The organism is Bifidobacterium sp. UTCIF-1 (genome assembly GCF_006408915.1).
Classification (GTDB): Bacteria; Actinomycetota; Actinomycetes; order Actinomycetales; family Bifidobacteriaceae; genus Bifidobacterium; species Bifidobacterium reuteri.
In genome coordinates this window covers 1-57,671 of the sequence record NZ_JFAG01000008.1, presented here as the reverse complement: position 1 = coordinate 57,671, position 57,671 = coordinate 1, and the positions used below count along the sequence as shown (strand labels likewise).

General features: G+C 58.8%; 41 protein-coding genes and 1 other RNA gene. 9 read left to right on the top strand and 33 right to left on the bottom strand.

The annotated features are described in order from the left end of the window. Positions 1 to 199: 199 nt before the first annotated feature. The 13 genes from ssrA to mraZ form a co-directional block, all read right to left on the bottom strand. Positions 200 to 596, bottom strand: a transfer-messenger RNA (tmRNA) gene (ssrA, locus tag BW09_RS04550). A gap of 123 nt (positions 597 to 719) precedes the next feature. Continuing rightward, positions 720 to 1,859: a cell division protein FtsQ/DivIB gene (locus tag BW09_RS04545; protein ID WP_081886567.1), complete on the bottom strand. Its 1,140-nt coding sequence runs from the start codon at positions 1,857 to 1,859 to the stop codon at positions 720 to 722. Then, on the bottom strand, positions 1,856 to 3,394 hold the full coding sequence (murC, locus tag BW09_RS04540) for a UDP-N-acetylmuramate--L-alanine ligase (RefSeq protein WP_140462455.1): 1,539 nt from the start codon (positions 3,392 to 3,394) through the stop codon (positions 1,856 to 1,858). The genes BW09_RS04545 and murC overlap by 4 nt, the downstream gene beginning before the upstream one ends. A 180-nt stretch (positions 3,395 to 3,574) precedes the next feature. Continuing rightward, positions 3,575 to 4,753, bottom strand: coding sequence for a glycosyltransferase (locus BW09_RS04535; RefSeq protein WP_044088781.1), 1,179 nt, complete (start codon positions 4,751 to 4,753; stop codon positions 3,575 to 3,577). Positions 4,754 to 4,769: 16 nt separating this feature from the next. Beyond that, positions 4,770 to 5,987: a putative lipid II flippase FtsW gene (ftsW, locus tag BW09_RS04530; RefSeq protein WP_140462428.1), complete on the bottom strand. Its 1,218-nt coding sequence runs from the start codon at positions 5,985 to 5,987 to the stop codon at positions 4,770 to 4,772. Then, positions 5,974 to 7,419 (bottom strand): UDP-N-acetylmuramoyl-L-alanine--D-glutamate ligase, encoded by a 1,446-nt coding sequence (gene murD / locus BW09_RS04525; RefSeq protein ID WP_044088779.1) that lies wholly within the window; start codon positions 7,417 to 7,419, stop codon positions 5,974 to 5,976. The genes ftsW and murD overlap by 14 nt, the downstream gene beginning before the upstream one ends. Before the next feature lie 69 nt (positions 7,420 to 7,488). Then, entirely contained in the window at positions 7,489 to 8,595 is a 1,107-nt protein-coding gene (gene mraY, locus BW09_RS04520) for a phospho-N-acetylmuramoyl-pentapeptide-transferase (RefSeq protein ID WP_044088778.1), read from the bottom strand. Between the two features lie 36 nt (positions 8,596 to 8,631). After that, positions 8,632 to 10,083 carry a UDP-N-acetylmuramoyl-tripeptide--D-alanyl-D-alanine ligase gene (murF, locus tag BW09_RS04515; RefSeq protein WP_044088777.1) on the bottom strand — a complete coding sequence of 484 codons (1,452 nt, stop codon included), beginning with the start codon at positions 10,081 to 10,083 and terminating at the stop codon, positions 8,632 to 8,634. Between the two features lie 52 nt (positions 10,084 to 10,135). Next, on the bottom strand, positions 10,136 to 11,005 hold the full coding sequence (locus tag BW09_RS04510; RefSeq protein WP_044088776.1) for a hypothetical protein: 870 nt from the start codon (positions 11,003 to 11,005) through the stop codon (positions 10,136 to 10,138). Positions 11,006 to 11,060: 55 nt separating this feature from the next. Beyond that, positions 11,061 to 12,761, bottom strand: coding sequence for a penicillin-binding protein 2 (locus tag BW09_RS04505; RefSeq protein WP_169740244.1), 1,701 nt, complete (start codon positions 12,759 to 12,761; stop codon positions 11,061 to 11,063). 95 nt (positions 12,762 to 12,856) lie between these two features. Beyond that, positions 12,857 to 13,315, bottom strand: coding sequence for a hypothetical protein (locus BW09_RS11080; protein ID WP_044088774.1), 459 nt, complete (start codon positions 13,313 to 13,315; stop codon positions 12,857 to 12,859). Positions 13,316 to 13,317: 2 nt separating this feature from the next. After that, positions 13,318 to 14,412 carry a 16S rRNA (cytosine(1402)-N(4))-methyltransferase RsmH gene (gene rsmH / locus BW09_RS04495; RefSeq protein ID WP_044088907.1) on the bottom strand — a complete coding sequence of 365 codons (1,095 nt, stop codon included), beginning with the start codon at positions 14,410 to 14,412 and terminating at the stop codon, positions 13,318 to 13,320. A gap of 11 nt (positions 14,413 to 14,423) precedes the next feature. Further along, complete coding sequence (mraZ, locus tag BW09_RS04490) at positions 14,424 to 14,930, bottom strand: division/cell wall cluster transcriptional repressor MraZ (RefSeq protein WP_044088906.1); 507 nt, start codon at positions 14,928 to 14,930, stop codon at positions 14,424 to 14,426. A gap of 391 nt (positions 14,931 to 15,321) precedes the next feature. Here mraZ and BW09_RS04485 point away from each other — a divergent pair, with 391 nt between their 5' ends. Then, positions 15,322 to 17,601: an AAA family ATPase gene (locus BW09_RS04485; protein WP_044088772.1), complete on the top strand. Its 2,280-nt coding sequence runs from the start codon at positions 15,322 to 15,324 to the stop codon at positions 17,599 to 17,601. A 10-nt stretch (positions 17,602 to 17,611) separates the two neighbouring features. After that, a complete protein-coding gene (gene serA, locus BW09_RS04480; protein ID WP_044088771.1) occupies positions 17,612 to 18,811 on the top strand; it encodes a phosphoglycerate dehydrogenase in 1,200 nt (399 codons plus the stop codon). A 299-nt stretch (positions 18,812 to 19,110) separates the two neighbouring features. On the opposite strand, the gene nrdR is transcribed toward serA, so the two are convergent. Together nrdR and BW09_RS04470 are read right to left on the bottom strand one after the other, a co-directional pair. Next, complete coding sequence (nrdR, locus tag BW09_RS04475; RefSeq protein ID WP_081886566.1) at positions 19,111 to 19,560, bottom strand: transcriptional regulator NrdR; 450 nt, start codon at positions 19,558 to 19,560, stop codon at positions 19,111 to 19,113. A 157-nt stretch (positions 19,561 to 19,717) separates the two neighbouring features. Continuing rightward, positions 19,718 to 20,140, bottom strand: a complete 423-nt coding sequence (locus BW09_RS04470; protein WP_044088767.1) for a LysM peptidoglycan-binding domain-containing protein — start codon at positions 20,138 to 20,140, stop codon at positions 19,718 to 19,720. Positions 20,141 to 20,289: 149 nt separating this feature from the next. Between BW09_RS04470 and lexA the strand changes: the two genes are divergently transcribed. After that, positions 20,290 to 21,018 (top strand): transcriptional repressor LexA, encoded by a 729-nt coding sequence (lexA, locus tag BW09_RS04460; RefSeq protein WP_044088766.1) that lies wholly within the window; start codon positions 20,290 to 20,292, stop codon positions 21,016 to 21,018. Positions 21,019 to 21,141: 123 nt separating this feature from the next. Here lexA and BW09_RS04455 read toward each other — a convergent pair whose 3' ends face one another. The 3 genes from BW09_RS04455 to hflX all read right to left on the bottom strand — a co-directional run bounded on the left by BW09_RS04455 (position 21,142) and on the right by hflX (position 24,865). Further along, a complete protein-coding gene (locus BW09_RS04455) occupies positions 21,142 to 22,080 on the bottom strand; it encodes a cation diffusion facilitator family transporter (RefSeq protein ID WP_044088765.1) in 939 nt (312 codons plus the stop codon). A 140-nt stretch (positions 22,081 to 22,220) separates the two neighbouring features. Then, positions 22,221 to 23,183, bottom strand: coding sequence for an L-lactate dehydrogenase (locus BW09_RS04450; RefSeq protein ID WP_044088764.1), 963 nt, complete (start codon positions 23,181 to 23,183; stop codon positions 22,221 to 22,223). 176 nt (positions 23,184 to 23,359) lie between these two features. Continuing rightward, a complete protein-coding gene (gene hflX / locus BW09_RS04445) occupies positions 23,360 to 24,865 on the bottom strand; it encodes a GTPase HflX (protein WP_044088763.1) in 1,506 nt (501 codons plus the stop codon). 173 nt (positions 24,866 to 25,038) lie between these two features. On the opposite strand from hflX, the gene BW09_RS04440 reads away from it, so the two are divergent. The 3 genes from BW09_RS04440 (at position 25,039) to BW09_RS04430 (ending at position 31,032) form a co-directional block, all read left to right on the top strand. Then, positions 25,039 to 25,695, top strand: a complete 657-nt coding sequence (locus BW09_RS04440; RefSeq protein WP_044088762.1) for a class I SAM-dependent methyltransferase — start codon at positions 25,039 to 25,041, stop codon at positions 25,693 to 25,695. Then, positions 25,685 to 29,821 carry an ATP-dependent RNA helicase HrpA gene (hrpA, locus tag BW09_RS04435; protein WP_140464764.1) on the top strand — a complete coding sequence of 1,379 codons (4,137 nt, stop codon included), beginning with the start codon at positions 25,685 to 25,687 and terminating at the stop codon, positions 29,819 to 29,821. The genes BW09_RS04440 and hrpA overlap by 11 nt, the downstream gene beginning before the upstream one ends. A 206-nt stretch (positions 29,822 to 30,027) precedes the next feature. Then, positions 30,028 to 31,032 (top strand): hemagglutinin, encoded by a 1,005-nt coding sequence (locus tag BW09_RS04430; protein WP_375137556.1) that lies wholly within the window; start codon positions 30,028 to 30,030, stop codon positions 31,030 to 31,032. Between the two features lie 44 nt (positions 31,033 to 31,076). On the opposite strand, the gene BW09_RS04425 is transcribed toward BW09_RS04430, so the two are convergent. Together BW09_RS04425 and glnA are read right to left on the bottom strand one after the other, a co-directional pair. Further along, positions 31,077 to 32,294, bottom strand: coding sequence for an MFS transporter (locus BW09_RS04425; protein ID WP_140462430.1), 1,218 nt, complete (start codon positions 32,292 to 32,294; stop codon positions 31,077 to 31,079). 190 nt (positions 32,295 to 32,484) lie between these two features. After that, the gene (glnA, locus tag BW09_RS04420; protein ID WP_140462431.1) at positions 32,485 to 33,822 is read right to left on the bottom strand and encodes a type I glutamate--ammonia ligase; all 1,338 of its coding nucleotides are present in this window, start codon (positions 33,820 to 33,822) and stop codon (positions 32,485 to 32,487) included. 113 nt (positions 33,823 to 33,935) lie between these two features. On the opposite strand from glnA, the gene BW09_RS04415 reads away from it, so the two are divergent. Next, on the top strand, positions 33,936 to 35,372 hold the full coding sequence (locus tag BW09_RS04415) for a DUF2252 domain-containing protein (protein WP_140462432.1): 1,437 nt from the start codon (positions 33,936 to 33,938) through the stop codon (positions 35,370 to 35,372). A 62-nt stretch (positions 35,373 to 35,434) separates the two neighbouring features. On the opposite strand, the gene priA is transcribed toward BW09_RS04415, so the two are convergent. From priA to BW09_RS04375, 8 genes are all read right to left on the bottom strand, one after another. After that, on the bottom strand, positions 35,435 to 36,160 hold the full coding sequence (gene priA / locus BW09_RS04410; protein WP_044088756.1) for a bifunctional 1-(5-phosphoribosyl)-5-((5-phosphoribosylamino)methylideneamino)imidazole-4-carboxamide isomerase/phosphoribosylanthranilate isomerase PriA: 726 nt from the start codon (positions 36,158 to 36,160) through the stop codon (positions 35,435 to 35,437). A gap of 104 nt (positions 36,161 to 36,264) precedes the next feature. Further along, on the bottom strand, positions 36,265 to 36,915 hold the full coding sequence (hisH, locus tag BW09_RS04405; RefSeq protein WP_044088755.1) for an imidazole glycerol phosphate synthase subunit HisH: 651 nt from the start codon (positions 36,913 to 36,915) through the stop codon (positions 36,265 to 36,267). A 39-nt stretch (positions 36,916 to 36,954) separates the two neighbouring features. Next, a complete protein-coding gene (locus BW09_RS04400) occupies positions 36,955 to 37,674 on the bottom strand; it encodes a hypothetical protein (RefSeq protein ID WP_375137559.1) in 720 nt (239 codons plus the stop codon). 20 nt (positions 37,675 to 37,694) lie between these two features. After that, positions 37,695 to 38,297, bottom strand: a complete 603-nt coding sequence (gene hisB / locus BW09_RS04395) for an imidazoleglycerol-phosphate dehydratase HisB (RefSeq protein ID WP_140462433.1) — start codon at positions 38,295 to 38,297, stop codon at positions 37,695 to 37,697. Continuing rightward, positions 38,297 to 39,457 carry a histidinol-phosphate transaminase gene (locus BW09_RS04390; protein WP_140462434.1) on the bottom strand — a complete coding sequence of 387 codons (1,161 nt, stop codon included), beginning with the start codon at positions 39,455 to 39,457 and terminating at the stop codon, positions 38,297 to 38,299. Before BW09_RS04390 ends, hisB begins: the two co-directional genes overlap by 1 nt. Continuing rightward, positions 39,454 to 40,851, bottom strand: a complete 1,398-nt coding sequence (hisD, locus tag BW09_RS04385) for a histidinol dehydrogenase (protein ID WP_181161784.1) — start codon at positions 40,849 to 40,851, stop codon at positions 39,454 to 39,456. Before hisD ends, BW09_RS04390 begins: the two co-directional genes overlap by 4 nt. A 100-nt stretch (positions 40,852 to 40,951) precedes the next feature. Further along, the gene (locus tag BW09_RS04380) at positions 40,952 to 41,245 is read right to left on the bottom strand and encodes an acylphosphatase (protein ID WP_044088750.1); all 294 of its coding nucleotides are present in this window, start codon (positions 41,243 to 41,245) and stop codon (positions 40,952 to 40,954) included. Positions 41,246 to 41,257: 12 nt separating this feature from the next. Continuing rightward, positions 41,258 to 42,772, bottom strand: a complete 1,515-nt coding sequence (locus BW09_RS04375; protein WP_140462435.1) for an FGGY-family carbohydrate kinase — start codon at positions 42,770 to 42,772, stop codon at positions 41,258 to 41,260. Positions 42,773 to 43,475: 703 nt separating this feature from the next. Between BW09_RS04375 and BW09_RS04370 the strand changes: the two genes are divergently transcribed. After that, entirely contained in the window at positions 43,476 to 44,303 is an 828-nt protein-coding gene (locus tag BW09_RS04370) for an aldo/keto reductase (protein ID WP_140462460.1), read from the top strand. Positions 44,304 to 44,432: 129 nt separating this feature from the next. Here the strand turns inward: BW09_RS04370 and BW09_RS11075 are convergent, their stop codons facing one another. The 4 genes from BW09_RS11075 to BW09_RS04350 form a co-directional block, all read right to left on the bottom strand. After that, positions 44,433 to 44,894, bottom strand: coding sequence for a hypothetical protein (locus tag BW09_RS11075; protein ID WP_238567012.1), 462 nt, complete (start codon positions 44,892 to 44,894; stop codon positions 44,433 to 44,435). Positions 44,895 to 45,323: 429 nt separating this feature from the next. Then, a complete protein-coding gene (locus BW09_RS04360; RefSeq protein WP_140462436.1) occupies positions 45,324 to 49,547 on the bottom strand; it encodes a UvrD-helicase domain-containing protein in 4,224 nt (1,407 codons plus the stop codon). Positions 49,548 to 49,561: 14 nt separating this feature from the next. Beyond that, the gene (locus BW09_RS04355; protein WP_140464762.1) at positions 49,562 to 53,068 is read right to left on the bottom strand and encodes a PD-(D/E)XK nuclease family protein; all 3,507 of its coding nucleotides are present in this window, start codon (positions 53,066 to 53,068) and stop codon (positions 49,562 to 49,564) included. A 304-nt stretch (positions 53,069 to 53,372) separates the two neighbouring features. Continuing rightward, positions 53,373 to 54,371 (bottom strand): hypothetical protein, encoded by a 999-nt coding sequence (locus BW09_RS04350; protein WP_140462438.1) that lies wholly within the window; start codon positions 54,369 to 54,371, stop codon positions 53,373 to 53,375. A gap of 340 nt (positions 54,372 to 54,711) precedes the next feature. Between BW09_RS04350 and BW09_RS04345 the strand changes: the two genes are divergently transcribed. Continuing rightward, positions 54,712 to 57,009, top strand: coding sequence for a CAP domain-containing protein (locus BW09_RS04345; protein ID WP_140462439.1), 2,298 nt, complete (start codon positions 54,712 to 54,714; stop codon positions 57,007 to 57,009). A 117-nt stretch (positions 57,010 to 57,126) separates the two neighbouring features. Here the strand turns inward: BW09_RS04345 and BW09_RS04340 are convergent, their stop codons facing one another. Further along, positions 57,127 to 57,633: a GNAT family N-acetyltransferase gene (locus tag BW09_RS04340; protein ID WP_044088745.1), complete on the bottom strand. Its 507-nt coding sequence runs from the start codon at positions 57,631 to 57,633 to the stop codon at positions 57,127 to 57,129. Positions 57,634 to 57,671 lie beyond the last annotated feature (38 nt).

Here is a 57,671-nt window from a genome sequence, read left to right as displayed (position 1 = left end):
GCTCTCCTTTGTGGAGGACGGGGCGGTCTTCGCGTATCCGGCAGGCCTCTCTCCAGCCTGCGTGCGCACACATTTTTGGGCACATTTTGGGCACATTTTTTCGGAAAACCAATGATTTCGGGTGAAAGACAGTGAAAACAGAAAAGCCGCTCTCCCCTACTGCCGTAAGGGAAAGCGGCTTGTTTCCGCCGAAGCGGATTGGTGGAGGCGCGGGGAATTGAACCCCGGTCCGATGACCGAGCCCGCAGTCTTCTACGTGCGTAGTCTGCTGGCCGTACGGCGGTTTTTCTGCCCCCATCGATGTCGCAGACGACTGATGGCGAGCATATCCGCAGTTAAAGTCCCGATGCAGCCCTGAGGCTCAGCTGCATCAGCAAGTCTTCTTAACGACGCTCAGCTTCCCCCCGAAGACGAGGAGGAGTGAACGGAGCGGCTGCTCACTGGTTAATCCTGGCGCGAAGCTCAGGCAGCGAGAGCGAACTCAGTGCGGTTAGATTTAGCACTTATTCTTTTGTCGGGGTCATCCACGAGTGGACCCGACGTTCTCGGCACGCTTCCCTGCAGCGAACAGGTCACCGTCGAAACCGATCGCCCCCATATTGAATTATCAAACTTGCCGGCCTTGGCCGGACATTTCATGATAACCCTTCGTCCGACCAAACGCAAATCCATTGCGACACGCCATGCCCATCGGCCCGGCGGCATCGGAATGCAGCGCGTCATTTGAGTATCGGACGGCTGGGAGCGGATACGTCCACCTGCCGATAATCACCGATGACATTGGGGTCATTGAGAATCTTGTCCACCTCAGCCATTTTGAGTTTCAGCTGCGAGGAATCACCCCATACGATCACATGCTCGCCGTCATTGAGCGTGGTGGTCACCGAGTCCTGGGTTTCGACCGTGACCTTGGTGATCTGTTTGCGCATCGATTCAGGCAATGCCGCCAGAATGGTCAACGCACCCTTGACAGAGCGGCTGTCGAGGCTTTCCTGCACGTTCTTGACCTCAATGACCGGAATGCCGTTGACGTTCGCGTCCTGCACCGAGTTGAGCACTCGCGCCTGGGCATCCACGGCGGTCAACGTATCACCGCTTTTGAGCATGGCGGCAGGCTTTTGCGCTTTGATGTCCACACTCAGCGATTTCGGGAAATGCTTGGAGATCTTCGCCTCGCTGACGCCGGGAATGGCTTTCAGCTGCTTGGAGACCTCATCGGAGGATACCAGGAACAGGGATTTGCCTGCCTGCTTGTCCGCTATGCTATGGATGGTCGAGGCGCTCACCCACTCGTTGGCGCCGGATACGCTGATGGCGCTTGACTCCAGCCGAAACACCGGAGAGAACAGCAGCAACCAGATCAGCGCACCCAGAAGAGCGGCAGCCAGCACGGCCACTGCAGAGCGTATGACGATGACACGGGCGTTCGCTTTTCTACGCTCCCTGGCGCGTGCCGTGAAATCCACCACCTTCGGACGTGTCGCCACTCCAATGGGCCCTGAGGTCTGATGCAGGGTTTCGGCGACATAGTCCTCACTGCGCAGGGCCCTGGCGTCAACGAACGCGCCGGCCTTGCCTTTGGCCACCGTCATGTCGGTGGGGCTCTGCTGCACCGGCTCCGTCCTGGAGGTCACCGACCGCCGTTTGCGAGGATGACGGCTCTTCCCCTGCCTCTCTTCGCTCACACTGGAGCGGACGCGGGGCTGGGCATCCGAGTGCACGGCGGATTCCACTACACGACGCGCCTTGCGCCGCTCTCCTTGTGATTCACGAGATTCATGGGATCCACGGGATTCACTGGAGGCACTGGCTGCGCGGGAGGCACCGGCTCCGGAAGAGCTGACCGTACGTCCGGTCATTCGCAGCTCTCCCGGTGCGCTTCAAGGGCGGTCAGCAGCACCTGGTCCATATTGGTGATGTCCCCCGCGCCTACGGTGAATACCACGTCGCCATGATGGGCGCGCATGGCCATCATCTTGGCTGCCAGGCACATGTCTTCGACCGACTGGATCCAATCACCTGCGGAATCGTCTTTCAGCCCCTGTGCCGCTTCCACGATGGTGTCCGGCCCGACATCCGGAAAATCTGCCTGCTTCTCGCGGGCGGGGAAAATGCCGGTGACGATGACGTCGTCGGCCTTGGCCAGTGCCTGCGCGAATTCGCGGGCGAAGAACTTGGTGCGGGAGAACAGATGCGGCTGGAACAGCACACGGATGGTGGAATCCGGGTAGCGCCGGTGCGCGGCGTCCAGCAGCGCGGCGATTTCGGTGGGATGATGGGCGTAATCGTCCACAACCGTGACCTGCTTGACGGTGCCTCTGATCTGGAAACGACGAGCCGCTCCAAGGAAGCTGCCGGCTGCGCGCGCTGCGTCGGCGGGCTTGACACCCAAGAGCACGGCGGCGGTGATGGCCGCTGCGGCATTGCGGGCATTGTGGATGCCCGGCACCTTGAGCGTAACGCTCTGGCAAACCGCGTTCGTCCCGGTCACCGCGGCAGGCAGCTCCAACGTGAGCCGCTCAATGCCGCTCCCGGCGGTCTCGCTTTCCGAGGAAATCGCCACCAGCGAAGCGCCATCCAACTCGGGAAGCCGGTCTTCCGGCGTGGTTCCGTACACGATGGTGCGCGCCTTGACATCGCGCGGCAGGGCTTCGAAAACCGCCAACGCGTCCTTGTCGTCGGCACAGATCACCACGTGTCCGGTGGCATGCTCGGCATGGTCGACGAAAGCGGCACGGTAGTGCGCCTCGTCCCCGTAATGGTCCAGATGGTCGGCCTCGGCGTTGGTGATGATGGCGATGGTGGGATGGTATTTGGCGAAGCTGCCATCGGATTCGTCGGCCTCAGCCACCAGTATCGATCCGTCGCCCGCATGCCCGCCGTCCAGAGTGGTCCCGTCCGGGCCTTGGATGGAACCGCCAATCGCATAGCTGGGATCGGCACCCACATGCACCAGGATGTGCGCCAGCATGGAGCTGGTGGTGGTTTTGCCATGGGCTCCGGCAACGGTGACGGCCTGTTTGCCGTTCATGAGCAGAGCCAGGATATCGCTGCGATGCACGATGCGACTGCCTGCCTCATGCGCGGCGACTATTTCAGGGTTGTCGGGTTTGATGGCGCTGGAATACACCACGGTGGCGGCATCACCCACGTTCTCGGCGCGTTGGCCGAATTCCACCGTGATGCCTAAGGCTTCGAGACGATCGGTCTTGGCGCTGTGCTCGCGGTCGGAACCGTCTACACTTACTCCCTGCGACTTCAGCATTTCAGCCAATACGCTCATGCCTGCGCCGCCGATGCCGATGAAATGCGTGGGCCCGAGATCGGCTGGGGTCGCATGCGTGTCGAATGCGGCATGGATGGGGTCGAGCACAACGGGTTGTTCCTGAGACAATTGACGCTCCTTCATGATGATTCTGACCACATAGTAGGTCTTCTTATGCCCCTGCCGGGTTATGCCATGCGGTCAGAGTTTGCGTTCAGCCAACCGGCCTGGTGCCGAGTAGCTGCCACGGGCCATACGCGGACCGCACGAGGACCGCACGAGACGCCGCAAATTCAGACAATCCGGACATCACGCCCGCCGTGCGAGCTCCAGCACATGACGTGCCATGATATCCGCCGCGTCACGAATGCCGTACTTCCATGCATTGCTTCCGAATTCGGCGAGCATCTGCCGATCGGCGAGCAGAGCGGGGACGTGATCATGCACCCATGCGGGCGTCATATCCTTGTCGGCCACCAACAGCCCGCCCCCGGCTTCGACCACGGGCTCCGCGTTGAAGCGTTGCTCCCCATTGCCGATGGGCAGCGGCACGTAGATGGCCGGCAATCCCAATGCGGCGAGTTCGGAAACGGACCCCGCTCCGGCCCGGCATATCACCAGATCGGCGCACGCGAAGGCCAAATCGATGCGTTCCAGGTACTCAGCGGCATGGTAATCGCCCTTGCCTGCCGACTGGGGCCCCAGACCGGTGAGCACGTCGGCTTTAACGGAGCGGGACACCAGATCGCGGACCTCCTGAATCTTGCCGCGGCCGGTCAGGTGAATGACCTGTGCGTGGGCCAGCAGATCAGCCGCCGATGAGGCTATGGCACGATTCAGGCTTTGCGCTCCGAGGGATCCGCCAGTGACCAGCACCAACGGGCGGTCGGGATCGACGCCAAGCTGGGCCGCGGATTCGCGGCGTACCTCTGCCTTGTCTTGCTCAAGGCGTGATGCCAGTGCGGCGATGGCCGGACGAAGCGGCAGACCGACGCGCTCGATGCGGGTATGGGCACCAGGCTTCAGACCGGTGTGCTCATACGCCGTGCCGATGTAATTCGCCCATCGTGCGCCCAATTTGTTGGCCATGCCGGCACGGGCGTTCTGCTCATGCATGGCGATCGGGATGCCCATCCTGTGTGCGGTGGCGTATACGGGGGCGGACGTGTACCCGCCGAACCCCGCTACGACATCCGCCTTACGGCGGGTGAGGATATCGCGGACCTTGCCGGTCTCACGCTTCCACTTTGCGGGGAACTGCAGCATATACAGGTTCGGCCGTCGGGGAAACGGCACTTTTTCGATGGTGTCGAGCTCGTATCCGGCATTCGGCACCAAATCCTTTTCGAGTCCCACTGCAGTGCCTATGACGCTGATCCGGGCTTCCGGCTCGATGGCGCGAATCGCGTTGGCGACGGCCAGCAACGGGTTGACGTGTCCGGCGGTTCCGCCGCCGGCGAGAACAATATGAGGTGTTCCTTGAGTCATGATTACCGAGTGTACTCTACGCATTCTGACGTGATTGTCTGATCTGGGGTTGTGAACGCATGAGGCCGACGACCAGGCCTGCTGCGGCGAGACACATGACCATGGATGAACCGCCGGCGGAAACGAATGGCATCGGTACGCCCAGTACCGGGAATACGCCGACGACGACGCCGATGTTGACCATCGCCTGCCCTACCAGCCAGATAGTGACGCACATCAGCACCATGGCGACATATCGATCGGTGACCTGCAAGGCGACGGCGATCATGCACCAGCCGAGGATCACGAAGAACGCGATCACCACGACGCATCCCACGAAACCGGTTTCCTCGCCGATGATGGCGAAGATGAAATCATTATGGGCCGCCGGAAGATAGTTCCATTTCTCGCGCGAGTTGCCGATGCCCACACCGAGGAATCCACCTGAGGCTATCGCGTATTTCGCGTGCATCGATTGATAGCATACGGTTTGGGCGTCCGCCGCCGAGCAGTCGCCATAGGTGGCGAGGATGCGCTGCATGCGGTTCGGACTTGATACGGCAAGCGCAACGACCATCGCCACGGCGGCCACTATGCCCACACCCATCCATTTGCCGGGGAACCCTGCCACCAGGAACGCCACGAATCCGATGAACAGCAGAATCATCCCGGTTCCCAGGTCCCTGCCGCCGATGACGGCGGCCAATCCAAGGCCGTACATGATCAGCGGCCCGAAATACGCTTTGATGCCTTCCTTCACATATCGTTTCCTGCAGGCGTACAACGCGGCGGGAAGCCATATGCATACGGCAAATTTCATGAATTCGGCAGGCTGTATGGTGGTCACCTGCAGATTGAGCCAGCCTCGGTTGCCGTATACGTCCAGGCCCAATGGCGTGAAGGTCAGGAACTGTATACCGATGGCGAACAGCATGGTCCCCGTGCATATCCGCTTCCAGAAACGTATGGGCATCATCATGGTCATGAATCCGAGAATCAGACCGATCAGGCTGAAGCCGCCTTGGGAGAGCAGACCGCTGAAGGGTGATTTCCCCTGCGAGGCGATGGACGCCGTGGAGCTGGAGAACACCATGATCACGCCGAAACAGGTGAGTCCCACGACTGCCATACGGAAACCGTGATAGCACCAGAGCGGATTCAGCAGGCTTCGCCAGCCCGTATAGTCGGTGACCACCAGGGCCGGTTTCCGCGCCGTCGCGCGCGTGCGCCGCGTGGGGGAATCAGTGGAGGCCATGCACCTCGCTCCATGTCTTGGCGGCTGCGGCGAACCGGTTGCCTCGATCGGCATAGGATCTGAACTGGTCCATGGACGCGCATGCGGGAGCCATCAGCACCACGTTCCCGGCGCTGGCGTATTCGCCGCAGGCTTCGACCGCACGATCCATTACGGTTTCGTTGTCTTCCGGATCGATGAACGTCACGGGGATGTCAGGCGCTTGGCTGGCAAAGGCCTCGCGCATGGGCGTCTGGTCCTTGCCGATGATGACCGCTGCCTTGATGGTATGGGCCTGGTCTTTGATCAGCTGTTCGAATCGGCTGCCCTTGGCGAGGCCGCCCGCTATCCACACCACGGATTTCGCGGGGAAGCTCGACAGGGATGCATTGGCGGCGTGTCCGTTGGTGGCCTTGGAATCGTCCACGAAACGGATGGTGCCGCCGTTTACCGTCGCTTCGGCCACGGTTTCGATGCGATGGCCACCTGGCTTGAATGCACGCAGCGCCCGCAACGAGGTATCGCGGTCGGCGCCCAGTCCGAGCACCAGGGCGAGGGCCGTCAGCGCGTCAGCCACCAGATGCGGATACAGCGTGCCATCCGGTTCGGTCAGATGCGTGAATTCGGCGAGCGGGGCCAGCGTCACGCCCTCACCGGGGTCTCCCCCGGCAACGCCGCTCCTGTCGACGATGCAACCGTCTTCGATGCCAATCTGGCCTGCCTGCGGCACGTCGAGGGTGAATCCCACCTTGCGGCATCCCTCGGCGGTGTGCGCGGCCTGAGCCAACGCAGTGACTGTGGCATCCTGCGCATTGTAGACAATGACGCGTTTGGCGTTGTGGAACACCTTGGATTTGTCGGCCGCATACTGCTCACGGCCACCATGCCAATCCAGATGATCATCGGCGATGTTGGTGATTGCGGCGCAATCCAATTCCAACGAATCAGTGAAATGGAGCTGGAACGAACTCAGTTCCACACACAGCACATCATGCCGCGGGTTGGTGGCGCAGCGCGAAAGGCTCATGGACATGTCCCCTGAGGCGATGTTGCCCGCCGTGGGGGCGTCCATGCCGCATGCGGACAGCATCTCGGAGGTCATTTCCGTGGTGGAGGTCTTGCCGTTGGTACCGGTGATGCCGATCCATGGCGCCGGGTTGCCGGTGCGTTCGTTGTCGGCGCGCAGCCGCCAGGCGAATTCCACCTCGCTCATGACCGGAATGCCACGACGCTGCGCTTCGAGGATGAACGGGGTACGCGGATTGAACACCGGCGACGACATCACATAGTCCACGTGATCCCAGTCGATGAGGTCGAAAGAGTGGAGATCCGCCTCCTTCTTGCGCTCATCCACACCGATCACGTGTGCGCCGCGTTCCTTCAGCACCTCGGCCAGCGAGGTTCCGGACACACCGAGACCAGCGACGACCACCGTCTTATCCGCTACTTGCATTATTCCTCCCTTTACGGCAATCCGGCCCATGCGCACATGCAGGGCCGGAGCCACAGCATTCGAAACCGTTCAGCTGAACAGCAGACCGGATCGCGCGACCCAGTCTCCATAGAACACGGTAAGCGCCAGAAGCACAAAGAGCAGCTCGATCATCCAGAACCGGACGACGACCTTGGTCTCCGTCCACCCGCTGAGTTCGAAATGATGATGGATGGGCGCCATCTTGAACACACGCTTGTGCGTCATCTTGAAATAGCCGACCTGGATCACATCGCTCATGGCTTCCATGACATACAGGCCGCCGAGAATCACCGCCAGGAATTCGGTATGGGTGGCGATGGACAGCGCCGCAAACAATCCGCCCAATGCGAGGGATCCGGTGTCCCCCATGAAGATCGACGCCGGATTCGAGTTGTACCACAGGAATCCGAAGCAGGCCACGGCCGCGCAGATGGCGATGATGGTCAGATCCAGTGGATCCGAGACCGCGTAGGAATACCCCTGATGCCCGCCGCCCTTGATGTGGTAGCTTTCCCAGAAGGCGATGACTCCGAAACCGGTGAAGGAGATCATCGAGGAGCCTGCGGCAAGACCGTCAAGGCCATCGGTGAGATTCACGGCGTTGGTCCATGCCGTCATGAGGAAGTTCACCCAGATCACAAACAGGATGATGGCCACCGCCCTGCCGGCGAATTCGAAGCTGAAGAACGGCTTCTCGATGAAGCTCATGCCCGCCTGAGCGCTCGGCATGCCGGTCTTGGTGGGAATAATCAGCGCCAGTACCGCATAGATGGTGGCGAAGACGAACTGTCCGAAGAACTTGCCCCCTACGGTCAGCCCCTCGTTCTGCTTCTTGCTCACCTTGGCGAAATCGTCGATGAACCCCAGCAATCCCATGGACAGCATGGCGAACAGCACCAGCACCGCGGACCATGACGGCACATCGCCTGCGTGCAGATAGCGGTACAGTGCAGACGACCCCCATCCGAGCAGAATGGCGATATTGATGACCACACCACCCAAGGTCGGGGTGCCACGTTTGACCAGATGCGATTTCGGACCATCCTGACGGATGTACTGGCCGTAATGCAGTCTGTGCACCAGGCGAATCAGCATGGGCGTACCCACCATGGTGACGATGAGCGACACCAGCATTCCAATAATCAGAGCAATCACGGGTGGTTCTTTCTCCTCTAATCGGTGTTTCGACGCTCAGTCGTTCGACCAGCGTTCCGCAAGCGCGCTCAGTCCTGAGGCATGGGACCCCTTGAGCAACACCACGGTATCCGGGTGGTTTGCCGCCAGGTCAAGCACCAGCTCCTCAGCACGGTCGATGCTCTCCACACAGTCTACAGACACCCCGTCAACGTCCCGGGCTCCGCTGGCCAGCGCCTCCGCCATGTCGTGCAGGTGGGGATCAGCCGTGGATCCTACGGTGATGATCGCGTCGAGCCCCAGTCCGGCCGCGAAACGCCCGACTTCGGCGTGCAATCTGCTTTCGTCGGGGCCAAGCTCGAGCATGGCGCCTAGCAGCGCCACGCGATAAGGCTTGCTCCCGTCCTTGGCGGTGAACGCCTTGAGCCCTTCAAGACCGGCCTTCATCGAATCGGGATTGGCGTTGAACGAATCATCGATCAGCGTGAACCGAGCGTCGCCGCGCGATACGGTGGACAATGCCATGCGGTGCGGGCTGATGGTACGCTGCGCGGCCAGCACCTGAGCGACCCGCTGCGCGGTCATGCCATAGTGCAGGGCCACGGTGGCCGCAGCCAGGGCGTTCATCACATTGTGCAGCCCCGGGATGCCCAGATGCACCTGCACGTGGTCGCCTTCAGGGGTATGCAGCGTGAATTGCGCATGGTCGTCGGTATCGGCGGTGATGTCCGTGGCGAGCACTTCGGGTCCATGTCCGCCTTCCTTGCCGAACCATAGCACCTTGCCCGGGGCGAGCGAGGCCATGGGCGTCACGTGATCGTCGTCGCCGTTGAGCACGGCGAGACCGTTCGGCAGCAGTCCAGTGACGATTTCGCTCTTGGCCTGAGCGATGCGCTCACGGGAGCCGAACTCGCCCAGATGGGCCACTCCCACCTTGAGCACTATCGCCGTGTCCGGTGGAGCGATACGCGTCAGCCGTGCGATCTCCCCAATATGATTGGCTCCCATTTCCGCTACGAAGAAGCGGGTGGAGGCATCTATCTTCAACGCCGTCAGCGGCAGGCCGATCTCATTGTTGAACGATCCGATGGGCGCCACGGTCGGCCCCAAGGTGGACATCAGCGATGCCAGCAGGTCCTTGGTCGTGGTCTTTCCCACGGAACCCGTCAATCCGATGATGTCGAAATCCCCGGGCAGTTCGCGACGACGCTCTATGTTGGCCTTGGCGAGCCTGCCGAGCGCCGACACCGTGTCATCCACCACGATCTGCGCAATGGCTGTGGATGGCACCTCATGGTTCACCAAGGCCGCGACGGCACCTTGTTGACCGACGCGCGGCACAAAATCATGCCCGTCGACACGTTCACCGGGAATCGCCACAAACAGTGAACCAGGCTTCACCTGACGCGAGTCGCTGACTGCGCTCAGGACCTGCGCGGCAGGTTCGCTTCCGGGGACCAGACGGCCATCGACCGCCCGCGCAATCTCCTCGACGCTCATTGGGACCATGTATTCCTCACTCCTTTATCATCCATGCGACGACTCAGGTCATCGCACAAGCTCAGCTCAGGTTATTCGCCACGCGCAACGCACTGCGCACATTGTTCTTCCGCACGCCCGCCGCCAGCACCATGGAGATCGCCAATGACATGTGTCCCGCCCGGACAGGGTCATACCCGACCGGCGATTCCAAGGCGAGTTCATCCGATTCCCGGCTGGTGGTGGTCACGACGAGGTCGCGGTCGGAGATGAACGCGTACCGGGTCTTCAATGCGGACACGTCTTCGCCGGGGGCGACATGCTCGATGCCCAGCACATCGACGTTCACCGATTCCAACGCGTGATTGGTCAATGTCGCCGGATTCATCGCAATGATTACGGCGGCAACGCCGTCTTCGGCGCATACTGCCAGCGTCCGCTGCATGTCCAACACTCCCAGCGGATAGGTGAGATTCAGCGCACGGGTCATCGATGTGGAACCGGCGGCGCTGATCTTCGCCACGGGATTGCCCAGCATGTGGAGGAAATCGGCGAGCTGGGTCACGTTGGCGTCCACCTCGTCATCGTCCGTTCCGGATACGGCGAACATGGCCAAGGCATTGGTCGGCGACCCGGCGAGCGTCACCGCCATGGACCCAAGCACATGGTCGTCGAGTTCCCCGAACAGAAGCGGGATGTCCGCGTCCGGACACTGGTGCCGGAACGATCGGGGCAGCAGCGCCGCATATGCTCCGGCTTGCGCCGCGTGCCCCAGCTCGGACACCCGAGATCCGCAGACGAACAACGACCCCGGGCTCACGCTGTCAAGAGAATCACAGATTGCGGTAATCGTGACATTGGTGGCAAATTCGGGAACGATCTCAAAACCGTATTGTTCCGACAACATACCCAGCGTCATGCGCTCGGAGACGGATTCGCTCACTGCACTCATGGGCTAACGCCTTTCTTCCATGACTATGGTGCTCATGACTATTGTCATCTCAGCATCACCAAGTGACCGGGATAGCATCTTTGCGAGGCGACGAAACAGGCACCTCGTATTTCTGCATAAGGAACTCACAAATCTGGGCGGCCACAGGGCCTGCGGTCAAGCCGCCGAATGAGCCCTGCGGATCCTTCATCACCACAGTGATGGCGAACCTCGGGTTGTCGGCGGGAATCACCACCGAGTAATCGGAGATGATCGAACTCAGCGAGCCATTGTCGCCGGCCACCTCGGCGGTACCGGACTTGGCCGCCATGCGGTAGCCATCGACCTTGACGAACTTGTTGTAGTTCTCGGCCACGGATTCCATGGCGTTCATCACATCGGAGGCCACCTGCTCATCGAGTACGCGGGTGCCGGTGCCTTTCGTGGCTTCCGTGGTCTTGCCGTCCGCATTCGTGGTGGACTTGATGATTGACTGCTGCAGACGCACGCCCTTGTTGGCGATGGTGGCCACCACGTTGTTGAGCTGCAGCACATTGACCGTGTACCCCTGTCCGAACAGCACCGTATTGCGGGTACGCAGATCCCATGATGACGGATTGGTGAGCACGCCGTTGGATTCGCCAGGAAGGTCGAGACCGGTTGATTGTCCGATGCCGAATTTGGTGAGGAATTCGTAGCGCTGGTCATCCGTGTAGTTCTTGCCGGCAAGCACCATGCCGTTGTTCGAGGACTGTTGGATGATGCCCGCAAGCGTCCAATGCATGTCGCCGTGGGTGAAGGCGTCCTTGAACGTCTGACCGTCATCGGTCACCGAATTGGGCACGGTGAACTGGTCGGTCATCCTGTGCACTCCGGTCTGCAGATATCCTGACGCGGAAATCAGCTTGCCGATCGATCCGGGTTCGAACGTTTCGGATACCGCCCTGGAAGCACCCAGTTTCGCCTCATCCGTGCCGGCATCGACCTCATCGCTGTCGGCGAGCGCCAGGATCTCACCCGTCTGGATATCCTGCACCACGCCGATGACCCACGGGGACCCATACTTGGCCTTCGCGTCCTTCATGATCTTCTTGACGTACCACTGGACGTCCCTGTCAATGGTCAGGTTGACATCCGAACCGTCTTGGGCGGGCACGGATTCGGTCATGGTCCCCGGAATCTCCTCGCCACCGTAGTTGCCGCGCTGGTAGGTCTGATGGCCATCCGTGCCGGTGAGCACCGTGTTCTCCATCTGTTCGATGCCAGCCACGCCATCGCCCGCGTCGTTGACGCCGCCGAGCAGCGAGCCCATGAGGTCTCCGTCCGAGTAGATGCGTTCGCTGCTAAGCTCGCCCCAGACGATGCCACCGAGATTCAGATCGTCGATGCTGCGCTTGACCTGTGGCGTCACATCCTTCTTCAGCACTACGTATTGACCGCTGATCGACAGATCGGCGCCTAGTTCCATGGCGCTGATGCCCAGTGCCTTGGACAGCAGGCGTCCGACGGCAGCGGCACCGGTCACGCCGACAGGCTTTCCGTCAATCTGATGGCAGTAGTCACTATTGTTCTTGTTGCACGTGATCGGCGTGAATTCCTGGGCGGCTTCGGGATTGGCGACGATGGTGTATCGTTCCACGCTCTGCGCCAGCACCGTGCCGTTCGCATCCAGAATCCGTCCCCGTTTGGCGCTCAAGGTCACACGTGAGGTACGTGAGGCCGTGGCGGCCTGCGCCATCTGGCGTCCGTCAATCAGTTGAATCGACGCAAGCTGCATCACGCATAGGGACGCCACCAGCGTCAGAATGACGCCGATGGCGATGCATTTGAAGGCGAAGGTCTTCGAATACCGACGCAGCCTCTGCCATGTACTCACTGTGTTCCGCCTTCCGCGTCCTTCGGCTGCTGATACCCCTGCAGGTCGATGGTCGCCGCCCCGCCTTTGCTGACCATGCCCATTTCACTGGCCTTGTCGGGAAGCTCCGCCACAAGCTGATCGAGTTTGGCCTGATCGTCATCGATGTCCTGCGTCAGCACACTGATGTGCCGCTTGACTTCCGCAGCCTCAAATGAGTTCTGCACCATCTGGGTGCGCAACATCAGCGCCCCTATCAACGTGGCGGCCAGGAACACGACCGCTACGGCCACATGCATCATGGGGGCGGTCCTGGTACGGGTCCATTCAAGAACCCGACCGAACACGGAGCGCTCATGGTCGTCGCGCGTATTGGATATCAGTTTCAACTGCGGGCGCGGCGCTGCCTGGGGCTTGGCTTGAGGACGCTGCGATGCCGAAGAACCGGATCGAATGCTTCGTACCGTTGCCGCCATGGTCAGTTTCTCCTCGACGTGTGATGTGCTGTGCTGTTGCCGTGATGTCTTGTGCCGGCTCGGTTCGTCGCCCCTCGCTCCGCATCGACCGGAATCGGCTGATCGGCCATCTGCTGGAACCGAGTGCGCCAGCGATCGGGGATCGGTCTGCTCAATTCGACCGCACGCAACCGAACCGAGGCCGATCGTGGATTGGAGGCGATTTCCTGCTCATCGGCCTTGACGGCGCCGCGGGTCAGCTCCCTGAAGAACGGTTGGGCGTCGGGCGGCACGATAGGCAGATCGGCCGGGGCATCGATCCTCAGCCCGTTGTTCATGAACGATTTGACGGTTTTGTCCTCCAATGAGTGGTAGGACTCAACCACCAGGCGGCCACCGACATTCAGCCGGTTCGCGATTTGGGGCAGGGTGGACGCCAGCTTCGTCAATTCGCCGTTGACCTCGATGCGCAGCGCCTGGAATACGCGTTTCGCCGGATTGCCTGCAGGGCGATGCGCCTTGGGCACCACCCGCTCCACCAGCGCGTTGAGCTGACCGGTGGTGGTCAGGGGTTCCTTGGATCGGTCGGCGACAATGGCACGGGCAATCTGACGGGCGAAACGCTCCTCCCCGTATTCCTTGAAGATACGTATCAGGGCGGGGGCGTCATATGTGGCGAGAACAGTCTGTGCCGTCAGCTTCTGGGTCGTGTCCATGCGCATGTCAAGCGGAGCGTCATGGGAGTAGGAGAACCCCCTATCCGTCTCATCGATCTGCAAACTGGACAGTCCCAGATCCATGAAGACGGCATCCACTCGGTCTATGCCCTGATTCGTCAGCACACTGTCAAACTCATCGAACGCGGCATGGACAGGCATGAACCGATCGGACAGTCCCTCCTGTTTCATGCGCTCGGTGGCCAGCGCCAGCGCCTCGCTGTCACGGTCTATGCCGATGAGCCTTGCCTGCGGAGCCGCTTTCAGGAACGCAATGGAGTGTCCGGCGATACCCAATGTACAATCCACGGCCACCGCCCCGTCATAGGCGAGGGCGGGAGCCATCAGCTTCACACAGTCCTCCAGCAGCACCGGCTGGTGAATGGCGGTCAGGTCAGTCATCAGATCAGTCATCAGAATTCCACCTCCGGCAATACGTCATCGGCAATTTCGGAGTAATCCTCTTCCTTCTGCGCGAGGTACGCCTCCCAAGCGTCCTTATTCCATATCTCGGCGCGTGTGCCCACGCCGATGACCACGATGTCCGAACCCAGATGCGCGTAATCACGCAGCATCTGGGGAACGACCACGCGCCCCTGCCTGTCCGGCTCCTGATCAACGGCACCGGAAAGAAACACACGAAGGTATTCACGGGCCGCCTTGTTCCCCACCGAGGTGCGTTGGATCTGCGCTGCGATGCGCCTGAATTCATCAAAAGGCAACAGATACACGCAACGCTCCTGGCCACGGGCCATGACCAGCCCTGCTCCGAGTTGCGAACGAAACTTGGCGGGAAGCGCCACGCGTCCCTTGGCATCGATCTTCGGCGTATAGGTGCCAAGCAGCAACGGCGGCAGTCCATTGAGCATGTCGGAGACGCCGGTGGAACCATGGCTCTGGGTCGATTCGGCATTCGCCATTTGCTCGTCAGCCATGATTCCACCTCCTTTTTCGCGCACACTCGATACACTTCGGCCCACTGGTTCACCACTTTACCCCACTTATCCCCATTTTCCCCCACCAATACACAATCTACGCATGCTTTGAGGGACATTTCCCCCGCCCACGCGTGTCGGGAGACGAATCATGGGCCACGCCGAAAAGAGCGCCGACGCCGCCGGACACCGATTCCGCGCACCGCTCGCCTGCAAAGCCCGCTTCAGCCTGCTGCAGCACGCAGTACGGCATCCGCAGTCGAATTCACTCGATGTTCACCCTGCTTCACCTGTCAGCAGGCGTCCCGGTAGGGGGCGTGCGGTAAATTTGAGTGCCTTAAAGTGTTGACCCGGAAGAAACGGAAACGAAGAGAGCATGTCGAGTTACGCCTCACAATTGCACGAGGAACAACAGGCCGTCGACCGCGCGTACGGCCGTCTTGATGACCTCCGTGCCGAAATGTGGCAACGTCTGGACACCGTACGCGCCGCAGGATCCCACGGATCGCCCACCCAGCGCACCGAGAGGGATTCCTTCGCCACCATGTACGAGGACCGTCTCACCCAGCTGCGCAGCGTGGAGGACCGCCTCGTGTTCGGCAGGCTTGACGCCAAGGACGGCACACGGCGTTACATCGGCCGCATCGGCCTGTCCAGCAGCGACCATGAACCGATCCTGACCGATTGGAGGGCCGAAGCGGCACGCCCCTTCTACGAGGCGACCCCGTCCAACCATGGCGACATCGTCATGCGTCGGCACATCACATTGAGCTTCCGCAATGTGGTGGGTGTCGAAGACGAAGTGCTCGACGTCCATTCGGATCAGGTGGGGCAGGCCTCCTCCGCGGGAACGCTGACCGGCGAAGGCGCTCTGCTGGCTTCGCTGAGCTCCAGGCGCACCGGCAAAATGACCGATATCGTAGCCACCATCCAGGCCGAGCAGGACCGCATCATCCGCTCCGACATGAACCGCGCCGTGGTGGTGCAGGGCGGCCCCGGCACCGGCAAGACCGCAGTGGCCTTGCATCGTGCCGCCTACCTGCTGTACACGCATCGCCGCACGTTGGAGCGCTCAGGCGTATTGGTGGTCGGCCCGAGCTCGGCGTTCCTGCACTACATCGATCAGGTGCTGCCCTCGCTCGGCGAGACCGGCGTGGTCTCCCGGACGATCGGCGACCTCATTCCGGGCATCACCGCGACGGCGACGGATACGCCGTATGCGGCCAAGCTCAAGGGAGACCGACGCATGGCACAGGTGGTGGCCAACGCCATCGCCGCACGCATCCGCGTCCCCGACAACCTGCCCACGGTCACCATCAGCGGCATTCAGGTGCCCATGCTCGCAGTGGACATCCAACAGGCGCAGGCCGACGCCAAACGTACCCGTCAGGCACACAACAAGGCTCGGGAGACTTTTATTCGCTCCATGCTCTCCAGCATGCAGAACCGGTACGCCGAGCAGCTTGATTACACACCTGATCAGGCGGAGCTCAACCGCGCCATGCAGCTGCTGCGCATGAACGACACCGTGCGAAAGACGTTGAACCTGTGCTGGCTGCCGATGACCGGAACATGGCTCATCGACCAGCTCTTCGCCCATCCCGAACGGCTCTCCACGTTGGCTGGCTGGCTGTCCGATGACGATATCCGCGCGCTGGCGCGTCCGAAGGGATCACCACTCACCAAGTCGGACATCCCCCTGCTGGACGAGGCCATGGAGCTTCTTGGCCCCGACCCCAAGGTCATGGCCAAGAAGTCGGCCTCCGATGCGCGCCGGGCCGCCGAGGAACAGTACGCCAAAGACACCTTGGCCGCCACCGGTCTCGGCCAAGGCATCATCTCCAGCCAAATGCTGCTCGACCAGATGAACGGTGGCGATGCAGAACTGACATCCCAGCGTGCCGCCGCGGATCGCGAATGGACATACGGGCATATCGTCGTCGACGAGGCCCAGGAACTGACCGGCATGGATTGGCGCATGCTGATGCGCAGGTGCCCGTCGCGTTCGTTCACCATAGTGGGCGATGTGGCGCAGACCTCCGCCTTGGGAGGCACGAGGCGCTGGGACAAGACGATGAATCGCCTGTTCGGCGCGGAGCATTGGGACCTGAACGAGCTGACCATCAATTACCGCAATCCACAGGCCGTCTCCGAACTTGCCTCACAATTCGCGAAGCATGAAGGTCTGTATATCTCGACGGTGCATGCAGTACGCAATCTGACCGGAGCGGTATCCCGACGGACCGCTCCCGACACCGCCTCGATGCTCGAGGCCGCAGCCGCCCAGACCGCGCAACTCGCCGACCACTATGTCTCCTCCGACGGAACCGGACGCATCGCGGTCATCTGTCCGGACGAGCTCATCCAGCCGATGCGCGACGCAGTGCGCAAACGGCTCTCTCAGCAATTGGATGCTGCCGAATACCAGCGACTGATCGATCAACCGGAATGGGATGAACAGATCAGCGTATGCGGTACCGAAACAGTCAAGGGCCTGGAATTCGACGCGGTCATCGTGGTGGAGCCGGGCCTGATCATGGATGAGGCACCCAGCCGTCTGGTCGCCGCATCCGACCTGTATGTGGCGATGACCAGACCGACGCAGAAACTGGTTATAGTTCGGACAAAAGCGGACGAGCAGTCCCTGAACATCTAAGGTGATACATATGCCGAAAGCACTTTTATTGGAGAACATCCATCCGGATGCAGCGCAATCATTGCGCGATCACGGCTTTGAAGTCGAAACGATGAAGGGCGCTCTGAGCGAGGACGAGCTCATTGACGTATTGGATGGCGTGGATGTGGTCGGCGTCCGTTCCAAAACCAGCGTCACCGCACGCGTACTAGAGGCTCGCCCCACCCTCAGCGCCGTGGGTTGCTTCTGCATCGGAACGAATCAGGTCGATCTGGAATACGCAGGCAAGCATGGCATTGCCGTATTCAATGCACCATACTCCAACACCCGTTCCGTGGTGGAATTGGTGATTTGCGACATCATCTGCCTGATGCGTCGTATCCCCGCGCATACGCATCACATCAAGCATGGCGTCTGGGATAAATCCGCAGCTGGCTCCCATGAGGTGCGCGGCAAAACCTTGGGCATCATCGGGTATGGCAACATCGGGTCGCAGCTGTCCGTGCTTGCCGAGGCTTTGGGCATGCGAGTGGTGTTCTATGACATCGAAGAGAAGCTGGCGCTGGGCAACGCCCACCGCTGCGCAACGCTGAATGAACTGCTGGAGCAGTCCGACGCGGTGACGCTACATGTCGATGGTCGCAAATCCAACACTGGCTTCTTCGGCGAAGACCAGTTCAATCATATGAAGCAGGATGCAATCTTCATTAATCTGTCAAGAGGATTCGTAGCCGATCTGGACGCGCTCAAGCAGCATCTCGATTCAGGGCATCTTGCTGGCGCGGCGGTGGATGTGTATCCGGTGGAGCCGAAGAAAAGCGGCGACGCGTTCAATACGCCGCTGGCCAACGAGGCCAATATGATTCTCACGCCGCATATCGGTGGCTCCACGTTGGAAGCCCAGGAATCCATTGGTCATTTTGTCTCCCAACGACTTGAGGATTACTGGTTCAACGGATCGACATCATTGTCGGTGAACCTGCCTCAGATCAATCTGAGCGGCTGCAAGGGCGTTTGCCGAATCGCACACCTGCACGACAATCTGCCGGGTGTTCTCGCTCGAGTCAATCATGTCCTCGGCGAAAAGAACATCAATATTTCGTTCCAGTCGTTGGCCACCGAGGGAGAACTCGGCTACGTTGTCACGGACGTGGCATCCAAACCGAGCGAAGCGACATTAAAGGCCCTGGGCGACATCGAGGGCACCATCCGCATGCGCGTCACCCACTGAATACAGACAGCGGCACGGAGCTTCTAGTGGTCTGTCTCGTAAATAACTGAGGGATTAAGCTTGTTCTCTCCCCCAGTCAGCTTCGCTGACAGCCCCCTCGCCAGAGGGGCCAGAACCCTACAGACAGGATGTTGCCGTGAAGCAAACAGCGGAGTTGTTTGTAGGCAACATGCAAGCCGACAGGTAAGAGAGCAGGCTGCGCATGGAGCGCGTTCCTGATTGCAGGACTGGCTGTCAGCAAAGCAGACTTGGGGAAGGACCATAGGCATGCCATTGATGAGTTGCGCGACAGGGCTGCTTCAGCGCTCCTTACTGCGGAGCTCGTCAATGGCATGCTGGAAATCCTCGAGACCCGAGAAATCCTGATATACACTCGCAAAACGCAGGTATGCCACTTCATCCAAGTCACGCAAAGGCTTGAGAATAGCCTTGCCTACCTCATCCGACGTGACTTCCGCAAGGCCGCGCGAACGAAGGTCCTCCTCCACTTTCTGCCCCAGCGCCTTAAGATCCTCTTCACGAACCGGACGTCCCTGACACGCTTTTCGTACACCATTGATGACCTTGTCACGGCTGAACGGCTCTGCTCCACCGGACCGCTTGGTCACGAATAGCATGCTGGTCTCCACCGTGGTGAAACGTCGATTGCATTTCGGGCATACACGGCGTCTGCGAATGGAATGACCATCCTCGCTGATGCGAGTGTCAATGACTTTAGTGTCGGGATTCTGGCAAAAAGGACAATGCATGCCACCTAGAATAACGTGTTCATACCGAAAAACCGAATGCAGGTGGGTTGTATCATGCGGATGCACACCGTACGAAAGCGAATCATGCCGATGCATGCAGTATCGATACACACTCATATCGATACTCGCTCATGTCGATGATGCGCACATATTCGCGTCATGCCATCTGGGGGACGAGGATATGCTGGCCCGCCCGCAATGAACCGGAATCCAAATCATTCAGCGCAATCAGATCATCAACCGTCTGCTGCACATCCTGACCTTCGGGCGTAATCGAAGACGCATACGACCACAGTGTGTCACCGGGTCTTACCGTGTAACCGATGACATCCGTTGTACCGGTGTCCGACTGCGCGGACTGCACCGACCATATACCCATGCCGCACCACGCCAACGCTACGGCAAGCATCAACGACAGCAGCCAATGCCGCTGCCCGGCATGCGACCGATTACGGAACACGGCTCCCTGTCCCCTACCATCCATGCGCGCAATCACAGCACGACGATGTGCAACACCACGCACTTCGCGAGTACCAGCAACGCGATCACGAGCACCGGCCAATGCAGCTGAACCAGTCATCACGACAACCTTTCTCGAACAGATGTTCTATCGAACATCTGTTCTTAGCATTGCACATGCGTTCGAAGATGTCAAGTTGACACTCGAACAGATGTTTGATTTTTCGCATATGTCACGGTATGCTGAAACAAGTATGAAAGGAGCCCTCCGTGAGCACGATCCCCTTCGCCTCCAGCCACGAGCGCAGCAGCGATTCGCTGTCCGAGCGACAGCGCAAGGTGCTTGAAGCCATCACCTCCCATATCGAAGAACAGGGGTTCGCGCCATCATTCCGTGAAATCGGTGCGGCAGCCGGGCTCAAAAGTCCCTCCTCGGTCAAGCATCAGCTGCATGTGCTTGAGGAAAAAGGGTTCATTCGTGTCAACGCCAATAAAGGACGGGCCATCGAGGTCATCACTCCCGTGACCCCTGCTCCACAGGATGCCACGCAGGATACGGAGACGGGCGAGGTGGAGCAGACCACGACGGCTGAAATCTATCGATTCCCCGACGAGGCAATCAGCGAATCTCGCGATGTACCACTGGTGGGTCGCATCGCCGCCGGAACGCCTATCACCGCTGAGCAGCATATCGACGATGTCATGCGGCTGCCGGAGCGTCTGACCGGATCGGGAAAGCTGTTCATGCTCGAAGTGCACGGCGATTCCATGGTGGACGCAGCCATTTGCGACGGCGATTTCGTAGTGGTCCGCGAACAGAATTCCGCAGTCAACGGGGACATCGTGGCTGCGTTGCTGGATGATGAGGCTACGGTGAAGACGTTCCGTAAGGATCACGGACATGTCTGGCTGATGCCGCATAACCCGGCCTACTCCCCTATCGATGGCACGCACGCTACCATCATGGGCAAGGTGGTCACCGTGTTGCGCAAGCTATAGCCTAGCCGCGCATCTGCGCACAACGAGGTTCCGTGTGACCTTGTGAAGGGCACACGCAAGCGACATGTCCCCTTCACAAGGCCGACGCTCCGACCTTCGGCACTAATGGCCAAAATTCGCAGGTCATCGATGCAGCTCTTCAGCGGACTGGGTGGAGTAGCCTTCCGGCTCCAGTTGGAACGTGGTATGCGGCACCGAAACAGGGAAATGCTCGCGCAGACAGTCCTGAAGTTGGGCGAGCACCTGCGCGGCCTGTTCCATATTGAGATTCTTGTCCACCACGACATGCGCCATCAATATCGGCATTCCCGTCGAAACCGTACTGGCATGCAGATCATGAACCGCAATGACGTGTGGAACATGCTCCATATGCTCACGCACGGCATCCAGATCAAGACCCTTCGGGGTCTCCTCAAGCAGTACCCTCACCGCATTGTGCAGCAACTTGATGGCACGCGGAATCATGAGCAGCGCGATAACGCCACCTGCGACGGCATCAAACCCATTCCACCCCGTCGACATCATGACCAGTGCGGACACGACCACGGCCACCGAGCCAAGCGCATCGTTCATGACCTCCAGGAAAGCGGCTTTCATATTCATGTTGTCTTCACGTTGGGAAGCCAGGATGAATATGGAAACGACATTCGCGGTCAGACCGAGTACGCCCACGAACAGCAGCAGGTTGACGTCCTCGACACGTGTCGTCGATTGTCCGAACAATCTCATGCCGGCCTCCACCAACGCATAGACGCCGACGATCATCAGCACCAATGCCCCTGCGGCAGCCGTCAGCACCTCGAGACGGGCCCATCCCCACGTGCGCAAATTGTTCGGCTTCCTACGCATCAATACCGCGGTGACCGTGGAGGCGATGAGCACCGACATGTCAGTGAGCATATGGCCCGCATCCACCAGCAAGGCCAGCGAACCGGTCAGGACGGCGGATACCACTTCGACGACGAACACAGTTCCCGTCACCGTAAGAGTGGCCATCAATCGTCGCTGATGCGCCTGGGCTGCGGACTGTGTCACGCTAGTCGAGGAATGATCATGGGACATGTGGAACAATGCATCCTTTCCGGTTCCATTTGAAACCGTTTCTCAATACCATTTGCGTTATCGCCCGGAGACGACGAAACCCCGGCACATGGCCGGGGTTTCGCAATAGTACCTTATGGTACCTGAAAGCAACCGCTCAATCAGAAGCCGAACTTGGCGGCGGTCTCCTTCAGGGTCTCCGCGGAGCGCTTCAGAGCAGCGAGCTCCTTGTCGGAGACCGGGGTGTTGATGGCGGTGTTGACGCCCTGACGGTTGAGCAGGGTCGGCACGGACATGCAGATATCGGAGATGCCATGGAAGTCCTTGAGCATGGAGCTCACCGGCAGAATGCGGTTGGTGTCATGCAGAACGGCCTCGACGATGTCCACACCGGACATGCCGATGGCGTAGTTGGTGGCACCCTTGCCGTTGATGATCTTGTAGGCGGCGTTCTTGACTTCCTGGTGAATCTCTTCACGCTTGACGGCGTCGAGCGGCTCGTGGCCCGGCAGCGGGGTCCAATCCAGCATGGGAACGCCACCGATGGTGGCGGACTCCCACAGCGGCACTTCGGAGTCGCCATGCTCGCCGGCGATGTAGGCGTGGACGTTCTTGACGTTGACACCGGTCTGCTGGGCGATCAGGAAGCGAAGACGGGCGGAATCCAGGTTGGTGCCGGAGCCGAAGACCTGGCTCTCGGGCAGGCCGGAAATCTTCTGGGCGACGTGGGTGGCGATGTCGACCGGGTTGGTGATGAGCATGTAGATGGCGTTCGGGGCGACCTTGACCAGGCCCGGGATGATGGCCTGCAGAATCTTGACGGTGGCGCCGACGAGCTCCAGACGGGACTGGCCGGGCTTCTGACGCGGGCCGGCAGTGATGACGATCATATCCGCGTCGCGGCAGATCTCAGGATCGTCGGAACCGTCGATGGACACGGTCGGGTAGAAGCTGGAGCCGTGCTGCATATCGAGCACCTCGGCCTCCACGCGTTCCTTGGCAATGTCCTCAAGCACGATCTCGCGAGCGACGCCACGCTGGGCAGCGGCGAAGGCGAGGGTGGAGCCAACAGCACCGGCACCGATGATGGCAAGCTTCGTGGGCTTAACGGTAGTTTCCGCCATGATGGATTTACCTCTCTTCAAAGGCGGTCTGCAGTATGGCAGGCCTTGTGACTAACGGTTTCACTGTATAAAACCGTGCCGACGTTTGCGCTCCCATGAAACCGCCGAATCAACAGACAATCCCAGCATTCGCAAGTGTTGTTAGCGCTCACAATACATCTGTGATGTTGCTCACGTTAATCGATTGACGCATCAATGACCCGTGCAGCAAGGTGGGAGTCGACGTCCGCTTCCAGCAATACGCCGTCATCACGGTATTCCACCTTGCCTACCTTGCCGTATTCGCGCACGCGGGACAGCAACGAGCCAGCGCTGTAGGGCAGCACGGCATTGACGTGCACATGCGGCACCGGAAGCAACGCCTCCACGGCGGCACGCAATCCATCCACACCCTCGCCGCTATATGCGGAAACGATATACGCATCAGGCTGCAACGCCATCAACCGCTCCCGAGTGACGGCATCGACCTGATCGGCCTTGTTGAACACCACGATGCGCGGAATGGATGCCGTGCCCTCGATATCCGCCAGGACGGCATTGACCGCATCGATCTGCGAGAAGGGGTCCGGATGAGAACCATCCACCACGTGCACAATCACGTCGGACTCCGCCACCTCCTCCAGCGTCGATTTGAAGGCCTCCACCAGCTGGGTCGGCAGCCTGCGCACAAAACCCACTGTGTCCACATAGGCATACAGCCGTCCATCATGGGTCTTCGCACGACGGACCGCAGTATCCAGCGTGGCGAACAGCGCGTTCTCCACCAGCTCTGTCGAGCCGGTCAGCCGATTGGTCAACGACGATTTGCCGGCATTGGTGTATCCGACCACCGCCACCGTCGGCAGCCCATAGCGCCTGCGGGATCCGCGTTTGATCTCACGCGCCGGCGCCATGTCGCGTATCTGGCGACGCAGCCGCGCGATGCGGGTGCGGATCACACGACGGTCCATCTCGATCTTGGTCTCGCCAGGGCCACGGGATCCGATACCCGCATCCGCGCCTGCTGCACGGCCTCCGGCCTGACGGGACAGGGAGCCACCCCAGCCACGCAGTCGCGGCAGCATATACTCCAGTTGGGCCAGCTCCACCTGCGCCTTGCCTTCGCGAGAAGTGGCATGCTGTGCGAAGATATCGAGGATCACCGCGGTGCGATCCACCACTTTGACTTTGGCGGCATCCTCCAGCGCACGACGCTGAGAAGGGGCGAGATCATCATCCACGATGATGGTATCCGCCTCCTCGCGCGCCACGATATCGGCGATCTCACGAGCCTTTCCCGAGCCGACATACGTGGCGGCATCCGGCTTCAACCGATGCTGCAACAGACCATCGCACACCACGGCACCCGCGGTTTCGGCGAGCGCGGCCAGCTCCCTCAACGATTCCTCGGCCTTGGTCTGCGTCGTAACCGCACTCGACCAGACGCCGACCAGCACCACGCGTTCGAGCCGCACCTTGCGGTACTCGACTTCAGTGACGTCCTCCAGTTCGCCAAGACCCGCCACATGCTTGAGTTCGTTGCGAGCCTCGCGCTCCTCCCATTCCTGATTGGCGTCCTCATGCCATCCTGATGGTTGCTGCGTGGTGTCGAGCAGCACATCCGACTGGGCGGAAAGGACTCCTTGCGAAGTGATGCTGGAACTGCCATGGTCGATGTCGGTGTACTGGTTGTGTTCGCTCAAGGGCGCCTCTCAAATCCCGGGTTCACGATTCTTCTATGGCTCCTTATTATCATCAGACGAGCTGACATGCCCGAAACGTGTCACAATGGCCACAGAGCCCGTCAATATGTGTATGAGCCGTGCGAGCACGGCGATAACCGATGCGCAGACCGCGTGGAAATGGAGTCGATGCAATGGCAGAACAGTATTTCGCTTCCGAGCCGCAATCCAAGGATGCGCGCAAGACGATGAACGTCACCCTGCGTGGCCATGAGGCGAAGGTGCAGGTGTCCAACGGCGTGTTCTCCAACTCACGTGTCGATCTTGGCACATCCGTGCTGCTCCGTCAGGCCCCTGACCTGCCGCTCGAAGGCGAATTTCTGGATCTGGGCTGTGGATGGGGGCCGATTGCCCTCGCCATGGCTTTCGACTCCCCCGATGCACATGTCTGGGCCGTGGATGTCAACGAACGCGCCCTGGACCTGACGCGCGTGAACAGCGAGGCGAATGGCTGCACCAACATCAGCATCTCGCAGGTGGACGATTCAAGCACACCATTGCCGGCGGCGCAGCAACCAAAAGACGCAGTAGCATTGCCACAGGAGCTGCAGTTCGATGCGATCTGGTCGAATCCTCCGATCCGCATCGGCAAAGAGGCCCTGCACACGCTGCTCATGGCCTGGCTGCCGCGGCTCAAGCCGGGCGCAGCCGCCTATCTGGTGGTGCAGCGCAATCTCGGTTCCGATTCGTTGATCCCCTGGCTGGATGAGGCGCTGGGCGCAGCGTTCTCGGTGCGCAAATACGCAAGCTCCAAGGGCTTCCGTATTATTGAAGTCCGTCATGAAATTTGAGTATCCCGCCGAACTTCCCGTTTCCGCCGCCCGTGAAGAAATCGCGCACGCGGTTCAGCATGCACAAGTCGTCATCATCTCCGGCCAGACCGGTTCAGGCAAGACCACGCAGCTGCCGAAGATCCTGCTCGAACTGGGCCGTGGCACCCATGGCCGGCAGATCGTGCACACCCAGCCTCGCCGTATCGCGGCACGCACGGTAGCCGAGCGTATCGCGTCCGAACTGGGTGTGCGATTGGGTGATGAGGTCGGCTATCAGGTCCGTTTCACGGATGAGAGCTCTCCGAACACCCGTCTGCGCGTAGTCACGGACGGCATCCTGCTCGCACAGATCCAGCGTGACCCGAACCTGTCCAAGTACGACACCATCATCATCGACGAAGCCCATGAGCGTAGCCTCAACATCGATTTTCTGCTCGGCTATCTGACCGCACTGCTGCCGCGCCGCCGCGATCTGAAGCTGATCATCACCTCCGCCACCATCGATTCGGTGAAGTTCCAGGAGCATTTCGCCCATGCCCTGCATGAGAAGGTGCCGGTCATCGAGGTGTCAGGGCGAACGTTCCCTGTGCAAGTGGTCTATGAGCCGCTGGGTACTGCGCCGGCGCTGATGCGCGAAGTGCCGGGGTTCGCCACGGGAGCCCGCCCTGGAGACGCCGATTATGAGGAGCTGGCGAACGCAATCGCGCAATCCGACGCCGATCTGCCCCGTTCACGTCGTTCGGACGACTATGCTGATGACGGCATCACCGACATGCCGACGGCAGTGGCTCGCGCCTGCGCCGAACTGGTGATCCACTCCTCCCACGAGCGAGGCCCGCGTGACATTCTCGTTTTCGCTTCCGGAGAGCGCGACATCCACGAGTTCGAGACGGCATTGCGCCATCATTACGGTCCGCGCGCGGACGACATGCGCCGGCCCGACGCCATTGAGATCATGCCGTTGTTTGCGCGCCTGTCCTCCTCGGATCAGCATAAGGTATTCGAGCCGCACACCCATCAGCGCATCGTCATCGCCACCAATGTCGCGGAGACCTCGCTGACCGTGCCGGGCATCCGTTATGTGGTCGATCCGGGCACCGCCCGCATCTCACGGTACTCCAAGACGGCCAAGGTGCAGCGACTGCCGATCGAGCCGATCAGCCAAGCCAGCGCCGACCAGAGAAGCGGCCGATGCGGCCGTGTCGCGGACGGCATTGCGATCCGCCTGTATTCGCGCGAGGATTACGAGACCCGTCCGCAGTTCACCGAACCCGAGATCCTGAGGACCTCGCTGGGTGCCGTCGTGCTGCACATGCTGTCGGTGGGCGTTGCGCGCACGGCCGAGGATGTCACGCACTTCGGCTTCATCGATCCGCCGGATATGAAAGCCGTGTCCGACGGTTTCAATGAGCTCACCGAGCTCAAGGCGATCGGACGCAAGCGCGGCGAAGTGACGTTGACGCATATCGGCCGGCAGCTGGCCCGCATCCCGATCGATGTCCGTCTTGGACGCATGGTGATCGAAGCGGCGAAATCCGGCTCTCCGAATCTGCTGGCCCAAGTACTGGTGGTGGTCTCCTTCCTGAGCCTGCAGGATCCCCGCGAACGCCCGGACGACAAGCGAGAGGAAGCCGACCGCATCCATAACCGGTATGCGGATGAGACGTCGGACTTCCTGACCGCGCTCAATATCTGGGATCGGGTGTTCCAGGCCGATGGCGATCCGAGCAATAACGCCCTGCGCCGCATCTGCAAGACCGAGTATTTCAGCTGGCTCAGGATGCGCCAGTGGAAGGATCTGGTATCGCAGCTGAGGCAGCTGTGCAAAGAGCTGAAGTTCAAGGTCGGTGACCCGCTCCCCTCCACGCGCCCCGGCTTGGAGGTGCGCCAGCTGCCGCTGAATCAGCAACCCGCACATTCGATGTGCTGCGCGTGGGATGCGGACGGCATCCACAAGTCGATGCTCGCCGGGCTATTGTCCATGATGGGCATGCAGGTCGTGCGCGAGCCCAAGGCCTCCGATTTCGCGGGACTCACCGGCGCAGCCCGGGCCCGTGCGATGAAACGCGCCCAGAAACAATCGAAGAACGACTATCAGGGTGCTCGCGGCACCCGTTTCGCCCTGTTCCCCGCTTCCGCCGTGGCCAAGAAAACCCCTTCGTGGGTGATGAGCACGGAATTGGTGGAGACCTCACGCCTGTGGGCACGGTATTCGGCGGCGATCGATCCGGCATGGGCGGAACCGTTGGCCGGACAATTGACGCGCACCACGTATGCGGAACCGCATTGGTCCGGTTCGCGCGGCTCGGCCGTGGCCACCGCGCGCGTGCTGCTGTACGGTTTGCCGATCGTGCAGGACCGCACTGTGCAATGGGGCGGCATCAACCCGTTGGAGGCCCGCGACTTCCTGCTGCGTCAGGGACTGGTGGAAGGCGATATCCAGCAGCGGTTCAGCTATGACGATTTCGTCGGCGCCAACCGCGACATTCTCGAGGATGCCGCCGAGGACGCCAGCCGAACACGCCAACTGGCGGACACCGTCTCGGACGAGGATCTGTTCGATTTCTACAATGCCGTGATCCCCACAGACGTCACATCGGTGGCGGATCTGGCGAAATGGTGGAAGAACGAGCATGACCGGCGGCCCGATCTCCTGACGTTCGACCCATCCAAAGTGGATCGCTTGGCGTCCAGCGAATCGGTGAGCCTGAACGATTACCCGGATCATTGGCATACGGTCGGCACGGACGGCCAGCCCATCGACTTGCGGCTGAGCTACGTGTACGAACCGGGCAATCCGCTCGATGGCGTGACCGTGCATGTGCCGTTGAAGGCGCTTTCCCGTATTGCGCCCGACCAGTTCACCTGGAATGTTCCCGGTCTGCTGGACGAGTTGATTCTGGCGATGATCAAGGCGCTGCCCAAACAGCTGCGTGTGCAATTCGTCCCCGCTCCGGATGCGGCCCGTGCTATCCGCACGTGGATTGACGAGCATTATCCCGATCTGCCTGGATCGGGCTCGCAGCAGAAACCGAATCCCGCTCCGGTGAACGAGGACGGCGAGACCGTAGGCTGGCCTGACCTGGCCCATGTATTCACCAAGGCGGCCATCGCCACCGTTGGGGCGCAGATTCACCCCGAAGTGCTCGGCCCGGAACTTATGGACAGGCTTCAGCCGTATCTGAAGGTCACGTTTTCGGTGGAGCAGCAGATGCCGCCAAGCGGTTCGCCTCGCGGCCGACGTCGTGGCCATGGTGCCGTCAAGGTGTTGGAGACATCGAAGGACCTTGTCGCCCTGCAACGCAAGTACGCAGCGCAGGCGCAGGCGCAGGCCCGCCAGATGGTGCGGAAACAGGCTGATCAGGCGGCGAAGCAAGGCAATCTGGTGAGCCAGGCGAATCTGCTGCATAAGGCGGGGGCCACTACCGAATCGCGCGCCACCATGCTCTGGCATGGTGCGCTGGACGCGCTCCACCTGCCGGACGAACGTGTGTCCAGCAGGTGGCTGGGCGCAGAGGCGCTGATGTTGGCGGCGGCACCGTACAAGTCCACCAAGGCGCTTGTGGAGGATCTGCAGCTTGCAGCGGTCAAACGTCTTCTGCCGAATGTGGACACGCTGAAGGATGATGAGGCGTTGGCGAACGCCGTGCTTGACGTGCGCGAGGTGTACGAGGATACCGTCTATCAGGTGGCCCATGATGTGATCGGCATCATCAAGGCGTATGCCGAGGTGGACAAGGCGACATCCGGCAAAGCCGACCTTCCTCTGCTTTCGGTATTGCAGTCGATTCGCGAGCATATCGTCACACTGGTCTACCCCGGTTTCATCGGGCGCACGCCCCCGCAGGCGCTCAGATCACTGTCCCGCTATCTCAAAGCCGATGTGATGCGTCTCGCCAAGGCGAAAACCGACAAGAACCGTGATGTGAAATGGGCGTGGCAGGCCGATGAGGCCAAACAGCTGGTGGACAAGGCGATGGCTCATGCCAAGGCGGAACCTGCCGGGCCGAAGCATGAAGCGTTGATGAAACAGGCGGAGCAGGCCAGATGGATGCTGGAGGAGTTCTATGTGAGCCTATGGGCCCAAGAGCTCGGCACCAACGGACCGGCGTCGCTGAACCGCATCAAGAAGGCTCTGACGTGATTGCCGACTGACATTGGTGGGTCTGGCATACGCATCTCGACACACTCAAGGCCGTTCGGCCAAGCCTACGGTCCGTGATACGCATGTCAGACCAGCCCGACCCTCCAGACCCACCAGATCCGTGCCACCGGTGCTTTCTGCGGGAAGCCCGTGGATTCACCGCGAGCGTAATGGGCTCCTATCTGCGGCTATTACAATAACGGGCGATGACACAAGCGAAGCAATCGAACAGCAACACCCGCAAGCCCAGTCGTGGCGGCAAGCCCAGCAGCGGCAAAAGTGCCAGTGCGCAAGGCAAGAAGGCGCGCAGCCGCAGACCGGCGAGCGCCAGGTCCCAGAACCGCGGTGTCCGCAATCCGCTGCAGTGGTGGAAGCATGCCGGCCCGTGGCAGAAGGTCAAAGCGGTATTCGTCACCACGGTCGTCATCATCTGCGCCATGGCTTTGGCGTTGGTCACCGTGCGCTTCGCCGAGTGGCGCATCGACGTCAAGGAAGCCGAAACCCGCCAGCTGCAACTCACACAGGAATATGACTTCGATCCCGGAGACATCATCTCGGATGGGCAGTTCTTCAACGGCAACGCAATGAGCGAATCCGAAGTGCAATCGTTCCTCGACGAGCAGGGTGCCGCCTGTTCCGGTGCAGAATGTCTCAAATCGAAGACCTTCGACACCACCGACGAGCCAGCCGACGAATACTGCGACGCCTACAAGGGCGCGAAGGGTGAGACAGCTGCAGCCATCATCACCAAATCGGCCAAGGCATGCGGCATCAGCCAGAAGGTGCTGCTCACCGTCCTGCAAAAGGAACAGCACCTGGTCACCGCCACCACCATCACCGATTTCCAATACAAGGCCGCCATGGGCTTGAGCTGTCCGGATGACGCCAACTGCGACCCGCAATACGCCGGTTTCTTCAAGCAGGTGTTCGGCTCAGCCAAGCGCTACCAGTATTACACTGCGCACGAGGATCGATACGGATACCATGCCAATGCACTGAACTACGTGCAGTATCATCCGAACGCCTCCTGCGGCGGCACGGATGTATACATCAGGAACAAGGCGACCGCATTGCTCTATATCTATACGCCGTACCAACCCAACGAGGCGGCGCTGGCCGCCGGTGTGGGCGAGGGCGACTCATGCTCAAGCTACGGCAACCGCAACTTCTCCATCATCTATGAAAGCTGGTTCGGCTCGCCCCGCTCCTGAACGCATCCCCGGGGCAGGGTGCGGGGTACGTTGGCGGGGTGCGTTCACCGTTCGACGCGCTTGCCGATGTACGTCCCGAGCATCATCGACATCACCATGGCCAGCAACGCGAACATAGCGCCAACCGGGCCAAGCCAGGTCAGTCCAAGGTGATCATTGACGACACCACCCACGGCGGAGCCTATTGCGATGCCGATGTTGAAGGACATGGAATTGAGCGACGCGGCGAGGTTCATCGAACCGGGATGGGATTGGGCAGCCACATCCATGTACAGCACCTGCGATGATGCATTGAACAGATACATGAACATGCCGAGCAGAATCAACGCGATCGCCCCATACCAGGACAGCCAATGGGCGACAGCCAGCGAACACAGCAGCGCGGCATGAGCCAGGAACACCCAGCGCAGATGAAACAATGGCTCCACTCCCCTGCCATGCTCAGCAAGTTTGCCTGCATACAGGTTGCTCCACAGACAGGCCACGCCATAGACCACCAGGCCAAGGCTCACGTATCGCCCGGGCAGATGGACCTCATCGCGCAGAATCGGCGTCAGATACGTATAGAACACGTAGCTGGAGCCCGCGCCGCACACCACGATGAGCACGCCCAGATGGATGCGCCGATCGAAGAACAGGCGGAACTGGGATAGGAACCCGACTTTGACGATATGGCTGTTGCGCGGCAGCACGGTGAACATCAGCACCATCAGCGCCACAGTCAATGCCGAGATCAGATAGAACGTGACGCGCCAGCCAAAGGTATTGGCGATGTATGTGCCGATCGGCACACCCACCACAGAGGCGATGGAGAAACCTGAGAACACCCACGCGATGAACTTGGTCCTGTAATGCTCCTGCGTCACATCGGGGGCGAACGTCATGGCAATGGCCACCAATGTGCCGGACACCGATGCGATCAGCAAGCGGGCCGCCAACAGCACCGGATAGTTCGGCGCGAAAGCGCACAAAACATTGCCCGCCAGGAAGACGCCCATCAGCGTCAAATACGTGGCGAATCGGGGAAAACGACCGGAAATGGCTGAGCCCAGCGGCGTGCAAGGCGCGTACATGAACGCGAAAATGGCCACCAGATTGCCGACGGTCACTTCCGAAACCTTCAAACCGGTTGCGATGTCCGGCAGAATGCCCACGACCACGAATTCGCTCATGCCCAGCATGAAACTGGCGAAAATCAGAATGACGACCGGCAGGGTGAAGAAGCGGTCGGTGCGCGCGGTGCTTGCAGGTGCGTTCGCCATAGATGCTCTCTCGAATACTTTTGTTCCCAGTGTCACAAACCGATGCGGCAGTTACGTCAATCGTTTTTCATATCGGCTCAACGATAACAGTATTCCCACCTCTGCCCGTCACAACTCTTGCGACATGCCACGGAAAACCCCGCCGATAGACCAACCATCGACGGGGTGGGAAAGTGCAGAATGCTTACGGTTACAGCTTCGGCAGGTATTTCTTCAGCTCGTATGGTGTGACCTGCTGGTTGTATTCTTCCCACTCCTGATGCTTGTTGTCCAGGAAGTAGCCGAAGGCGTGCTCACCAAGCACATCAGCCACGAAATCGGACTTCTGCATGATCTTCAACGCTTCGTCCAGTGAGCGCGGCAACGGCTGGATGCCCATGGCCTGGCGCTCGCCATCGGTGAGCTCCCAGACATCATCGCTGGTGGGTTCGCCGAGCTGCATCTGCTTTTCGATGCCGTCAAGGCCGGCTGCCAACAGCACCGAGTAGGCCAGATACGGGTTGGCGACCGGATCGAGTGCGCGGAATTCCATGCGAGCCGAGTTGCCCTTGCCTGGCTTGTATTGCGGGATGCGCAGCAGGGCGGAGCGGTTGTTATGACCCCAGCATATGTAGCTCGGAGCCTCGTTGCCACCCCACAGACGCTTGTACGAGTTGACGTACTGGTCGGTCACCGCACAGATCTCCGCCGCATGATAGAGAATGCCGGCGGCGAACTGGCGGGCGGTCAGCGACATGTTGAATTCCTGACCGGCCTCGTAGAAGGCGTTGGAATCGCCCTCGAACAGGCTCAGGTGGGTGTGCATGCCGGAGCCAGGCGCATCGGCCAGCGGCTTGGGCATGAAGCTGGCGTGGATGCCACGCTCCAGAGAAATCTCCTTGACCACCGTACGGAAGGTCATGATGTTGTCCGCCGTGGTCAATGCATCGGCGTACCGCAGATCGATTTCGTTCTGACCGGGACCGGCCTCGTGATGCGAGTATTCCACCGAGATGCCCATCTGCTCAAGCATGTTCACGGTGGCGCGGCGGAAGTCCATGCCTGGGCTGCGCGGCACGTGATCGAAATAACCGCCTTCATCGATAGGCGTCGGCGCCTTGGACCAATCGTCCTGGCTTTCGAAGAGGTAAAACTCGATTTCCGGATGCACGTAGAACGTGAAACCCTTGTCCTTAGCCTTGGCAAGCGCGCGCTTGAGCACATGACGCGGGTCCCCCAGCGACGGTTCGCCGTCCGGGGTGAGGATATCGCAGAACATGCGCGCCGTGCCCTGAGGACCGCCGCGCCAAGGCAGGATCTGGAACGTCGAGGGATCAGGATGAACGATCATGTCGTCCTCGGAGACCCTGGTCATGCCCTCGATTGCGGAACCGTCGAATCCGAGTCCCTCTTCGAATGCGGCTTCCAACTCGGCCGGAGCGATGGCCACTGATTTCAAGGTCCCCAACACATCCGTGAACCACAGACGAATAAAACGCACGTCACGTTCCTCGACGGTGCGCAGTGCAAACTCCTGCTGTTTATCCATAACGGCCAAGTGTTCCATACCCGTGTTACGAGCGCCGTTAACATCCCGGCAGATGTCTCAAAGGCCCGCACCCATGTTCCGGCACACCCGGTTCGGCATTACAGTTGTAGGTTATGAGCGAAGACCATCTGACACCATCCTCCAATCCGTCCATCGATGTGACCAGCTGGAAGCAAGCGGTCCAGCCGAAGGACCGTTCTCGCGCGGGCATCGCCGCACGCGCGAAAGCGCCTTTGGAGTCGCATGCCATCTGGCAGGTGCGCGAGGGACGCCGAGAGGCGATCGCGTTGCTTGAAGAGCAATCGGCGATTCGCGTGCCGGAGCTTATTCCCTTGAGGTACAAGCGCATGAGCGTCAGCCCATTCACCTTCTACCGGGGCACCGTGCTCATCATGACCAATGATCTGGCTTCCACGCCGGTCACAGGCATTCCGGTGCAATGCGTCGGCGATGCGCATATCGGCAATTTCGGCATCTTCCGCTCCCCTTCGGCCCGACTGGTGTTCGATATCAACGACTTCGACGAAACCGCGGTCGGTCCTTGGGAATGGGATCTGAAACGGTTGGCCGTGTCCGTGGAGATCTGCGGCCGCGCGAACAAAATCAGGCCAAAAGACAGGCGTGACGCGGTGCTGCAATGCGTACGCACGTATCGCGAGCGCATGAAATGGTTTTCCGAGATGGATTATCTGGACGCCTGGTATGAGCATCTGGACGTGGAAGAGACGCTGGACCGTTTCGAGTCCGAAAGCGGCAGACGCAATCCCATGCTGCGCGATACGGCGATGAAGGCGCTGCTCAAGGACAATGACGCCGCCGCGGCCAAGCTGTGCCATTATGAGGGTGGCAAGCTGCGGTTCAAATCGAATCCGCCGGAACTGGTTCCCATCAATGAGCTGTCCGAATATGCCGACCCGGAGACGCTGCAGGCACGTATCGATACGCTGTTCGAAAGCTATCGCCATTCGTTGTATGACGATCGACGCATGGTATTCGACCATCTGCGCTATCAGGATGCCGCACGCAAGGTGGTGGGCGTCGGTTCGGTGGGTCAGCGCGCATGGACCTCGGTGTGGATCGCACGTGACATCGATGACCCGATGATGATCCAGATGAAGGAGGCCACGTACTCCGTGCTGGAGCATTATTGCGGCGCTTCCCCCTACCCCACGCATGGGGAGCGTGTGGTCCAGGGACAGAAGCTCATCCAGAACACCGCCGATGTGCTGCTGGGATGGTCGAGTTTCATGGCCGAGGACGGCCGCAAGCGTGATTACTATGTGCGTCAGCTGTGGAACGGCAAGGGGTCCATCGACATCGACAGCCTCAATGCCGCCGACTTGATCGATCTGGCCCGCATGTGTGCATGGTCGCTGGCTCATGCTCATGCCCGCACCGGGGATTCGATCGCCATCGCCAATTACATGGGCGGCACCGATGAGTTCGATCAGGCCCTGGCATCGTTCTCTGTGAGCTACGCCGAGCAGAACGACGAGGACTATGCACTGTTCATGAAACTCATCGAATCCGGTGAACTGCCCTGCGCATAAATCTGGCGCAAACCGCCAGGCGTTGTGGGTTCCCTCCTCAGGGAGCCCACAACACATTCCGCTTACTTCGCGACCTGAAGCGCCTCTTCGAGGGTGAACGCCTTGGCGTAGAGAGACTTGCCTAGAATCGCCGCATCCACACCCAAATCGGACAAGGTCTTGATGGCGCGCAGATCATCCAGCTTGGAGATGCCGCCGGAGGCGGTGACCTTGGCGTCTGTGCGTTCGGCCACCTCGCGCAGCAGTTCGATGTTCGGCCCGGACATCATGCCGTCCTTGGCCACGTCGGTGACCACATAACGCGAGCATCCCACCGAGTCGAGGAACTTCATGGTCTCGAACAGGTCACCGCCCTCACGGGTCCAACCGCGGGCCGCCAGCGTGTGTCCACGCACATCGAGGCCCACTGCCACGCGATCGCCGTACTTCCTGATCACCGAAGCAGTCCAATCCGGATTCTCCAGAGCAGCGGTACCGATGTTCACGCGAGCGGCGCCGGCCTCCAGGGCCGCGTCAAGCGAATCGTCATCGCGTACACCGCCGGAGAGTTCGATGTTCACCTTGTCGCCGAGTTCGTGGACGATCTGGCGCAGCTGGTCGCGATTGTTACCTGTGCCGAATGCGGCATCCAGATCGACCAGATGAATCCATTCGGCACCGGCCTCGACCCAAGTGCTTGCGGCTTCGAACGGGGAGCCGTAATCGGTTTCCGAGCCGGATTCGCCTTGACGCAGGCGCACGGCCTTGCCGTCACGTACATCGACGGCGGGAAGCAAAGTCAACGACATATCAATCACCTTTCCAACGTGTTCGGGTATCGCCCGACCAGAATCATTGCTCGCAGTATCACAAGCAGCGCCACAATCCGCCGCGCAATCCGCCGCGCTTCGGTTCACAGCGTCGCGATCCAGTTCTTCAGCAACTGGGCACCGGCGTCACCGGATTTCTCCGGGTGGAACTGGGTGGCAGACAGCGGACCGCGCTCGTATGCTGCCACGAATCTGGAGCGGTCGTACCGGCACCAGCTCACCTGCTCGCGCTCACCGCTCAGATCGATGGAGAAGCGGGATGTGTCCGCCGGATGCACGTCCATCGCGGCATATGAATGCACGAAGTAGAAGCGCGCATGCTCCACTCCTTTGAGCAGCACGGAACCTTCGGCGGCGTCGATGGTGTCCCAGCCCATGTGCGGCACCACGTCGGCGTCCAGCGGATCGACCGAACCGCCAATCAGACCGATGCCGTCGGCCTGCTCGCCGTGTTCGGTGCCATGCTCGAACATGATCTGCTCGCCCACGCACACGCCGAGCACAGGACGGCCGGCACGGATACGGTCATAGATCACCCGGTCGCCATCGACATGCTTCAGACCTGCCATGCATGCGGCGAATGCGCCTACTCCGGGCACCACAAGTCCATCGGCCTCCAAGGCCTGCCGATAGTCGGATGTCAGCGTAGTGTCCACGCCGAGGTTTGCCAGCGCGCGCACCATGGAACGTACATTGCCGAACCCGTAGTCGAATACGACTGCTTTCTTGGTCATACGTCTCTCCTACTTGCCCGGATACGGGCGACTGTGATGTTATTCGATGCGGGATCCACGCCCGGCACGGCCTTGCCTGGTATGTCTGGCGAGTATATCCATGGCCTGATCATGATTGAGGTCAGCGGAATTCACCACTTCAAAACCCTGGCTCTTCAGTTGCACCAGCGTCACGATACCGAGCATCAGATCCTCCACGAAGCGTGGAGTGGAGTTGAAGAGCACTGGTGGCGCAAACGTCTGACCGGCATCTCCCTGCATGTACATGGTGGCCTCGAGTTTGTCCGCACGGTTGACTGCAAGCACCACAGCCATGCCGGAGACCACGGTGGTCAGGTCTTTGGCCGCGGCTTCGGGTCCGTCTCCGTCAAGGTTCTTCAGCACGGCGACCGCACCCTGATTGGATCCGATGCATTCCGCGGAGATATCGGACAACTGGCAGAATGCCGCCAGCAGTTCGGCGGAGGCGACTCGGGTGACGATCAGCGCAATCTTCGCCTTGTTGCCCAACAGGCCGGCGAGTTCATTGTCGAATCCCACAGACGGGTCCACGACATCAGCCATGGCTTCGTTTACGGCATTGGCGACATCATCCGTACTGGAGTCGACGCTGGAGTCGGAGCTGGCACCATCCTGATCGGAAGACTTGCCATCTGAGGCGGCGTCATCCGAGAATTCCTTTTCGAACCCGGCCAGTGCCGCCTCGAGTTCCTCATCAGAGAAATGGGCGTCATCCGGGTCGATGCCATCGGGATCGATTCCCTTGGTATCGTCTGCCATCACAGAGCCCCCTTGGTGCTGGGAATTAGGCCTTCGATGCGCGGATCGGGCTCGATCGCGAATCGCAGCGCCCTGGCCAAGGCCTTGAACTCGGCTTCAGCGATGTGGTGCGGATCGCGGCCGGCGAGCACCTGCATATGCAGGCAGATGCCTGCATGCAATGCGATTGATTCCATGACATGACGGACAAGCGATCCAGTGAAATGCCCGCCCATCATGCAGTATTCGAAACCTTCGGGCTCGCCGCTGCATACGCAGTACGGGCGTCCGGAGATGTCGACCACGGCCTTGGCCAACGCTTCATCCAGCGGCACGGTGGCATCGGCGAAGCGCCGGATGCCGCGCTTGTCGCCCAAAGCCTGCTTCAGCGCTTCACCGAAGACGATGGCCGTGTCCTCCACCGTGTGGTGTACGTCGATGTCGGTGTCTCCGTGGGCGTGAATCTTCAAATCGATGAGCGAATGCTTGCCCAGCGCGTTCATCATATGGTTGTAGAACGGCACCGACGTATCGATGTCGGTCTGACCGGTACCGTCGAGGTCCAGCTCCAAGTCGATATGCGATTCACTGGTTTCGCGAACGATGTGCGCGGTTCTTGCCATCAGCTCTCCTCCACAATATGCAGCACTTCGGCAAGGGCGGTACGGAAGGTTTCCATTTCCTCATCGGTGCCCATGCATACACGCAGCCATCCGTCCGGACCGACCACGCGGATCAGTACGCCGCGCTTCAGCAGTTCGTCGAAGATGTCGTCGCGACGGTCGAAGTGACCGCCGAACAGCAGGAAGTTCGATCCGGATTCCGCCACTTCGAGCGGCTGGCCCTTATAGGTCTGCTGCTTGAGCCAGGCGGCGGTGGCTTCGCGTGTTTCACGCAGATGTTCCACACGGCTCAACTGCTCGTCGGTGTGTTCGAATGCGGCGAGCGCGGCAGCCTGGGTCACGGCGGACAGATGGTAGGGCATGCGCACGATACGCACGCAGTCGATGATGCCCTTGTTCGCGGCCAGATAGCCGACGCGGGCGCCGGCGAAGGCGAATGCCTTGCTCATCGTTCGGCTGACCGCCAGATTCGGATGATCCTTGATCAGGCTTACGGCGCTGGGGGTTCCGGGCTTGCGGAATTCCACGTAGGCTTCGTCAATGACGAGAATAGGATGCACGCCTTCGCCTGCGCCGGCCACTTCCGCGGTTTCGCAGGCGGTGAGGATGCGCTCGATGTCCTCCATCGGCAGCGGGGTGCCGGTCGGGTTGTTCGGGCTGGTCAGCAGCACCATGGATGGCTTGACCTCGGCGATGGCTTCGATGACCTTGTCCACGTTCAGTGTGAAGTCGGGATTGCGATGTGCCAGCTTCCACCCGGTGAAGGTGTCGCGCGCGTACTCCGGATACATGGAGTACGTGGGGTCTGCGCCCAATGCCGTTCGGCCTGGGCCGCCGAAGGCCTGGAAGAGCTGAAGCATGATCTCGTTGGAGCCGTTGGCGCCCCACAACTCGTCCACGTCCAGTCGGGTGCCGGATTCGCGGGCCAGATAATCGCTGAACGCCTGGCGAAGCTCGATATGCTCGCGGTCGGGGTAACGGTTCAGCGTGGGTGCGATTTCGCGCACGCGCCTAGCGATGGTGTCGCAGACGGCCGGATCGGGAGCATACGGGTTTTCATTGACGTTCAGGCATACTGGAACATCCAACTGCGGAGCGCCGTAGGGCTCTTCACCGATCAGATCGTTGCGCAGTGGGAGGTTCGAAGGAATAGCGCTCACAGCAGACCAGCCTCCTGCTCCTGCTCACGCAGGGTCGCCTTGTCATACGGGTCCTTGACGAAACGGCTCAGCACGCACTCACCGTGGGCGGGCAGGTCTTCGGAGACGGCGAACGCGTTGATGCGGGCCGCCAGTGCCTTGAGGCCTTCCTCGTCGTATTCGATGACTTCGACCGGCTTCATGAAGGTGTGCACACCAAGTCCAGCGGCGAAGCGGGCGGTGCCGCCGGTGGGCAGCACGTGGTTGGAACCGGACATGTAGTCGCCCAGCGGCACCGGGGAATACGGGCCACGGAAGATGGCTCCGGCGTTCTTGATGCGCTTGACAACCGCATCGGCGTCCTTGGTCTGAATCTCAAGATGCTCGGCTGCGTAGGCGTTGGCCGCATCGATGGACTGGTCGAGGCCGTCGGTAAGCACGATGGCGGACTGCGTGCCGGACAACGAGGTGTGGACGCGTTCGGCGTGCTCGGTCTTCGGCACGCGGTAGTTGAGGTTCTCCTGCACCTTCTCTGCGAAATCCTCGGAGTCGGTGAACAGCACGGAGCCGGCGAGCTCATCGTGCTCGGCTTGGCCAATCAGATCGGCGGCGACCAGGCTCGGGTTGGCGTCCTTGTCCGCGATGATGCCGATCTCGGTGGGACCGGCGACCGCATCAATGCCCACGAACGCGGAGACCAGGGACTTGGCGGTCGCCACGAAGATATTGCCCGGACCGGTGATCTTGTCGACCGGATCGCACAGCACGTCGCCATCCTGCGGCTCGCTGCCCTTGGCTCCATAGGCGAACATGGCGATGGCCTGTGCACCGCCGACCGCATACACTTCCTTGACACCGAGAATCGCGCAGGTGGCCAGAATGGTCTTGTTCGGCAGGCCTTCGGCGTCATCTCGGGCAGGCGGAGTCGCAATGGCCAGCGATTCCACACCGGCGGCCTGCGCCGGCACGGCGTTCATGATGACCGAGCTCGGGTAGACGGCCTTGCCGCCGGGCACATACAGGCCCACGCGCTGAATCGGAATCCAGCGCTCGGCGACACGGGCCCCTTCGGCCAGATCAGTGTAGAAGTCCTTGGGAACCTGGTTCTTCGCCACAGCACGCGCGCGGCGCACGGATTCCTCGATGGCGGAGCGCACCTCGGGGTCAAGCGTGGTGAGCGCATCTTCAATGGCCTCGGCCGGCACGCGCAGGTGCTCCGGACGCACATGGTCGAACTTCTCCTCGAAGTCACGCAGGGCGGCGGCGCCGCGTTCCTTGACATCGTCAAGAATCGGACGCACCAGATCGGTGGCTTCGGATGTGCCCATGGCAGCGCGCGGCATCGCGGCAAGCAATTCGGCACGGGACAGTTTCTGACCACGAAGGTCAATGATTCGCATGATGTTCTCGCTCATAAAGCCACATCGTACCAACGTGAGCGGCCTAAGCGTCAAGGAACGCCCATGTTCACCCGTATCGTGAGATTATCATGCGTGATGATGTTCGCGGTGCAGGTTATTGACGCACGCCAAATGTCCGAGTGCCCTCATCAATGAGGGGCACATCATGCACGGCGACGTGACTCACTTCGGACCATCGCGGGCCAACGGCTAATTGCTTAACTAATGCTTGCACTGCATCATTACTCCCCTGCGCCTCCAGCTCGACCGAACCATCGAGGCAATTGCGCACCCAGCCCTGTACGCCTAGCCGACGCGCCTGAGTCACCGTAAAATAGCGGAATCCCACGCCTTGTACCAGTCCGGTGACCACTATATGTTTGCGAATCCTATCTGCCGATTGCTTCATGATGCTCAGTTCCTAGTCCATCGTCCGCAGCATTGGGTAGAGGTTCAGAAACCGCCGGTAAGCGTTGGCATATGTGCGTGCGGTGTCGGGATTCGGCTGATATACAGTGCGTTCGCATACTGATTGCAGCAGGCCCGGTGCATTGAATACTAATGATGCCATTGCCACGGCTGGCAGAATATCGGCGTTGGCGAATACTTCGATGGAATGTTCCAACACATCGGCCAGAATCTGGCACCAGGCCGCCTCTCGTGCACCACCACCAATCAGGGATATTGCCGTCGGCTCGGCATCAAAGCTTTCCATACCTTGGCGGATTGAGAAAGCGACGCCCTCCAATGCAGCACGAACCAAATCCGCTTCGGTGGTGTTTGGAGTAAGGCCCACGTAGGCACCGCGTATATTCGGGTTCATGACGGGGAAACGCTCCCCCACCAGATATGGCAGGCACAGCACGCCATTGGAACCGGGTTCTGATGCTTCAATAAGTCGATGCGCTTCTGCGTAATTGCCATCGGTGAATACACTGGTCACCCATTTGTGAACGTCGCCGGCATTGAGGAACGGTACTGCGTTCACGAATCCCGGTTCCACGCCGAATGCCAGATTGGCGGCACCTGGCTTGTCGGTGAACGGCTCGGGCGAAACGGTAGCGATCCAGCCCGAGGTACCGATATTGATGTTGTATTGACCCGGCTTGCTCACACCACTGGCTAATGTGGTCGCCCCGGCGTCTCCGATGCCTGCATACACCGGTGTGTCCACAGCGAAACCGGTCGACCACGCCGCGGCAACAGTCACAGTGCCGATCTGATCTTGTGGCTTATGCAATTCGGGCAATATGGCGAGGTCAATTGTTGCGGCCTTGCATAACGCCGCATCCCATTGGCCAGTACGAATATCCATCGCACCTGCCGTGGAGCAGGCCGCCACATCGCCGACGCATTCACCAGTCAGCTGTGCAATGAGATAATCCTTGGAACTGATCAGCACATGGCGAATGCGCGCATACGTTTCCGGCTCATGCTCGCGCAGCCACATCAGCTTCGGCACAGGCAGACAGCCCTCCAAACGATTGCCCACGGCTTCGAGGAAACGCGCCGTACCGCCCGGATACGCAGTGCCGAGCTGTTCGGCTTCGGCCTCGGCGCGGCCGTCCGAATACAGGATCGCGTTGCGCACAGGTTCGAGCCCGGCACCCAATGCGATGACATCCTGCATCTGCCCACTGCAGATGATGCCGGCGATCTGATTGGGTGCAAAGTCCGCTTCTTGTTTCGCGGCGGCGCGCAGCAGGTCCTGGGATACGTCGCAGAACGCCCGCCACCATTCCCTCGGGTCCTGTTCACGATGGTCCCCGTCGATGATCAGCGTCAAATCACGGCTCTTGCTGGCCACGATACGCCCGTCCCGCGCAACCAACGCACCCTTGAGCGCCGTGGTTCCCGAATCGAATGCCGCCGCGTACTGCACGCCGCCACCTTGACAATCGCCGTTGCCTTGACGAGCGTCACCGCTCTGTGTCATGTGTTTCCCCTCCTCGACATGTCCGCAGGTCTTCGATGCGCCGCCGAATGATCCGCTTCCCATCGTAGCCGCCTGTTGTTGCTGTTCACCCGGTAATTGTCCGGTTCTCAATGACGTAACGAGCAAACGCCGGCGCAGATTCGTGAAGTGTTCCATACCTACTTCCTCGAATGGGGATGCATCGGCTTATAGACCGCCTAGAACATAGCACGCATGTGCGGGAGCCGTACACATCATGGAAGGTGGCTGACTCCCGCAGAAGAATGCCAATAGCATGCCTGCTCACGGCGTGTCAGTAGACGGAGCAATGAAGACAAAAGAAACAAAAGAGTGACTTCTGTTGTTTTTGTAGGTTGGGTATGTGGTGGCCGTTTCGCTTCGCTGAGAGCGTACCTAGTATGGTACAGATGTTCGTCGTGTGCCACGACGCTGCAATATCGCCTGTGCATTTATCACCAAGAGGGCGACGCTCCACTAACATGACCGTTGCTCCCTTTATATACCACCGGATTCTTCAGTGATAACGTTGCACAAGGGTATTAGACCGGTACGAGGAGCAACAAGGTCGACCCAATATGACGGTGCCGCAACCTATTCATCGCATAGCTGACCAGCATCGACGTGCGCCGGCGTGCTCCCCCCGTTCCGCGGTTTTCTTCATAGAATAGGGTTGAAACAGTACCGATAGGGAAAGTGAGGCATGATGGCGATACAATCGACGATTACCCTTAACAACGGCAGCGTTATTCCTCAGGTCGGTCTTGGTGTCTTCCAGACTCCGGACGGCGAGACCACGGTGAATGCGGTGCAGACCGCATTGGAGACCGGCTACCGCCATATCGACACCGCGATGATCTACCGCAATGAGACTTCGGTGGGCGAAGGCATTCGCCGTGCCGGTGTGCCTCGCGATGACTTTTTCCTGACCACCAAGCTGTGGAATGACGATATCCGCGCGCATCGTGGTCTGGACGCCTTCCAGGAGAGCCTGGATCGTCTGGGACTGGATTACGTCGACCTGTATCTCATTCATTGGCCGGCTGACGGTTGGCAGCAGGCGTGGGATGACCTGCAGGAGATCTACGCTTCCGGTCGCGCGAAGGCCATCGGCGTCAGCAACTTCCAGCAGCACCACATCGAAGAGCTGCTGAACAACAGTGACGTGGTGCCTGCCGTGGATCAGATCGAATCCTCTCCTCAGTTCACCAATCAGGAGCTCATCGACTTCCTGACCACCAAGGGCATCCATACCGAAGCTTGGAGCCCACTGGGCGGCACCGGCGGCAACCTGCTGGGCAATCCCGTATTGGCCGAAATTGGTGCCAAGTATGGCAAGTCCGCAGCTCAGGTGGTGATTCGCTGGCATATTCAGCGTGGCGTAGTGGTACTGCCGAAGTCCACCCATGCCGAACGTATCAAGCAGAACTTCGATGTCTTCGACTTCAACCTGTCCCCCGAAGACATGGATGCCATCACCTCGCTCAACACCGGCCACCGCAACGGTGCCGACCCCGACGACTTCGACTTCTAATCGACGCGGCAATCGTGAGTCGGTCTGCGGCGTATAACGGCATGCCGCAGATCGACTCCAAAACGGCGGTTTTCAGCGAAAAGACAAGACGGTAGACTCGTCAGGGCGTTCCACCTGCTGTTCTAGCGTTCACTCCCCCTCTCGTTCTTCGTCACCGTCATCGTCGGACTGCTCATCGCCACCGAACACGGTTTCGAAAACGTCCTTGAACTCACCGAACACGGTTTCGTCACCGTAGACAGGAACATCCCTGCCATCGCCATCCTTCACGCCGCCTGCCACGGCATCCGACGACGCGACCACTTCCACAGGCTCCGGATCGGAGATGTGCAGGTATCCGCCGTCCGCCTTCAGCTGGGCGCGGTTGACCTCCTCCCATGCGTTCTCCCAGTTGAACAGTTCCTCGGCGTAACCCGGATACGGCTCCTTGTTGCGGGTCTCCCATGCGATGATCTGCTTCGGGGTGACCGGCTGGGAGGGGTGGAACTCCTCGGTAAGCCCCTCAGGAATCGGGACGGTGTAGTCGCTGATGTCGTCGTCGCGGTCTCGCGGGTCAGTGAACACGACTTTGGACTTAATGACCTTACCCATGGCAATCTCCTTTACTCGTTCGGCCAACCACCCTGTGCGGTTGGCTCATTGCCTGACACCCCTATCAACCGGACAAAACCCCAAAAACCGAGACACGCCTCAAATTCCAACGAAAAGAGCAGTTGTCAGATTGGTATAGACGTCAGCAAATACCGATGCAATGACAGAAAGGGCATACAGGAGGTGCATATGAATCGTCAATGTCGCAGATGGCGTATGCCCCCTAGCGCAGCACTGAATAGTGCGGCAGATGATGCGGCACGAGAGTCAATCTATAAGCAAGAACGCAGTCTTATCTATGTCTCGCTTACACGAGCCCGTAAGGTAGTTCTGCTGTTGGGACACTGACAAGAAACACCATGATTGGGGCTCTATCTGATTGATCGTGATCAGATAGAGCCCCAATCAATTCATCCTGCGATATATCGATCAGCTCACATCAATCAATCGATGACCTGCCAAACCTATCAGCCAGCGTTCGGTGACTCGGTACCCCGAGTAGCGCTGTTCTAAGGCTCGCGCGTAAAGATCCTGCTGAGCTCGGTAATCGTCGGCAAGACGTCTCTGCCAAGCGTCAAGAGATTCCCCGCTCTGCACCCGATCGGTTTTGTAATCGAACAATATGATGGATTGCGTTGCATCATCGACGACAAAGCCATCGATGACACCACGCACTACGATCTCCTCGTTTTCCCTGGAGGACAGCGAAGACGCCATATCCGGAGCCGCAGAACCATCAGCATTCGCGTTGCCGCTATTGAATACCGCCAATTCCTGCGCTCCAATCAGCATGGCGAAAGGCTCTTCCCTGTGCAGATCGGCTGGGTTTGAACGGATTCGGGCAGTAAGCCTTCTCAGAGCATCCGCACTCACAGTTGCACTTTCGTCGGAAACCTGTGCACTATCAATCCGCCCGCCTGAGACAAACCACAGCAGATTCGCCATCATCGTCTCGCTACGCAGAGTTTCGGCCACGGCCGGTGCAATCAGATGCGTGCGCAGCAATTGATTGATAGCCGATTCAATACCAGCACGACAGGATCCGGCATTATCCGAACACTCCCAGTTGAAGATTTCCAACACGTTATGCGCACCGGTGCCCACCTCAGCGGGAGAAGCCTCGTGCCTGGCAGATTCAGTCACCATGAAGTCGGGCAAGGCAAAGTCCATGCGGCGCCAGTCATCTTTGGCATCCACAATCACGTTTTCCGTTGCGTCATCCTCAACATCACTGTCTTCGCCATCCGTAGTCTGTTGGACACTCTTGGCCATCCAATAGCGAGCGCCGGAAGCATTGACAGCAGCTGGCACACGCAGCAAACCGTCTCCATCCACTGCAGGGCGTTGAGCCTCAACATTCATGCGCTTCTTGGTGTATGAATACCCTGGCGTTTCCGCACTCATCTCGGTCTGATATTCAGGATCGTCCGCGTGAATGGAAATCGTAATGCGCATGCCTGGCCGTGCGGTCTGCGGGTCGGCATCATCAGGATTTTGAGGAACCACAATGGCTCGAGGCTCACCGTCGATACGAATATCTTGCCAATCATGCGGAATCTGCGTGGAAACACCCGGCTCTGCCGATTGCTGCCATGCAAGCAGGCCCCCGAGAATCCACGACAAATACCGAGAAGACGAAACCAACGATTGCACCGACAACGCCTTGCGCGGCCCGCAAACGGTATCCACTTCTCGTATGGAAACGTCACCGATGGCCTTTTGCATATCCAGCGAATTGGGTTTATCTTTGGATTCCTTGGCATTCGCCACGATGATGAGCTTCTCCTTAGGCCTGGTCAACGCCACGTAGAGCAGACGCAGCTCTTCCTCCACGCTATTACGCTTCAACTCCTCCATCACATCATCGCGTTGGAAAGTGCCCAATTTGTATTCATGACGCGCGGAAACTACATTCATGCCAGCTATGCCATATCGCGCACCCGGCTTTTCCACCACGGGAACAGCTGTGTTCTTCACGTTATTCAGCAAATCACCCGAAGCGTTCATCACGATTACCACCGGCCATTGCAAACCCTTGGCCTTGTGAATGGTCATGATATGCACAGCGTTCTTGGTAGGAACCGTTGAAGCCTCCTCCCCCGCCTTGGCATCCGTTGCCCAAGATTCCACGGCATCGAGAAACGCACGAAGATTACGACCATGTGTGGATTCATAGGTTCTGGCCTTGGCACAAAGCGACTCCAAATTGGCTTTGCGCTGCGCGCCTTCCGGCAGCAAACCCGCATAATCGTACAAATCCGTCACCGCATACAGATGCCATAAGAGTTCATCCAGCGGATGGCCGGAAGCAAAGTCACGCATATCATTCAGAAGATTCAAGAACGCTCGACACTTGTCAGTCAATTCCTGGGTGCGCCATTTATGCGCCAAATCGGTCGCAGTATCTTCGGGGTTGGCATCATTCGTGTCATCTGCATTGTCTGTATCAGACTGCACGTCAGCTGTTGCATGCCATTGATTCTCGAATTCACTGGCCACCCAGATTTGCCCGTACAATCCACCCTTCGTCTGCATACGCAACCGCGCCAGATCATCATCAGTAAAGCCAAGCGAACGCAGCACAGTGACCAGTGGAATATCCTGACGCGCATTGGCAATGACTCTTAACCAGTTGAGCGCCAAGGCAATCTCCGGTTTCTTGTAAAAGTCGCCTACCCCCTTCACTTCCACCGGGATGTTGGCAGCTTGCAACCGATCCGCAAGATCTCCAAAATAGGTGGCGCCACGCGAAAGAATCGCAATGTCACCATACGAATAGCCCTCCCGAGCAATCAATGACCGTACACGGCGCACAATCATGTCCACTTGCAGCTGACTTTGCACGCAACGCAAATTGCCTTGGGGTTTTTGGGGTTCCGGCTTGTTGCCGACGGGGCTGTCACCGACATCTTCCCGTTCACCTTCCAAACACAGCAGCAGTTCCACGGCATCGCTCCGGAACGACGCATCCGGCTCAGCTACATCACTGTGGGCATCAGCCCGCATGCGCAAACGTTCGGCACGATAATCCACCTTGCCCATGTCGCGAGTCATCAACCCATCAAACACTGCATTCACAAACGTGATGATCTCCGGCGTCGAGCGATAGTTCACCCATAATTGGCTGGTATGCTCCGGCGGAACCTGATCGCAAATCTCCTTGAAAGCCTCCGGAGAAGCGTCACGGAAACCGTAGATGCTTTGTTTGACATCGCCCACCATAGTGAGCTTATCCGCTTCACTACTGACGTATTGCACGAATGCGTTCTGCAACGCATTATCATCCTGACTCTCATCCACATAGATGCAACGCCACTGATCGTGGATGCGCTGTGCCGCTTCCGGCTCTTGCAATATGGAAAGAGCCCATTCCGCCACGTCGCTGAAATCAGCCAATCGCATGCGTCTTTTCTCAGCACGGTATGCATCATCCAAAAGATGAATGAAACAAACCAGCGTATCCAAACGATGCTTCATCCGCTCATACAACAGGTTGGTGTCTTCCAGCGAGAAAGCGAACATCGACAGTATCTTCTTCAGAGGTTGTTGAATATCGCTTACCGACTGTGCGAGTTCCCTCACACCTTCACAGTTGGTTTTGACTTTGCCTTTGAAAACGTCTTTTAATACGTTTGATCCCTGCGTGCAATTTGTAGTAACTGCATGGTACAGACCATTATCAGGATGTTCCTGCTCGTCGCGGAAAAGCGCATACAGCTCATTCCATGTACTGTTGCGCATCAATTCCGGCAGGGTATCCAGCTGAGAAAGCGACCGCAAATAGTGGCTGTCCTCCGGGAAATTGGTTTCCGGGTATTGTGAAGCGTACGTTTTCTCGATATATTCAATCCGCTCCAGCAGCACCGGATACACACTGGTGAACTCGGTAATACACGCGTCAATGCGTCGGTCAAGAGCGTCGCTCACCCCATATACAGGCTTATCAGCGGCGAACTTCATATCATACGGTTCACTCACATTACGCAGCCATGCGAGGCCATCCGGTTTGGTTAACGCCGTGCCGTACAGGCTGAACATCAAGCTGCGCAAATCTTTGTCTTTTCGGGCACCGCCAAAGCTTTCCAGGAGGTCCATGAAATCGACATGATGGCTATCGTTTTCGCTGTACCACTGTTCAAACAGACTATCCGCAACCTGCCGTTGCAAATCATGGCGCATCGCTTCGTCAGAAAGAATCTGCTGCCCTGGCTCCACTTGAGGCAGAAGCTCAGAATTGCGATCAACAATATATTTCGCAAGTGCATCGATGGTACTGATATGCGCAGCAGGCAAATCAGCGAGCGCTTGCGTGAACACCCTGCACGCCAATGGACAGTCGATGAGTATTGCCTGTGCCAAGGCCCCATCATCGCCGCCGATTTCATACCTATCATCGTGTTTGATGAGATGCCGCGGGTCGCAATGCTCATTAGCCGCAGCAAAATCGATGGCAAAACGAAGATTGGACTCTAGCCGCCTACGCATTTCCGCCGCTGCCGCTTCGGTGAACGTGATCACCAAAGAAGCGCGAATCGACTGTGGGCTAACGGCGCTGCGATTGCGCTCCAACAAATCAAGCAGCACGTCCTGTAACAACTGGGTGGTCTTGCCAGTACCAGCGGAAGCATTGATCACATACGTATTCTTATTCATGGCAACTATCCCCCTTACTTCTTCTGAACCATCGTCATGGCGGTATGAATGAGTGCATCTTTTGCAACCGGATCTTCGTAGTGGAAGGCTTCACCGTTCAACATATCCAAGGCAATCACATCCGTATACGAGCTGCGGACCAAGCCATCATCCGCCTTTGGATCCAAGGTTTTATAAGGCTGCACCGGCAAGTTCCCGGCCATGATGTTCTCGCAGGCTTCTTGGATCTTCAACTGCACGAAATCACAGATAGCGTTGAACTCGTCATCTTGTATCTGAGCCCAAACGCCAGGAGCGCTTGTTATCCAAGGATTCACGATGGTTGCACCACTGCCTAATCCCATGTTCCAGGCTGAGACCCATGAGTCATCTTGGAACAATGCCGTCACACCGTCGCTCAGAGGACCCTTCGTTCGCGTTGCAATCCAATCCGGGAATGCCACTGGTCTGACGGTGTCGTTTTTACGCCGAATCGGCACAAAGAACAAACCAATAAGCGGTACATCCGTATTACGCTGCGCCGCTCGGGCATAGGTAAACAGCTGGAGCTCACGACCGTAGTGGATGGCGGAACCCTTATCCACATCCGGACTTTTCTCTGATGGCTTTGAGCCGAACAACTGCTTGGCCGAGGATTTGTAATCCAACACCAGCAGCCCTTCAGTGCTCGTCTCACCGTCTGAAGCAATAACCTTATCGATACGATCAACCTTGCCATTAACATGCAGCGGGAGGGACACCATCTGCCCGTTTACTAACCCATTGAGGTATCCATCAGCTAACGCTTCCCATTTGCTGGGCTTGTTGTTGATAGTTCCGAACTGTCGCTCAGTGTGCAAAGGGACGATACGATTTGCGGATATGACACTCCGCTTGTTCTTCTTGTCATTCTTACCTTCCTCATCCTTGGACTGTTCCTGCCGCAGTTTGCCTTCGGCACACCAAGCAGTGCGAATACCATCCATGTATGCAGCCATGTTGAGCAGCGTGTAAGTGAGCTGTTGATGCACCATACGCATTCGTTCACTGGAGCCCAATACAGACATGCGAGGATCTTCTTCCAACACGCTCCACTGGTCATCTGGCGAGGCATCGCTTCGGTCAAGGCGAGCATAATCGCGTATATAGGCCTGCATCTGATGCAGCTCGGGTGACTCTCCAGGATGCTCGGTGACCCATCGGCCAACGGCATGTTCGAGTACCGCATGGTAGAAATTGCCCTCCAGCATGGAATCCAATTGGTATGGACGCAGAGGCTTGATTTTCAGTCCGTACTCGAGGAAGTAATCGTACGGATTACAGTAATACTTTTCGATAGACGATACCGAGGCGTCGAATACCCTGGAATCAGACACAGTACCATCTGCATCTGCAGTTGTTTTTGCAGTCGTATTTGCATCGTTGTCGGAGTCGTTCCTCTGACTCTTAGTGAACAACAGCGTGGCCAACTCTCGATCGAGAGGTTTCGTCTGGTCTGGCAATGGAATCAAACGTTCTTCGATATCGTGTCCCCATTCACAGGCCTTATGTCCCTCCTGAGAATCAGCTGCGCGAGGAGCGACAGTGTTCACGTAGGAGGAAGGCTGTTGTGCCGCACCATCCAAGGTTTTCGGCCATGTCATAATCAGCGCATCGCTGGCATGCGTGGTCAACATATTGAAAGCCAATGGTTCTCGGCGGGCTTTAGCATCCAAAGTGGAACGCAGAATCGACCAGGCTTCCACCCTTTTGCCGCGCGCAGCCAATACGTCTGCAAGCAGGTAACGTTCACTCTCATCCAACAAGCCGCTTTCATGTGGAATTGCCGGCAATTGCGATTCGCTCGCGCCAAGTACGTATACAAGTCGGTACTGCCGCATTGGGGTAGGGATTGTCACCACATCCACTGCGTTCAATGCCTTCGGACGAGTGCCTAATGGTTCGGCTCTCAGCAACGATTCGAGGTTGTCTTTGAATGTGGGCGCAAACACAGCGAATGGTTCATCGCCGAATTGCTGGACCATCTCATTCAATGCGCCCATGATGGTATCCCACACTTGGCGAGTGCGGTTGATACGGTACTCGTTCCTCTTGCCGGACTCCACCCCCGTGTTCCAAACGGCTTTGTTCACTTTCATGTCGATAAGGAACTGCACCAAAGAGCGAATCTGCTCTCGTACCGTCACATCGTTGACGCCATTATCAATGCCATCGCCCGGATAGTCAGCACAAGCTCTAAGCCCATACTGATGCTCAGCCTGATTAATGCATATGCTGATGGCGTGGGCCGCCTGCCATTCAGAAGCAGGATTCGTTGCGCCATCTTCAGCGAGCTGCCACAGCATGGAGGGATTCTGAGTAGCCAGTAAATTCTCCAGCTTGTCCAATGTAGATGAGGAAATTGGTCTGCGCTTCATCGCGCCAGTTGCATAATCCCTATAGTCAATGGTGACTCCGCGCATCAGCCCGCTACGGAACACGCGCAGAATAGTGGCTGGTTCACGACGATACAGCGCCGGATCCAACAGTCCGAGCACAACATCCGCCAATGGATCATCGCTCATCATGGCCGCAGGCGTAGTGTTCACCGGCACAGATCTATAGGAGAATTCCGTATCCAGCAACGCACGATATGGGCTCATGTCTCGGGCAGCAACCAGCACATCACCAAACGAGAGTTTCCCGCGAGAATCCTTAATCCGCCGTGCAATATCCGATGCCACGAATCGAATCTCCTCAGCTGGATTATCAATCGGCTTTGCTATAACCGGAATGTCAGTCACAGGCCGCACAGGTGCAAGGGCATGAACGGCATCGTTTGAAGAGCCTGTGAGCAGGCTCAGCAAATCACCGTACGGAACCTCAGCCATATCTGAATCGCAAACGAGTTGCGAATACCGTTCAACCCATTGCAAAGCGAGCGCCTCTGAGGGCGCAATGTTCTCGAAACCAAACAGTCCAAATCGATATGCCGAACCATGAACAGCCAACCATGATTTCATTACCGGGGCAATCTCACCCGGTAACGCGTAATTATCCGCATATTCATGTTCCACGAGTTCCAGTAACGAATGCAAGGCCTGGAACCGGCTTGCATTCGAGCTTGCGAGGCTTCCCGTGTTCTTCTGAGCCGCAGCATGAAGATCATCCGAACTGACACCGGATTTACGTAATTCCTCAACCTGCGCAGCGAACTGATTCACGGAACCGAAAGTTCGCCCAGCCTCACGAAACAGATCTGGTCTTTTGCTCATCTCCTGCGCAAGCAGGACTCGCATGAGGAAAGGCGAAAGTGTGGGACGCATGAATACGGCATCATCATGATTGCCGATAACCGAACGCACAAAACTAATGAAAGAATGGACGCTTACGTCCACTTCACGCTGCTGGGATAGTTCATGGCTACGCATGATACGCAACGCCTCACGCTCCGCATAAGAACGCAGACGAGCTGGAGTAAGCACCACAATGTGCTGGCAGCTTGGAGAAGCAGTATTGTCAGACAACATGCGTTCCAGCAGTGATTTCAATGTGCCACTCATCGGGCTCCCCCTTCATTGGAAGATGTCATATTCTGTACATTACCTCGGGACACTTGCCATATCATGAAGCACCACTCAAACATCGGGCAGTTTCCTTCCATTCTTCACCATGTGTATTCGCGACCGCCTTATCGGCCGCCTGATTCTATGAACCTGACAAGTTGTTCACCGAGAGAGACATAGACAGCGGCACGCCTCACATTCCAATGTTTTCGGGAAGTCGAAAACCGCGTCTCACACCGCGTCTCAAACTGACTTCCCGAAAACATGGACCGAGGCTCTCGATCGTTCATCCCGCTGCGTATCAGTCCGTACCGTGACCGGCGTAGATCACATCGGCGAAGGCGGTCCGCGTACTGTCTGAGTCCGTGAATATGCAGCTGTCGTTGATGTCACACTTCGCCTGAAGCCCCTTCACCTCATACTGCCGAGACACAAAGCGTGCGCATTGGATCGGGGTGCCGGCGCCAGAGACGTATTGGCAAGACCATTCGCCATCGCTTTCGCCGCCATCCTTGAATTCAGCCACGTCACCGGTAACCTGCGCATCGAACGTGATATTGAAATACCCGTTGGAGTCCGGCTTGGAAGCGTAATTCGTTATGGTGGAATTCACTTCCGAAACATCGTATCGGCAGGCTTTGGATATGCTTTTGCCGACGACCAGAGCATACTCCTTCCCGTTCAGATACAGTTTCTCCAGTGTCTGGCACATGTCTAGCCTAGCGATTTCATCCGCCAGCTCCTGCTGAATGCCCTGATCCGTCGTAATGGCATCCGTGGCGTTCAATGCATTCAGATGATCATTCGAGGACAGGCCGATGCCGATGGATCTGCCGTAATCAGTGTCTGCGGTAATCGTTTCCTTCCATGCACCCTGATACCACGAGCCCGTGCTCTTCACCTCATAGACGCCGGGAACCATGACATATTTCGTACCGGTTCCAGCATTTGCGCCTTCCACGGTAGCGTCCGCGGCAGTGACCATACGGAACAGCACCGGGTCCACTGCCTTCCACCGGTTCCCCTCCTCCTGGCGCATGACCAGTTCCGTGTTCTGCTTCTTGCCGTCCACCACATAGGAGACGGCAATGGAGCGCACGCGGTCGCCTGTCTTCTTCGAGTCGCCAACCACGATCTGCTCAATCGGTTTGGACGGTTTGACGCTCAGATAGGTTACCTTCCCAATGGCCTGTCGCGTCATCACCGACTGTTCGGCGACTGCCTTGGCATCTCCTGCAACGACCGACTCCATCAGCCTCTGAGCCGCGGAGCTGGCACCATCCATGCTGCAGGCAGTCAAGGGAGCCACCATTGCGCAAGCGAGGGCAGCCGCCATTACGGTCTTCCCCATCGTTCCCAAACGTGTCATCATCTCGTTACCTTCCTTACACCCATTCCGGGCAGTCAATGTGATTCGCTTCCTGCGAACCGTTCACCTCCTAGAACCGGACAACACACCACTGCGTCACGACACGCCTCAAATTCCAACGTTCTCGATGATTTGAACACCATTGTCCGGTTGTATCTGGTGTCAGCGCATGGCGATGGATTCCACCATCAATCAACGCTGACGGCTCCGGCGTTGCAGAGGCGGCACACCATGAGCCGAACAACCCGCCTCGAGAGATCAGGAGAATATCATGAAGCACACGAGCAAAGCCGCTGTCGCAACGATCATCACCGCCGGTACCATAGTCGCACCGCAGATGGCGATGGCGGACGAAACCGTCTCCACTCCTCAGGACCAGATCGCTTCGGCCGCACAGGCCGTGTCCGAAGCACAGCAGGCAGTGTCCGAGGCACAGCAGATTGCCGGCGTCCCGCAGGCGCAGCAGAAGGCCGACGAAGCGGCCTCCGCGTTGAACCAGGCACAGACCGCGCTGAATAATGCGCAGTCCACCAAGCAGAACACCATGCAGCAGCTCGATCAGGCGCAGCAGAACAACACCGCAGCCCAGCAACAGCTTGCCGACGCCAATGCCGCACAGCAGCAGGCGCAGACCAATTACGACAAAGCCGTCGATCCCGCGACTCAGCAGGCAGCTCAACAGGCCGTCGATCAGGCACAGCAAGCCGTGACCGATGCCACTGACATGCTGAAGGAAGCCAACGATGCAGTACAAAGCGCCCAGCATGACGCCGATACAGCGTTGCAGAACCAGAAAGACGCCGAATCCAAGCAACAGCAGGCCCAGAAAGAAAGAGACGATGCGAAGAAGGATGTTGATGCCAAGCAGCAGGCCATCGACATGCCCGATTCCGTAAAGCAGGCGTTTGAAGCCGCCAAGAAGGCCCAGGAAGATGCCGCAGCCAAGCAACAGGAAGCGGCAGCCACCGAATCGGGAGCGTCCACTGACGCAGCGGCCAAGAAAAACGCTTCGGATGAGGCCGCGAAAGCCGCATCTGAAGCCAACAAGGATGCCGATGCAAAGAAAGCCATCGCCGACAACGCCGAGTCTGAATGGAACAAGGGAGCTCTCGGGTTCTTTGAAGCCAATGGCCTCGACAAGGCAGCCAATGCCATCAAGGACTGGCAAGGAAAGGTCTGGTACAAACTTGGAGACAAGGATTCGGCAACCTCGTTGGACAACATGGCACAAACCGCAAAGGTCATGAAAGAAACCAATGAGATTCGCAAAAGCCTTGGCCTGAGCGAGCTCAACTATAGCGCATATCTTGCCGCCGCCGCTCAGGCCGCCGCAGATTACAATACGTTTGACGGCGGTGGGTTCGGCCACGTGTTTGTATATGGCGGCTCCCAGAACCTAGCTTGGGGGTATGATGATCCGCTTGACGGCTGGTATTACGCCGAAAAGAAGATCTGGGATTCCGGCAATCACGATTATTCCGCCACTGGTCACTATCAGAACATCATCAACCCGAATATCAACTCCATCGGAACTGGCACCACTTTCTCCGATGGGTCGGGTCTCAAGGTAGACGCCCAGAACTTCGGCTATGACGCCGGCGACATGACCGTTGACGAATATGTGACCAAGCTGAGCGCGTACATGGACGGTCTCAAGAATGCAGGCTCCATTTATCACACCGCACTTGACAAGGCCGCCCAGGCGCAGGCGAATGCCAAAACCGCCGCAGACGCATTGGCCAAAGCCAACGCCAAGGCCGCTGAAGCCACTGCAGCACGCGAGGCTGCAGATAAAGCGCTCAAGGAAGCCAACGAGAAGCTCGCGGCAGCGAAGAAGGCCTATGACGACGCCGCTGCAACACAAGCCGACAAAGTGGAAGCTCTGAAGAAAGCCCAGGAAACGCTCTCTTCCAAGGAGAACGCTCTTACGGAAGCCAAGAACGCCACCGCACAGGCAACCGAAGCGGCAACCAAGGCCAACGAGGCTTTGCAGACAGCCAAGTCCAAGGTCAAGGAAGCCCGACGGAACCTTGATGCGGCAAACGGCAAACTGTCCGAAGCCACTGCAGCACAAAAGGCTCTTGACCCTGATATCGCACAAGCTGCACTTGATAAGGCAAATGCCGCTTTGGAGGCAGCCAAAGCCACTGCTGAAGCCGCTGCGCGCAAGCTAGAAGATGCCACTTCCGCCGATGATACCGCAGGCAAGGCCCTTGCGGCAGCGCAGAAGGTCTACGATGCCGCCAAGGCTGACAAGGATTCCGCAGACAAGGCACTTGCAAGTGCCAAGGCTCTCGCTTCCAAGCTTGAACAGGCTCAGAAAGACAACGAGCAGGCTGCGCACGATGCCGCCGACAGGGAGTCGGCAGCGAAGCAGAATGCAAAGGATGTCGCTGGCCAGGCGCTGTCAAACGAAACCGGCACAACCGGGAATGGTGATTTGGCTGTCACCGGCGCGACTACTGCCCTGCCGTTGACCATGATGGCCATCGCCTCGCTTGCAGGAGCAGGCTGCGTCTTCGTCAAGATGAAGCTCGCACATGACTCCGAATCCCACGAACGTGACTGATTTCGGTTAAGAACGAGCCTATAAGGTGCTGGATGGGATTACTGCCATCCAGGTGCCACCCATCCAGCACCTTACGGGTTCTGATTGGAGCACATAAGCTGATACTGGCGCTGGACACTAGTTCATTTCGTCAAAGGTGAGGCGCATCTGGTGCCAGCGGACGTTGCCGTGGGTTGATGAGGAAACGCCTTCGTCGATATAGCCGAAACGCTGGTAGAAGCCGATGAGGTGTTCCTTGCAGGTGAGCACCAGCCCTCGTCGCCCGACTGCCTTGGTGTCCTCGATGACGGCGTGCATGAGAGTGCTGGCATGTCCGCGATGCTGGAATCTCGGATCGGTGTCAACGCCGAAAATCATCTGCCATTCGCCGTTTGGATTATGCAACGTGGCATCGGCATACATATCATCGGTCAAATCAGGGCAGTCGGTTGCGAAGCCATTGATAAAGGATATGATTGTCTGCTCTTCGGTGAGCAGCCAGAAGAAGTCAGGATACACGGTCAGCCGGGATTGCAGCTCATACGAACTGGCGGCTTCCGCAGGAGGGAAGCATGCGGCTTCAATGGCAGACAAGGATTCCAAATCAGCCATAGTGGCATGACGGATGTTTTCAGAAACGCTCATAAGGATATTGTTACGCGCCAGTGTGTCGTGTGTCTCTC

Coding starts and splice junctions, on each gene's coding strand:
- BW09_RS04545 (WP_081886567.1), bottom strand. CDS start 1,859: ATGACCGGACGTACGGTCAGCTCTTCCGGAGCCGGTGCCTCCCGCGCA.
- BW09_RS04535 (WP_044088781.1), bottom strand. CDS start 4,753: ATGACTCAAGGAACACCTCATATTGTTCTCGCCGGCGGCGGAACCGCC.
- ftsW (WP_140462428.1), bottom strand. CDS start 5,987: ATGGCCTCCACTGATTCCCCCACGCGGCGCACGCGCGCGACGGCGCGG.
- murD (WP_044088779.1), bottom strand. CDS start 7,419: ATGCAAGTAGCGGATAAGACGGTGGTCGTCGCTGGTCTCGGTGTGTCC.
- murF (WP_044088777.1), bottom strand. CDS start 10,083: ATGGTCCCAATGAGCGTCGAGGAGATTGCGCGGGCGGTCGATGGCCGT.
- BW09_RS04510 (WP_044088776.1), bottom strand. CDS start 11,005: ATGAGTGCAGTGAGCGAATCCGTCTCCGAGCGCATGACGCTGGGTATG.
- BW09_RS04505 (WP_169740244.1), bottom strand. CDS start 12,761: ATGCAGCTTGCGTCGATTCAACTGATTGACGGACGCCAGATGGCGCAG.
- BW09_RS11080 (WP_044088774.1), bottom strand. CDS start 13,315: ATGGCGGCAACGGTACGAAGCATTCGATCCGGTTCTTCGGCATCGCAG.
- rsmH (WP_044088907.1), bottom strand. CDS start 14,412: ATGACTGACCTGACCGCCATTCACCAGCCGGTGCTGCTGGAGGACTGT.
- mraZ (WP_044088906.1), bottom strand. CDS start 14,930: ATGGCGAATGCCGAATCGACCCAGAGCCATGGTTCCACCGGCGTCTCC.
- BW09_RS04485 (WP_044088772.1), top strand. CDS start 15,322: ATGTCGAGTTACGCCTCACAATTGCACGAGGAACAACAGGCCGTCGAC.
- serA (WP_044088771.1), top strand. CDS start 17,612: ATGCCGAAAGCACTTTTATTGGAGAACATCCATCCGGATGCAGCGCAA.
- nrdR (WP_081886566.1), bottom strand. CDS start 19,560: ATGCATTGTCCTTTTTGCCAGAATCCCGACACTAAAGTCATTGACACT.
- BW09_RS04470 (WP_044088767.1), bottom strand. CDS start 20,140: ATGACTGGTTCAGCTGCATTGGCCGGTGCTCGTGATCGCGTTGCTGGT.
- BW09_RS04455 (WP_044088765.1), bottom strand. CDS start 22,080: ATGTCCCATGATCATTCCTCGACTAGCGTGACACAGTCCGCAGCCCAG.
- BW09_RS04450 (WP_044088764.1), bottom strand. CDS start 23,183: ATGGCGGAAACTACCGTTAAGCCCACGAAGCTTGCCATCATCGGTGCC.
- BW09_RS04440 (WP_044088762.1), top strand. CDS start 25,039: ATGGCAGAACAGTATTTCGCTTCCGAGCCGCAATCCAAGGATGCGCGC.
- hrpA (WP_140464764.1), top strand. CDS start 25,685: ATGAAATTTGAGTATCCCGCCGAACTTCCCGTTTCCGCCGCCCGTGAA.
- BW09_RS04430 (WP_375137556.1), top strand. CDS start 30,028: ATGACACAAGCGAAGCAATCGAACAGCAACACCCGCAAGCCCAGTCGT.
- BW09_RS04425 (WP_140462430.1), bottom strand. CDS start 32,294: ATGGCGAACGCACCTGCAAGCACCGCGCGCACCGACCGCTTCTTCACC.
- glnA (WP_140462431.1), bottom strand. CDS start 33,822: ATGGATAAACAGCAGGAGTTTGCACTGCGCACCGTCGAGGAACGTGAC.
- BW09_RS04415 (WP_140462432.1), top strand. CDS start 33,936: ATGAGCGAAGACCATCTGACACCATCCTCCAATCCGTCCATCGATGTG.
- priA (WP_044088756.1), bottom strand. CDS start 36,160: ATGTCGTTGACTTTGCTTCCCGCCGTCGATGTACGTGACGGCAAGGCC.
- hisH (WP_044088755.1), bottom strand. CDS start 36,915: ATGACCAAGAAAGCAGTCGTATTCGACTACGGGTTCGGCAATGTACGT.
- hisB (WP_140462433.1), bottom strand. CDS start 38,297: ATGGCAAGAACCGCGCACATCGTTCGCGAAACCAGTGAATCGCATATC.
- hisD (WP_181161784.1), bottom strand. CDS start 40,851: ATGAGCGAGAACATCATGCGAATCATTGACCTTCGTGGTCAGAAACTG.
- BW09_RS04380 (WP_044088750.1), bottom strand. CDS start 41,245: ATGAAGCAATCGGCAGATAGGATTCGCAAACATATAGTGGTCACCGGA.
- BW09_RS04375 (WP_140462435.1), bottom strand. CDS start 42,772: ATGACACAGAGCGGTGACGCTCGTCAAGGCAACGGCGATTGTCAAGGT.
- BW09_RS04370 (WP_140462460.1), top strand. CDS start 43,476: ATGGCGATACAATCGACGATTACCCTTAACAACGGCAGCGTTATTCCT.
- BW09_RS11075 (WP_238567012.1), bottom strand. CDS start 44,894: ATGGGTAAGGTCATTAAGTCCAAAGTCGTGTTCACTGACCCGCGAGAC.
- BW09_RS04360 (WP_140462436.1), bottom strand. CDS start 49,547: ATGAATAAGAATACGTATGTGATCAATGCTTCCGCTGGTACTGGCAAG.
- BW09_RS04355 (WP_140464762.1), bottom strand. CDS start 53,068: ATGAGTGGCACATTGAAATCACTGCTGGAACGCATGTTGTCTGACAAT.
- BW09_RS04345 (WP_140462439.1), top strand. CDS start 54,712: ATGAAGCACACGAGCAAAGCCGCTGTCGCAACGATCATCACCGCCGGT.
- BW09_RS04340 (WP_044088745.1), bottom strand. CDS start 57,633: ATGAGCGTTTCTGAAAACATCCGTCATGCCACTATGGCTGATTTGGAA.